The organism is Pseudomonas putida (assembly GCF_022627325.1).
GTDB lineage: Bacteria > Pseudomonadota > Gammaproteobacteria > Pseudomonadales > Pseudomonadaceae > Aquipseudomonas > Aquipseudomonas putida_X.
In genome coordinates, this window is the sequence record NZ_JAETZZ010000015.1 from 57,672 (window position 1) to 112,608 (window position 54,937).

Genomic DNA, 54,937 nt, shown 5'->3' on the forward strand with positions numbered 1-54,937 from the left:
GGGGTGGTGGGCGACACAAGCGTCTATGCAAGAATCGGGCGCGGATTATGGCTGATTGAACGTCATTGGCAACTGCCTGCCGCTGTGGCTGGGTAACCTGCGACCTTTCCTCCCGTAGTAGACTGCACCTCCAATTTATTGCGCACAGGTCATTCAGTGCAGATCGACAATCAGGGACTTACAGCGGAAGTCGAAGCAGGCCTGCAGCATCAGGACCTGTTCCCCATACGTGAGGTTTCCCGGCTCACCGGGGTCAATGTCGTGACCCTGCGTGCCTGGGAGCGGCGCTATGGGCTGATCCAGCCAACCCGCACCGACAGCGGCCACCGCCTGTATTCGCTGGCGGACATCGACGATATCCGGCGCATCCTCGGGTGGCTCGAGCGCGGCGTGGCGGTCAGCAAGGTAGGCAGTATTCTGGCGCGTGATCAGGCGAGCGCGGGTGACGCGTTTGCCGCCGATTCTGCCCTGCGCTGGCAGGCGCAAGTGCGCGAGGCAGTGCAACGCTTCGATGCCGCAAGCCTTGATCGGTTGTTCGACCAGGTGTTTGCCTGCATCAGCCAGGACCAGGTTTTCGCTGATGTATTCATGCCCGTCTGGCACGACCTGGCGGCGGGGCAAGGTGCGTTCGGCCAGGCCAGCGAGTGGCTGTTCCTCGATCAGTTTTTGCGTGCCCGAGTGTTCTCGCGCCTGCAACTCACGCGTCGGCAGCACAGCCGCTGCGTGCTTCTGGCGCCGCTATCGGCGCAGTGCCTGGAGCTGGAGCTGCTGGTCACCGGCCTGCTGTTGTGCAGCGATGATATCGGCGTGACGCTGTTGGCGCCTGGGCAGCCGCTGGATGAGTTGGCGGTCGTCTCTGCAAAGCTCAGGCCTGACGCTTTGGTGCTGTTCTCCAACCAGGCGCCCACCGCAGAGCTCAGCAAGCGCTTGAGCCGGATGGCTGTTGGGCTCGAGTGTCCATTGTTACTGGCGGGGGAAGCTGCCGAATTGGCCCAGGAAAGCCTGGCGGGCAGCCCGGTGGCGTGCTTGGGAGCAGAGGTGAGCGTGATGCGGCGGCGCCTGCGGCAATACCTGGCCGGTCAGCTCGACAGCTGAGCGTGCAGCTCCGGGTGGGCCTGACGATGGGCCTGCAGAATGTATTCACGCAAGCGCTCGGTTTCTTGCGCCAGGCTGCGGCTGAGGTCGTAGGCAGCGAGATCCGAGCCGATACGCCGGCGTAGCCTGCCGTGCAGTGTGATAGCCGGGATGCCCGCTGGCGCGAAGCGCAGGTCGAAGCGTGAAGGCGCTTCAGGCAGGCCGCGAATTTCCAGCAGCGCCCCTTTGAACGATATCTCGCGCACGAACAGCCCGCTGACCTTGCCCTGCCCATCCAGCAGCGCAGTGGGCTGGTCCATCGACAGGCGCCAAGGGCGCAGCATCGGGCCGTCTTCGTAGATTTCCGGCGAACCGATCTGCAGATGCACGGCGTGGAACTCGTCCTCCACCAGTTGCAGGGGGAAATTGATCTGCTGGTTGTTGAACTGGGCCTGCAGGGTCACTTGCTCGTTGGCTACCAGGCGAGCCAGCAACGATTGAATGCGCCGGTCGCCATTGACCAGCAGGCTCGACATCGGGTCGGTCTGGTTCAATTGCGGGGAATGCTGCATGTCCTGGATGAAATCCAGTTCGTCCTGGGTCAAAAGCGCATTGGCGTGCATGATCGAGCTCGGAGTTGGCGACTTCTTCAACGGGATTGACCCTGCCTTAGGCGCTTGGTTCCGGGCGCTCGTCGAAATCCCGACGAACGTGCATCTGCGCCAGTTCACGCTCCAGTTCGACCTGGCGGCTGACATCTTTCTGGATGCCGATGAAATACGTGCGGTTATCGGCATCGCATGTCACCGGCGTGATCGACAACTCGTTCCAGAAGGCGCTGCCGTCCTTGCGGTAGTTGCGCAGTACCTCGCGGCAGGGGCGGCCGTCGGCCAGCGCCTTGCGAATGCGTGCACGGGCAAGCTGGTCGCGGTCATCGGCCTGCAGAAAACGGCAATCCTGGTAAAGAATCTCGTCGCGGCTGTAGCCGGTCAGGCGCTCGAACGCCGGGTTGACGTAGATCAGAATGGTGTCATCGCCTTCCTGTTCGGCTACCACGATGCCGTCGTTGGACGCATCGACCATCGATTGCAGCAGTTGTGCGTTGATCATGTCCGGGCCAGTAGGCAAGAGGGCGTAGGGGTAGGCGGCCTTTTGCCACCGTCGGATGCTAGTATCCTACGTTTTCACTCAGTTTCGGAATCCATCTCCCGATGAAAATCGCCATTATTTCCGGCTCCGTGTACGGTACTGCCGAAGAAGTTGCCCGTCACGCCGAGTCGCTGCTCAAAGCTGCAGGCCATGACGCCTGGCACGCAGCCCGCGCCACCCAGCAGGATCTCGAAGGCTTTGCCCCAGAAGCCTTGCTGGCAGTGACCTCCACCACCGGCATGGGTGAGCTGCCGGACAACCTCATGCCGCTGTACAGCAGCATCCGCGACACCCTGCCCGCTGCCTGGCGTGGCCTGCCGGGGGCGGTCATCGCGCTGGGCGATTCCAGTTATGGCGATACTTACTGCGGCGGTGGTGAGCAGATGCGAGAGTTGTTCGCCGAACTGGGTGTGCGTGAAGTGCAGCCGATGCTCACGCTCGATGCCAGCGAGACAGTAACCCCGGAGACTGACGCCGAACCGTGGTTGGCGGCATTTGCTCAGGCCCTGGAGGCTTGAGGCTGTAGTGGCGACCCCCATGGGCCATGACCGTTCGTGCCACTGACTCGCTCGGTCATCAAGCTGGCTGTCAACGCAAGTTTCACCGAGTGGGTGGCTGACTAGACTCAGCCTCGACATAGAGAGCACATGTATGTGCCGAGGTGACATGCAATGAACGCAGCCTTGCCCTATAACCACCACAACCGTTGCATACCGGGACGAATCTGATGCCTTTGGCCGAGATACCATTGTGCGTCTGGCGTACCCGGAGTCAGACATTTTCATTCCGGGGCCAGAGCATAAGCTACTGGACCGCAGGGCAAGGAGAGCCTCTGCTGCTGTTGCATGGATTCCCGACCGCAAGTTGGGATTGGCATTACCTCTGGGCGCCGCTGGCCCAGCGCTTTCGCGTCATCGCCTGCGACATGCTCGGCTTTGGCGATTCGGCCAAGCCGCTCAACCATGGCTACAGCCTGATCGAGCAAGCCGACCTGCAGCAGGCGTTGCTTGCCCACCTCAAGGTCGACCAGCCCGTGCACCTGCTGGCACACGATTACGGCGGCAGTGTGGCCCAGGAGTTGCTGGCGCGGCACCATGAACAGCAGGGTGCGGACATCGCCAGTTGCGTGTTTCTCAACAGCGGTCTGTTTCCTGAAAGCTGCCGGGTACTGTTGATACAGAAACTGCTGCTCAGCCGCCTGGGTTGGCTGGTGGCGCGCTCGTTCGGGCGCGACGACCTGGTGCGCAACGTCAGCCAGGTCTACGGGCCGTGCACTCACCCCAGCGAAAGCGCACTGGATGATTTCTGGAGCCTGATCGCGGCCAACAGCGGCACTCGCATCCTGCACAAGCTGGTAGGTTTCGTGACCGAGCGCAGGCTGCATCGCGAGCGCTGGGTGGGGGCGCTGCAGCGTGACGGCGTGCCGCTGCGCTTGATCAACGGTGTGGTCGATCCGCTGAGCGGTGCGCAGATGGTCGAGCGTTACGGGCAACTGGTGCCCAACCCGGACATCGTGCAATTGCAAGGCATAGGCCATTACCCGCACACCGAAGCCCCTGTGCAGGTACTGCGCCATTATCTGGCCTTTCGCGAACAGCCGCTGCGCTACGTCCCGCAAAAAGTGGCCTGGTCCTGAGCGACTGACATCGTTGCGCGTTATCGCCTGGCATTCAGCCTGAGTGAGCTTGATTGTCCGCCGGCAGAAGCTGGTGGACACTCGAGGCCTTCAACCTATCTGGAGCCAGGAGCATGAGCGAGCCGGTACGTCTGCAAGACCGTGTGGTGATCGTCACCGGAGCCGGTGGTGGCTTGGGCCGCGCCCATGCCCTGCTGTTCGCCGCGCGTGGCGCCAAGGTGGTGGTCAACGATCTTGGTGGCTCTACCCATGGGGAAGGTTCCAGTGCTTCGGCGGCTGACCGGGTTGTCGAGCAGATCCGCGCCGCGGGAGGCATGGCCGTGGCCAACCACGACTCCGTGAGTGACGGCGCACGCATCGTCGAACAGGCGCTGGACAGCTTTGGTCGGGTCGATGTGCTGGTCAACAATGCCGGCATCCTGCGCGACAAGACCTTCCACAAGATGGACGACAGTGACTGGGATCAGGTCTACCGGGTCCATGTCGAGGGCGCCTATAAGGTTACCCGGGCTGCCTGGCCCCATTTACGCGAGCAGAACTGGGGGCGGGTGATCTTCACCGCTTCGACCTCTGGTATTTATGGCAACTTCGGCCAGGCCAATTACGGCATGGCCAAGCTTGGGTTGTATGGCTTGACCCGCACCCTGGCCATCGAGGGGCGCAAGCACGGCGTGCTGGTCAATGCCATCGCGCCCACCGGTGGCACGCGCATGACCGAAGGGCTGATCCCGGCCCAGGTGTTCGAGCGCCTCAAGCCTGAACTGGTCAGCCCCTTGGTGGTTTACCTGGGCAGCGAGCAGTGCCAGAGCAGCGGTGAGCTGTTCGAGGTGGGCGGAGGCTGGATAGGCAAGGTGCGCTGGGAGCGTAGCCTGGGTGTCGGCTTCGACCCGAGGGAAGGGTTCAGCCCTGAGCAGGTGGCCGACAGCTGGAACCAGATGGGTGATTTCGCTGACGCGGTACACCCGCAGGACAGCCTGCAGGCGTTGCAGCAGATGATGGCGAACCTGCAGCGCTATCCGCTGTAGCGTGCGTCCGCCACGCCCCAAACGCCCTATAAATAAAAAAAGGCCGCTGCAAGCGCAGCGGCCAATCGAGACGTCAGATCAAGGAGCTTCAAAATCAACGTCGGTGAACCTAGCAGGCCTGAAAGGCGGGGGGAGGGCCTTTCATGCCGGCCAGTGATCCCAGAATAAGCGCTTGATCAGGCAGGAAAAATAGCCCCTTGCGACATTCACCTTTACGTTCCAGGCAACAGTGCCATCGCCCCGCTCAGGCCTTCGGCGAGTAACCCATGCGCCAGCTGGTATTGCCCGCCGCTGCCAGCAGGCGCTGCGCCGCCGGCCCATGTTCATCGGCGTGAAAGATCGAGGTCGGCCCGACTACGGTCATCACCGCAGCGATCTGCCCCATGGCATTGAAAACGGGCGCCGAGAGCGCATCCACGCCCGGCATCAGCAAACCGTGCACATGGTGCAGGCCCCGTTCGCGAATGCCTGCCAGCAGCCGCTCGTAATCGCCCGCGCTCTGCTGCAGCACGGCAAGTTCCTTGTCGCGCAGCTCCAGGGTTTCGCGCTCAGGCAGATAGGCCGCAAACACCAGGCCGGTGGACGAGCTGAGCAGCGGCAGCACCGAACCGATCTGGGTCACCACCGTGACCGCCCGTACAGCAGGCTCGATGCTGACCACCGTGGCTCCCTGATTGCCCCACACGGCGATGAAGCAGCTTTCGTTGAGCTCGTCGCGCAACTGCGACAAGGGCAGCGCCGCCAGCTTCAGCACATCGATGCTACCCAACGCTGCCAACCCCACGCGCAATGCTTCGCGGCCCAGCCCGTAGTGGTTGGTGGCCGCATCCTGTTCGGCAAAGCCACTGGCAATGAGCGCTTGCAGGTAACGGTGCACTTTGCTCGCGGGCATCTGCACGTGCTCGGCCAACCGCGACAGGGAGGTAGACGGGGAGAGCTCGGCGAGGGCTTTGAGGATGTCGGTGCCGACTTCCGCCGAGCGGACCTTCTGCTTGCCGTTGTCGGTGGGGGGGCTGGCTTTGGCCATGGGTTACGGGTTTCCGGATTCGTCGAGTCGCGCCTTTATAGCTTGACGCATGACACGGAGCAAATTACGTTATTCGTAATCTGATTACGATAAATATAAAATCCGGAGGCATCGATGAACCGCGACACGTCGCCCGACCTTCAGTACCTGAGCGGCTTCGGCAATGAATTCGCCAGTGAAGCACTGCCTGGGGCCCTACCCATCGGGCAGAATTCTCCGCAGAAGGCCCCCTATGGCCTGTATGCCGAGCTGCTGTCGGGTACGGCGTTCACCATGGCGCGCAGCGAACTGCGCCGGACCTGGTTGTATCGCATCCGCCCCTCCGCCCTGCACCCGCGCTTCGAACGGCTGGCGCGTCAGCCACTGAACGGGCCGTTGGGCGCCGTCACCCCCAATCGCCTGCGTTGGAACCCTCAACCGTTCCCGGCTGAAGCAACCGACTTCATCGAAGGCTGGCTGCCGATGGTAGCCAATTCGGCTGCGGACAAACCGGCGGGGGTGAGTGTCTACATCTACTGCGCCAACCGCTCGATGGAGCGGGTGTTCTTCAATGCTGACGGTGAACTGCTGATCGTGCCGGAGCAGGGCCGCCTGCGCATCGTCACTGAGCTGGGGCTGCTGGAGGTCGAGCCGCAGGAGATCGCGGTGATACCGCGCGGCATGAAGTTTCGCGTCGAACTGCCTGATGGCCAGGCCCGTGGCTACATTGCCGAGAACCACGGCGCGCCATTGCGCCTGCCGGACCTGGGCCCGATCGGCAGCAATGGCCTGGCCAACCCTCGAGACTTCCTGGCCCCGGTCGCGCACTACGAGGCGGCTCAAGGCCCGGTGCAACTGGTGCAGAAGTTCCTGGGCGAACACTGGGCCTGCGAGCTGCAGCATTCGCCACTGGACGTGGTGGCCTGGCACGGCAGCAACGTGCCCTACAAGTACGACCTGCGCCGTTTCAACACCCTCGGCACGGTCAGCTTCGATCACCCCGACCCTTCGATCTTCACCGTATTGACCTCACCGACCAGCGTGCACGGTCTGGCCAACATGGACTTCGTGATTTTCCCACCGCGCTGGATGGTGGCCGAGAATACCTTCCGTCCACCGTGGTTCCACCGCAACCTGATGAACGAGTTCATGGGGCTGATCAGCGGTGCCTACGATGCCAAGGCCGAAGGTTTCCTGCCCGGCGGCGCGTCGCTGCACGGGGTGATGAGCGCCCACGGGCCCGATGCCGAGACCTGCGAGAAAGCCATCGCCGCTGACCTCGCGCCGCACAAGATCGACAACACCATGGCCTTCATGTTCGAGACCAGCCAGGTGCTGCGCCCGAGCCTGCAGGCCCTCGAATGCCCGCAGTTGCAGGCCGACTACGATAGTTGCTGGGCCACCTTGCCGAGCACCTTCAACCCGAACCGGAGATAACCCATGAACCAGTCCGCCATTGCCCGTAGTTGGGTAGAGCACGCCAACGGGCACAGCGACTTCCCGCTGCAGAACCTGCCGCTGGGCATCTTCAGCCGCCCAGGTGAAACGCCGCGCTGCGGCGTTGCCATCGGTGATGCGGTTCTCGACCTGGAGGCCGTACTGGCTGCCGGGCTGTTCGAGGGCCAGGCCAAGGCTGCGGTGGAGGCTACCCGTGGTGGTGCGCTGAACGCCTTTTTCGCCCTCGGCCGTGAGGCCCGCGTGGCGCTGCGCGAGCGATTGTTGGCGTTGTTGGGCGAACACAGCGAGCACCAGGCGGTGCTCAAAGGGGCGCTGCATCCTGCCAGCGATTGCCAATTGCACCTGCCAGCCAAGGTCGGCGACTACACCGATTTCTATGTCGGCATTCAGCACGCCACCAACGTCGGCAAGCTGTTCCGCCCCGATAACCCACTGCTGCCCAACTACAAGTACGTGCCGATCGGCTACCACGGCCGCGCCTCGACCCTGCGCCCGTCCGGCACCGATGTACGCCGCCCCAAGGGCCAGACGCTGCCCGCCGGGCACACCGAACCGACCTTCGGCCCGTGCGCGCGCCTGGATTACGAACTTGAGCTGGGTATCTGGATTGCCCAGGGGAACGAGATGGGGCAGGCGATTCCGATCGCGCAAGCCGATCAGCACCTGGCTGGCCTGTGCCTGCTCAACGATTGGTCGGCGCGTGATATCCAGGCCTGGGAATACCAGCCGCTGGGGCCGTTCCTGTCCAAGAGCTTCATCACCACGCTGTCGCCCTGGGTGGTCACCGCCGAGGCCCTGGAGCCTTTCCGTTGCGCCCAGCCGGCACGCCCGCAAGGTGATCCGCAACCGTTGCCCTACCTGCTCGACCCGCGTGACCAGGCCCACGGTGCCTTCGACATCGAACTGGAAGTGCTGCTGCTGACTGAGCGCATGCGTGAACAGGGCTTGCCGGCCCACCGCCTGGCGCTGAGCAACACCCTGAACATGTACTGGACCGTGGCACAGCTGATCGCCCATCACAGTGTCAACGGCTGCCAGTTGCAGCCAGGCGACCTGTTCGGTTCGGGCACGCTGTCCGGTGCTTCGCCCGATGCTTACGGCAGCCTGCTGGAGACCACCTTGGGTGGCAAGCAGCCGGTGGAGCTGGCCAGTGGCGAGCAGCGCAAGTTCCTCGAGGACGGCGATGAAATCATCCTGCGTGCCCGTTGCAAGCGGGATGGCGTGGCCAGCATCGGCTTTGGTGAGTGCCGCGGCAAGGTCATTGCCGCCAACTGAGGGAGCAGGGTAATGGAGCTGTACACCTACTACCGTTCCACCTCTTCCTACCGGGTGCGTATCGCGTTGGCGCTCAAGGGCCTGGATTACCAGGCCCTGCCGGTCAACCTGCTCAAGGGCGAGCAGCGCGGCACCGAGTATGCAGCGGTGAACCCGCAGGGCCGGGTACCGGCGCTGCGTACCGACGATGCCCAGCTGCTGGTGCAGTCGCCGGCGATCATCGAGTACCTGGAAGAGGTTTATCCACAGCCTGCGCTGTTGCCCAGTGGCGCTGCAGCGAGGGCCAAGGTGCGCGGTGTGGCGGCCATCATCGGTTGCGACATCCACCCGTTGCACAACGTCAGTGTGCTCAACCAGTTACGCCAGTTGGGCCATGACGAGGCCCAGGTCAACCAGTGGATCGCCCACTGGATTGGCCAAGGCCTGGCGGCTGTAGAGCAACTGATCGGCGACGATGGCTACTGCTTTGGTGAGGCGCCGGGGCTGGCGGATGTCTATCTGCTGCCGCAACTGTATGCGGCCGAGCGATTCAATGTCGACCTTGGCAGCTATCCGCGCATCCGCCGGGTCATGGCATTGGCCGCCAGGCATGCTGCATTCGCCATGGCGCACCCGTCCTGCCAGCCGGATACACCGGCTCAATGAATCGAACGCTTGGCCAGCGGTAACTGGCCGATACGTTCGGTCAGTTTCAGGCGCTGCACCGGATCCTCGGTGAGCAGCAAGGCATGCTCCAGGTCGAAGCGTTCGGCCTGGGGGCAATCGAGGTGCTGGTAGAGCGAGGCGCGGGTCATGTAGTCGCTCACTTGCACCGGGCCCAATTGCATGACCCGTTCGGCGTCGATCAGCGCGGCCAGGTGGTTGTCATTGCTGATATGCAACTGGCGCAAATTACGCGAAAGGCGCTGCAGCATCTGGGCCGGGGTAGCCGTTCGCAGGTGCTCGGCTGTCAGTGGCACGTGCGGGCCAAACTGGCGGGCCAGCAACTCGCGGCAATCATTGGGGTACAGGCGCCGGCCACCGCAAGGGTCGAGCAGGTGATCGGCACCGGGTACGCGCAGCAGAAAGTGCCCTGGGAATGCCACACCCTCCAGCGCTATGCACAGGCGCCGGGCCAGTTCCAGGGTGATGATGGCCAGCGCCAGCGGTTGGCCCCGGCGGCGTTGCAAAACCTTGTCCATCAGTGCTGCCTGCGGGCGCAGAGGGTGGTATTCATCCTGCTGGAAGCCCAGCGCATTGAGTTGGCGCAGCAGTGGCTGGGCCAGCTCGCACACCGGCAGCATCGGCAGGCTGGCACTGATTTCGGCTTGCAGGTGGTGCAGGCTGGCAAGGCTGGTGGCAGGCTCGACCTGGTGATCGTGCTCGGCGGCCATCCACAAGGCAGCCTCCAGCAAGGCGACCGGTTCGCGTTCCAGGCAGGCCAGGCAGGCTTGGCGTGGGTTCATCGGGGCATCTCCACATACCCTTGAGTAATAGCGCTGGCGGGGTGATTCGTCCAGTGGTCCGGTAGCAGCTTGGCCTGCATGCGGATGCCTATACTGCTAGGAGCACCTCGCAGGGGAGCCCGCCGATGTTCGCGCTGATGCAAAGCACCCGCACCCAGTCACTGCACCTGTTCAATGACCCCCAAACCGGCCTGAAGGCGGTTCTGGCCATTCATAACGAGATTCGCGGCCCGGCACTGGGTGGTTGCCGTTACCTGCCCTATGCAGACGACGAGAGTGCCATGGCCGATGCCATTCGGCTGGCGCAAGGCATGAGCTACAAGGCGGCGCTGGCCGGGCTGGCATTGGGGGGTGGCAAGGCGGTGGTCATGCGCAACCCGCACGTGGAAAACCGCGCGGCACTGTTCGAGGCGCTGGGGCACTGCATCGATACCCTGCAGGGGCGTTTCATCGTCGCTGTGGACAGCGGCACCTCCACGCTGGACATGGATTGCATCGCCCAGAGCACGCCCCATGTGACCAGCACAACGGCCTCGGGTGACCCCTCGCCGCATGCGGCGATGGGCGTGTTTGCCGGCATCCGTGCGACCTGCCTGGCCCGCCTGGGCAGCAGTGACCTCAAAGGCTTGCGCATTGCGGTGCAAGGCCTGGGCAACGTGGGTTATGCACTGGCCGAGCAATTGTACGCAGCAGGTGCCGAGTTGCTGGTGAGTGACCTGGACCCCGGTCGGGTGCGGCTGGCCGTGGAGCAGTTCAACGCCCATCCGGTGACCAACGACGCCTTGATCAGTACGCCCTGCGACATTTTTGCGCCGTGTGGCGTGGGCCCGGTACTCAATGGCCAGACGGTGATGCAACTGCGCTGTGCTGCGGTGGCCGGGGCGGCGAACAATCAGCTGACCACCTTGCAGGTGGCTGACCAGTTGGAGTCCCGCGGGATTCTTTATGCCCCGGACTACGTGATCAATGCCGGTGGTTTGATCTACGTGGCAATGAAGCACCGCGGCGAAGAATTGGCGACCATCACCGCGCACCTGGCGCGCATCCCGACGCGCCTGACCGAGGTGTTTGCCCACGCCCAGGCCGAGAAGCGCTCCCCAGCGCGCGTGGCGCAGATGCTGGCCGAGCGGTTGCTATACGGCTGACACTGCACGGCGGCCCTGCCGCCGTAGATCATTGGGCAGCGTCAGTGTCCAACAACTCACTCAAGGCGTCCGGCTGGCTCTTGAATGCCCGCGCGAACACGTCGCGGTTCTTCGCCATGTAAATGCCGGCTTCCTCGACCTGTTGCTCGGTCAGCGAAGGCACCGCCTTCTGCAGCACCTCGGCCAGGCGCTCGGCCAGTTCGAGCATCTTGTCGTGACGATCTGCTTCGGCCTTATCCATGAACAAGCGCTCCGGGTCGCGGCTGCTGCGGTACACCACTTCGACGGCCATTCATCACCTCTGTGCCTTTTTGCGGTTGGTTGATCGATTACTGTATGCGCATACAGTAATGGCAATCGTACCTCAGGTGCAACCCTTGCCGCAAAAAAGCGTAGCCCACAGGTGCCTTGCGGCAATTGGCCGCCTTCCAAAGCAGGGGCCTGGCCCTTTAACTGCATGGCACAAGCGTCACATGCGTGACGCACCATCCTTCATGTCGTATCGGGGAATCGCACATCGTGAACATCAAATGGGCAGAAAAGCTGCGCAAGGGCCTGCACGGCTCGGCCGACTCGCTGGGCAATCTGTGTGTAGAAGGGTTCCACTACCTTGCCCTGTTCGGCATCGGCGCCATTACCGCCTACGCGGCGGTGATGACGTTCCTGGACATGCTCGGCAAGGGTGGCATCAGCGTCGATGACATTCTGTTGCTGTTCATCTACCTGGAGCTCGGGGCGATGGTCGGGATCTATTTCAAGACCAACCACATGCCTATCCGCTTCCTGCTGTATGTGGCGATCACCGCGCTGACGCGCCTGCTGATCGGTGATGTGTCGCACCACAAGGCGCCGGATGAGGGGCTGCTGTACCTGTGCGGGGGCATCCTGCTGCTGGCGTTTTCGATCCTGGTGGTGCGCTACGCCTCTTACCGTTACCCCTCGACCAAGGTGCTGGACGCCAATGGCAAGGCAGTGGAGGACGGCAAGTAGCCGTCAGTTGGCGATGGCGTGACTTGGCTGCTGGCGCGGGTCGCGGGTGAGGGCGGCCAGCACCTGCAAAGGGTTCTGCCCCAGTTCGATGGCCAGGCCCAGGCGTATGCTGTCGATGACCCGCTGCAGGCGCACCGGGTCGTTGCGCTGGGCCTGGGTGATCAGGCGCTTGGCGACCACGCCGGCATCATCGGACAAGGTCAGCATGATGCTGCCGTCCAGGCGCTCGATGCTCAGGTTGACGCGGTACTCGGGGGCGAAGGCGGCGCTGATCTGCTCGAATGGATTGTTCATGGTCTGGGCCTGCAATAGGTGATTGCAGGAATTGACCGGGTAGGTGCCGGGTTGGTTCAGGGCATTTGATCGGTAGCCTGGCATCAACAGGGCAAGGCAATTAGCCACTAGTGTGGCTACACTCTTTTGACCAAAGCCGCGATGGCTGGCCTCTGGCCTGCAAAGGAGTGCCCGTGGTTCCCTCTTCCGCTGCCCGGCAGCGTGGCGCGATCGGCCTGATGGCGGTTACCACACTGGCGCTGGCCTTGTTGTTCATGCTGGTAGCGGTGGACAGCGGCCGTCTTTACCTTGAACAGCGCAAGTTGCAACGTATCGCCGACATGGCCGCGCTGGAGGCTGCTGGCCAGTCTGCCGTGTGCACCGGCAATGGCCCACAGGCCACGGCCATTGCCAGCATCGCCGCGGCCCGCAACGGCCACACGCCCGGCAGCCCGGTGGTGGCCAGCTGCGGTTACCTGCAGACCGGTGCCAACAGCCTGCGCACCTTCACCCATGACAACACCCGTAACGAAGCGATAAGGGTCGATGTCAGCAACACCGTCACCACCAGTTTCGCCGCCGGCATCTACCTGCTGACCCAAGGGGGGGAGGTGCCGCTGACCACGACCTTGCAGGCCCATGCTGTGGCATCGAAACCCTCGCCGCCACAGGCCATGCTGAGCATTCGCACTACGTTGGCTACGGTGAACTCGCAACAGTCGGTGTTGCTCGATGGCTTGCTCGGCGCCTTGGGTGGCAACGTGCAGCTTGGCCTGGCGGGCTGGAACGGCATCGCCGCAACCGACCTCAACCTGCTCGATTACCTCGACCAGTTGGCTGTCGACCTGCAATTGACCGTCGGCGACTACCAGCAGCTAGTCAATGCCGACGCCACCGCCACACAATTGCTGGAAGCGGCGGTCAAGGTGCTTGAGCAAAGCGGCGCCGCCGCCGATGTCGTCACCAACCTGGGCAAGGTCGCCCTGGGTGCCGGCAACAGCACCTTGCTGCAACTGGGCGAGATTCTCGATATTCAGAACGGTACTGCCCAAGCAGGACTGGACGCCAGCATCCAGCTGCTGCAGCTGGTGCAGGGGGTGATCCAGCTGGCGGCGAGCGAAAGCGCAGCCACTGCCGACTTGCCGCTCAGCGTGCTCGGCCTGGTCAACGGTCGGGTGCGGCTGAAGGTGATCGAGCCGCAACAGGTCTCGGCGGTCGGCGACCCGCGTACGGATGAACTGAGGGTTCACACCGCTCAGGTACGGGCGATGATTTCCCTCGACCTGCCGCTGCTCAGCGGGGTTTTCGGCTTGGCCAATGCGGTGCTCGACCTTGTCTCGCCGCTGACCAACGTGCTCAATAACCTGCTCAGCCTGAACCTGGCGTCGACACTGGAGTCGGTGCTGTGTCTGCTGGGTGTGCCGTGCACTGTCACCGACATCGTGCTCGTGCCAGACAGGCTTGAGCTGGACATTGGCCTTGAGGTCGCCGAAGCCACGGCGCGCCTCGACCCGCAGTCCCCTGACACGTTCAGGTGCTCGCCCAAGCGTTTGACCGTTCAGGCTCAGAGCGCTGCCGCCAAGCTGGCGGTGGGCCGCTTCGAATCCGCTGATGCGTTCTTCACCAGCGGCACGACCGTAGTCAAGGCCCTGCCATTGGTCGATATCGGCACCAAGCGCTGCACCAAGTTGCTGATACTCGGCACCTGCCAAAGCCGAATACCTTACGCCGGTGGTGGTCTTGGCCTGCGGGTCGACAGCAAACTGCTGGGCAGTGGCCCGGTAGAGCGCCCGTTGGTGTTCCAGGGGCCGGGCAGCGAACCGCCCAACATCGGCCAGCCCGCGGCCTACATGAACATGCGCCCCGCCAATGACAATGTGGTCGGCAGCCTCAGCGATACCTTGCTGGGCGTCCAGCTCCAGGCCTTCAAACCCAGTGCCAACAGTGGCCTTGGCGAGGTGTTGGTGATTGCCGGTAACGTGCTCGGTGTGGTCAAAGGCATCATCGAACCGTTGATAAGCGGGCTGCTCAGCCCGCTGCTCGACCCCTTGGTCAATGTGCTGTTGAAGGTGCTGGGAATCGACCTGGTCAATACCGACGTCGGTGCCAACCTCAGTTGCGCCACCGGCCGAGCTCAGTTGATGTTGTAGATGGGCAGCAATACCCGGAAGCAGGCGCCGTCAGCCCCATTGAGCGCTTCGAGCCTGCCACCCATGGCCTCGACGATGCCGAAGCTCACCGACAACCCCAGCCCGGTACCCACGCCAGCAGGCTTGGTGGTGAAGAACGGCTCGAAGATGCGCGCGATCAGACGCGGGTCGATACCCCCGGCGTTGTCGTCCACCTGCAGGCACAGTTGCCCTTGCTCGATACGCTGGCAGATGCCGATTCGGGGGCTGACCACCTGACGCTCGAGCAACGCATCCCGGGCGTTGACCATCAGGTTGATCAGCACCTGCTCGAGCTGGTCCTCATGCCCTTGCACCTCCGGGCAGAAGCCCGGCGCTTCGATCTGCAAGGCGACACCTTTGCCGCGCAACCCTTCACCCAGCAACGCTACTGCGCCATCCACCGCAGTCCACGCCGCAAACACCTGGTGCTCAAGCGCAGAGCGCCGCCCATAGGTGCGCATATGCTCCACCAGCCTGGCCACACGCCCCACCTGTGCATCGATGCGCTGCAGCTTGCCTTGCAGGTATTCGACGTCGAGCGCTCCGCTTTCCACGCGCTTGAGGGTATTGGCGATGGCCAGGCGCATCACGTTCAGCGGCTGGTTGATTTCATGCACCAGCCCTGTCGCCAACTCACCGAGCGTGGCCATCTTCGCGCCCTGCATCAGTTGTTGCTGGCTATGCCTGACCTGCGTGTTGTCGCGCCCCACTGCCTGCACTTCCAGCAGCCGGCCCTGCTCATCGAACAACCCACGCTCGGCCCACACCCACCAGGCATGCCTGTGCCCTGGCAGTTGCAGGCAGATCTCCGCGCTGCCCAGCGGCTGCTCGGGGGTCAGCGCGGCCAGGCGCTGCAGGAATGCAAGGCGCTGGGCTTCTGACATCCATTGGCCCAGGTTCATCTCGCGCAATTGCTCAGGGGCGCACTCCAGCTGGTCGGCGAGCGGCCGGTTGCCGAACAGCAATTGCAGGTCCGGGGTGTAGCGGCAGATCATCGCGGGAGAATCCTCCACCAGTACCCGGTAGCGTTCCTCACTCTGGCGCACACGCTCGGCAGCTTCGGTCGCTTCGCTGACATCGAGCCACAGGCCGACCACCTCGACCGGCTGGCCCAGGTCGTCACGCAACAGGCGGGCTTCGTCCAGCACCCAGTGGTAGCCACCCAGTTGATCGCGCAGGCGATAGCGGCTGCGTACCTGGCCATCGCGCAGCAGCGTACGTGTTCGTTCAAGCCACAGTGCCTGGTCGTGCGGGTGTACCGCCTGGCCTGGCTGGCGCGCCAGTTCGCTCTCTTTGGGCCAGCCCAGCATCGGCGTCAGGCTGGCGCTGAAAAATTCGCTGTGCAGCGCGCCCTCGCTACAGCGCTGGATATAGATCACCGCAGGCGAGCTGGCGATCAGGTTCTCCAGCCGGGCGCGCGCGGCGCTGGCCTGAAGTTCCTGGGCTTTCAGTGCGCTGATGTCGAGCACAAAGCCTTGCCCCTGCCCGCCGTGCAACTGCCCGACCCAGTGCAGCCAGCGCGGCGCGGCAGCACTGTCGGCTGCGAGCAGGCGCACGTTCAGGCTCAATGCAGCACCGTGGCGCAGTTGCTCCAGGGCCATTTGCGCAGCCTCCCGATCAGCCGGATGCAGGCGCGCCAGCCATTGCTCGAGGCTTACCGTAGCAGGCAGGTCAAGGCTGGCGGCCAGGGCCGGATCGAACTGCAGCAGCCCTTGACCGGGCCATTGCCACCAGCCTGCGCCCAGTTGCTGTTGCAACTCGTCCAGATGGCGCGAGCGCTGCTGCAACTGGTGTTGCCGCAGGCGCGCCAGCAGCGGTTCGAGCAAGGCTTGCAACAGCGCCTTGGCCGCCTCTGGCGCAGGTACCGACGGCGCGCCCGCACACAGCAACCAGGCCTGAACTTCATGGCCGTGGCTGTAAGGCACAAGGAACAGCGGTAACCCAGCGCACGTCGCTCGCCAGTGCGGCAAGTCCGGCGCGACCTGCTGAAAGTGGGCGGGAAGCGCCTGCAGCCACGGCTGCAGGCGTTGGTCATCGGGCCAAGGCCAGTCGTTTTCGCTGCAGGTATAGGCGCGCCAGCGCGCTTGGTCCGCCAACATCAGGCGTACCGAACCGGCGTGCCAGTGCTCGGCCAGGCGCAGCAGTTGCTCGGCGGTCGTCTGCGTCAGCCACGCTTCGCTGCAGTCACGCACGGCCTGGCCGACCTCTGCGGCCAGCTGGCGCTGGGTCAGCCACTGCTCCTGCTGAGCGCCTTGGCGCAGCAGGTCGCTGATATCGAACAGCTGCAGCATCCAGCCGATCGCCTGGTGTTGCAGCCAGCCGCGGGTCTGCAGGGCGTGGCCGTGCACGGTGTGAAAATCCAGGTCCAGCGCTTGCCATTGCCAATCGGCAGGCACACCTTCGAGGGCCAGCCAGCTGTGCCGATACAGGTAGTCGTGTATTCGCGCCTGGGCGTGGGCAGGTACGGCCAGCAGCGTGCGCAAGGGCCCGGCCAGGCGCAGCACGTGCCCGTGATCGTCCAGCCACACCTGCAGGCCCACCGCCTGCGGCATCTGCGCGGCAGGCTCTGCGGCTGGGCTGCCCAGCCAGCGATCGAACAGGCCGCTCACAGTTGCAGGCTCGCTTCGGCCCGCAAGCTCTCAGGCAAGCGGGGCACTTCGCCAATCAGCGGTATCACCAGCATCGGCAATACGTTGTGCAGTTTCCTTTTCGGATAATTGATCGTCACTTTCAGCAGCTTGTCATCATCCACGCTCACCTGTGCATCGGCCGGCTGGAAGTCCAGTGCCTCGGGCATCCAGGCCAACTGCTCGCGGATCACGGCGTGGGCAAGCGCCTGCACATCGTCGTCATAGCTTTCGCTGCTCGGGTCCAGGGCCACGCAGCGGCGTACGGCCTCGCTGCTGGCCTGGTTGAACGACTGCAGCATCAGCATTGGCAAGGTGTAGCTGACCAGGCCGTAGAACACGGTGAAAAAGATCATGAAGACGGCGACGAACTCGATGGCTGCTGCGCCTTTTTGCCGTGCTGGCGGGCCTGCTTGCATGATTGCGTCTACCCTGACGAGGAGTCCTGAGTTACAGCATAGAAGCCTTCGACGAACAGGGATGGCCAATTGCCAATATCCAGTATCGCCTTGCTGCTGTGGCTTGCCGTGTGCAGCGGGCAAGATGTCCGCGAACGGCAGATTTCCAACCTTCTGACCCTGGGGGTGGCAGCCTGTGCGCTGGTATGGCTGGTGGCTACCGGGCACAGCTGGATCGGCGCCCGGGCCAGTGATGCCGGCTGGGCACTGGCGAGCGTGTTGCTGCTCACATTGCCTGGCTACATGATGGGGCGTTTCGGTGCCGGTGACGTCAAGTTGCTCGGCGCGCTGGGGTTGGCCACCAGCCAGGCCTACGTGCTCGGTACGTTCATCGGTGCCGGGGGCTCCATGCTTATCTGGGCGCTGTTGCGACGCGGGACGCGGCGCAGGGCAGGGCAGGCGCCTGAAACGCAGCCATTTGCGCCCTTTGTGCTGGTGGGCTTTTTGCTGGCCTGCGTGTGCCTGCACTGAGCGTGCCCTGGCCTGGTCAGTTGTTGGACTCGGTCACCTTGGTCCAGCGATAGAAATCCGGAATGGCGTACTTGTAGGTTTCCAGCCAGCGCTGCTTGGACAGGTCGCGCTCGCGCGCCGTCTGCACCTGCAGGCGGTTGGACGCCTGTTCGCCACTGGACTGCACCCGCAGCAGCGCTTCGGTCGCCGTTTGCGCAGGCGGTTGCTGGCGTGGGTAATCCTCTGCCCAGGCCGTGGAGAAACCGGTGCAGCAGGCCAGCAGCATCACATACCTGATCATGACCTTCTCCTTCGCTCAGTTGACCATCACACGTTCGCCACCGGCCGAGGCTACCGGCCCGCGCCCGGTGGCTTTGATCTGGCTGGCGCGGGCCTGGGCCTGGGCGAACTGCGCCGGCTTGAGCCGCAGGCGGCCGACCAGGTCGGTGGCTTGCTGCCAGTTGTCTTGCAGCAGCGCCAAGGTCACCAGGTTGACGGCGGGCAGCGCGTTGCCCTCCTTGAGCTCGATGGCGGTCAGGAATTCGAAGCGTGCCTGTTCATACCTGCCCAGGTTCATCAGCACTACACCCAGGTCATTGCGAATGCGCTCATCGGTCGGTGCCAGCCGTGCCGCGCGCTGCAGGTTCTGCAAGGCCTGCACGTCATCGCCGCGGGCCGAGGCGAGCTGGCCCAGGCCATGCTCACCCTCGGCCGCGAGGCAGCCGCGGAGCAAGCTGCGGTACAGCGGTTCTGCTTCGCTGCGCCCCAGCAGGCGCGAGACCCTGGCCTTGCGCAAGCGTACCTGGTCAAGGGTGTTGGGCAACTGCTCCAGGTGCGCCAGGCTGGCGTGCGGGCGGCCATCGTTGAGCATCTCGTCCGCCAGGTTCAGTGCCAGTTGCTGGTCGGCGTCCGGCTTAGCGCAGCTTGAGGTGCCGAACCACTGCCCGAGCCCGCCAGGCTGCTGGCCGGCGCATCCCGTCAGCACTAGCAGGCCGGTGAACAACAGGGTCGCTTTCATCCGTTACTCCCTAGGGCCCCAAGGCCCGCGTCAAGGCGGAAAAACCCGGCCCGGCCAGGACGATGAGCAGTGCCGGGAAGAGAAATACCATCATCACCGCCGACATCTTTGCCGACATCTTCGAAACCCGCTCCTGCATGCGTGTCAGGCGCCGGTCGTCGAGCAGATCCTTGAGTGCGAGCAGCGACTTCATCGCGCCGCTGCCCTGTACCAGCAACTGCTGAAGGATTACGCAGGTATCGATGAATTCATCCACGGCCAACAGGCGGGCGGTCTTGTCCAGTTCCGGGCCGAGCGCCAGGCCCGAGTCCACCCGTTGCAGCACCAGGCGTAGCTCTTCGCTGATTTCCGGTAGCAGCGCCTGGCCTTCCTGGCTCAGCACCCGCAACGCCTGCTCTACGGCCAGGCCTGTCTCGAACAGAATACGCAGCAGCGGAATCATCAGGCTGACTTCCAGGGCGACCCGTTGCTGGCGCTGCCGGGCGGCCATCGCCAGCAAGCGTTTGGGCAACAGGTAGCTGGCACCCAAGGCAAACAGCGGCCAGACCAGCCAGTGTGTGCCCGCACCGCCCAGTGCGGCTTGCTGCAGGATCAAGGTCAGGACGACCGCCACCAGCGGCAGCCCCAGTTGCAGGGCAGCGAACAGCGCCCGCTGGCGGCTGCGGCGCCAGCCGACCCGGTCGAGCAAGGCCTGGGTTTCACCGTCGAGTTTCTGCAGGCGCTGCCCCAAGGGGCTGTTGCCCAGCCAGTGCAGCCAGTTCCCCAGGCGCTCCTCGCGCGCCAGCCGCCCCTGCAGCCTGCGCGTGACCAGGTAACGGGCACGCAGCTGACGGGCCGCCTGCAAGCCCAGCAAGCCGGCGGCGATGAACAGGCACACGGCACAAAGCAACAAGGCCATGGTCAAAGGCTCCTCATCATGCGCCACAGCACCAGGCAGCCGACCACCTGCAGGGCGAAGGCGAGCAGCAACATCATCTGGCCGCCGCTGTCTTGCCACAGGGTCAGCAGGTACTGCGGGTTGGCCATCAGGAAGTAGCCGACCATGCACAGCGGCAAGGCGCCGAGGATCATCGCTGTGATGCGGGTTTCGCCGGTCATCGCCTTGAGCTGGCGGCTGCCTTGTTCGCGCTCGCGGATCAGCTTGATCAGGTTCTCCATCAGCTCGCTGGTGTTGCCGCCGTAGCGCTGGTTGATGCGCAGCCCCATGGCGAACAGGCGCAACTCATCCTGGTTGTAGAGCCCGGCCATTTCGTTGACCGCATCGTCCAGCGGTACGCCCAGCTGCACGCTGCGCCGTATCCGGGTCATGGTCGAGCGCAGCGGCTCGCGCGAGCCGTCGATACCACCGAGTAGCGCATCATTGAGGGTTCGCCCGGCCTTGAGGCTGCGCACGCTGTAGTCCAGCAGTGCGGGCAGTTGCGCGACAAGCTGCTGCACACGCCGCCGGTATAGCCAGCTGAGGGTGAAATAGCCGAGCAGCGGCAGGCTCACCAGCACCATCAGCGCGGCCACCCACCCGGCGCCCAGCAGCGCCACCAGCGCCAGGCCCAGCCAGGCCAGCAGCCAGCGCTGCGGTTGCCAGTCGGTGGCGCCAAGCCCGGCCCGTTGCAAGAGCGGCTCGAGCCAGCCGCGCCGTGCGTTGGCGCTGCGGGCCAACTCAAAGGCCCGCCCCAGGCGCTGGAGAATGCGCTGTTCGCTGCGCTTGTACAGGCCCAGGCGAAACAGCATCAGGGAGACGCCCAGCAACAGGGGCGCCAGCGCCAGCAGCAGGGGGCCGGTCATTGCACACCTTCATGGCGCAGTTTGCTCCCCGCGGGGTTCGGCGCCTCCCGTAGAAACACGTCGCCACCGCGGCGGTCGAGGCGGAACAGTGTGCTGGTCACGTACACGTCATCACGCACGCCGACCACTTCCAGGATTTCACTGACGCAGCGGCGCCCGTCGGGCAGGCGCGCCAGCTGGATCACCACGTCCAGTGCCGCGCAGATCATCTGCCGCAAGGTCTTCTCGGCGATTTGCCGCCCGCTCAGGCCAACCAGGGTTTCCAGGCGCAGCAAGGCGTCCTGCGCGGTGTTGGCGTGCACCGTACTCATCGAGCCATCGTGGCCGGTGTTCATCGCCGTGAGTACATCCAGCACCTCGGTACCGCGGATTTCACCGAGGATGATACGGTCCGGGCGCATGCGCAGGGCATTGCGGATCAGCTCGCTGGCCTTGATCTCGCCATGCCCCTCGGCATTTGGCGGGCGGGTTTCCAGGCGTACCACGTGGGGATGGTGCAGTTGCAGTTCGGCGACGTCTTCGATGGTCACCAGGCGCTCGCGTGGGGCGATCATCTGGCTGAGGATGTTCAGCAGGGTGGTCTTGCCGGTGCCGGTGCCGCCGCTGACCAGGATGTTGCAGCGCCGGCCCACGGCGCGTTCGAGGAAGTCGAAGATAGGTTGGTCGATGGCACGGGTGGCGAGCAGGTCGGCGCTTTTGAGCATGTCCTGGCGGAATTTGCGGATCGACAGGCAGGGGCCGTCCAAGGCCACCGGTGGAATGATCGCATTGACCCGGCTGCCGTCGGGCAGGCGCGCGTCGACCATCGGCGACGATTCATCCAGGCGCCTTCCGAGCGGTGCGAGGATGCGCTGCATGACGCGCTCGACGTGGTGGGCATCGATGAAACGCAGGTCAGTCTGTTGCAGTTGTCCGCCGCGCTCGACGAACACCCTGTGCGGTCCGTTGACCAGGATTTCGGTGACACTGGCATCACGCAGCAGCACCTCCAGCGGCCCGAACCCGGTCAGCTCATCGACCAGTTCTTCGGCCAGGCGCTCCATTTCATAGCGTGACATCGCCAGGCGCAGGCGGGCTACGTAATCGCTCACCTGCTCCAGGACAAATTGCGTCAGTGCCGGGCGCGCGCCTTCGAGCAGGTTGCGGCCGCTGTCTTCGATGGCATCGATGGCAAAACGGTGCAGTGCACGCTTGAGCGCATAAGGGTCGCCCGAGGCATGGTGAGGGCCGCCGAAGGGTTGGTCGCCGTTCATTTGCTACCCCATAGCCGGCGCAGCCAGGTAAAGGCCGGTGGCGCAAGGTTCTCCGAGCGCTGCGCCAAGCGCTCACCCAGGCCGCGCAGGGCCTGGGTCAGGTTTTCCCGCGGTGCCAGCTCGAACAGGCTCAGGCCCTGGTTTTTCACGTTCAGCCGTACTTCGGGGCTGTCAGGCATGACTTTGAGCAGGGGCAGGCCGTAGCGCTTGGCCAAGCTCTCGGCATCCGGCGCGACATTGCTCAGGTAGCGGTCGACCAGCAGGCTGGCATGCTCCAGCTTGATGCCATGATCGCGCCACAGCTCCAGCACTTCGAGGTTGCGCCGGCAGTCGAGGATGTTCTGGTCGGTATAGATGATGAGCTTGTCGCAATGGCTGATGATGGTGCGCAGGGCCTCGCTGTCGGCATGCCCGGTCAGGTTCACGACGATGTGCTGAAAGTGCTGGCGCAGTGCGCTGAGCAGCATGTACAGCTCGGCGGCACTGGTCTTGCGCAGAGGTTCGTCATCTTCGGCGAAGGTCAGCAGGCGCAGGCCTTTCTTGTCGCGGGTGAAAGCGCTGTCGATCAGGGTGGTGTCGAGCCGGCGCAGGTGGCGCAGGGCATCGCCGAAGTAAAACGACGCCTCCAGCCCCAGTAGCGCCAGGCTGTCGCCACGTGGCATGCCCAGGTCCAGCAGCAGGGTCTGCTGGCCGCTTTCCTGGACCACCCGCGCCAGATGCGTGGTCAGCAGCGCACCGTCGGCACCGGTCTGCACGCCGTACAGCACGGTCAGGCCGCCCAGGCTGGGGTTGTTGGTGACGGTGGGCATGCGTTTGCCCAGGCGCCTGACCAGCCCGGCCACTTCACTGGCCCGCGATCCATAGGCGACGAAATCGCGGGCGCCGGCACGCATGGCGTGCAGCACCAGCTGATTGTCCATGCCATCACCCAGGGCGACGATCGCAAGCAGCGGCTTGGCCTCGAGCACGCCTTCGATCAGTGCGCACTGGTTGACCAGTTGCTCACGGTCCAGGCCGATGAACACCAAGGTGCTGAACGTCGCATTGATCAGCGCCAGCAGCTCGTCGAGGCTGCCGCCACTGGCACCGATCACCTGGCCTTGGGGGGCCAGCGCGCTCTGCAGCCACTGCAGGTCTTCTTCGTTGCGGGTGATGCCCAGAAAGGTCTGGTTGAGGCTCTCGTTCATCGTGATAACCCGCTTTGGCCATCGAAGTTGCCGTTTTCCATGAAGAACAGCCGGCCCCAGCTGGGGTCGTAGGTGCGCAACCCTTCACCGGGCAGTTCCGGCAGGCGGGCATTGGCCGCCAGCGGTTGAACCAGATGCGGGGTGACGATCATCAGTAACTCGGTTTCCTCACGTTCCAGGGTCGATTGCCGGAAGAACGCGCCAAGGATCGGCAGGTCGCCCAGTCCGGGGAGTTTGTTCACGGCCGAACGGGTGTTGTTGCCGACCAGGCCGCTGATGATGAAACTCTCGCCATCGGCCAGGGAAATGCTGGTATCGGTGCGCCGTATGCTCAGCCCCGGTACGCTCGTGCCGGCAATGGTCACCGCGTTGGTGTAATCCAGCTCGCTGACCTCAGGCGCTACCTTCAGGGTGATGCGGTCGCGGCTGATCACGGTCGGCGTCAGGGCCAGGCGCACACCGAACTCCTTGTACTCGATCGAGACGTTGTCGCTGCCGGCGCTGGGTACCGGGATCGGTATCTCGCCACCGGCCAGAAAGCTTGCCGTCAGGCCGCTGAGCACGGTGAGGCTGGGGCGCGCCAGGGTGTAGGCGAAGCCGCTGTTCTCCAGTGCATTGATGGCTGCCAGGAAACGGCTGCTGCCGCCGCCCCAGACAATGTTGAACACGCCGTCGTCGAGCGGGATCTGCGGCGAGGTGACAGGCACGGCGCCCGGCGTCACCGATGTGCCTGGCACGGTGCCCGGCGACCCGATCAGGCTGTTGTTCGAGCCGCTGAAGAACAGGCGGGCGCCGGCTTCCTTGTACTTGGTGCGGCGCACCTCGACGAAGCGGATATCGGCCTGCACCTGGCTCGGCAACGCCGGATCCAGCGACGGTGGCAGGCCCGTTTCGGCCATGGCGGCGCTGGCCTGGCCGTTGACGAACAGCATGGCCCGGTGTGGCGCGGGGGCGCAGGCCGTCCACAGCATGAGCGTGGTATTGCCCTGGCCCACGGCGGTCACCAGTACGGCGCGGTCACCGCTGGGTTGCACATCGGCAACGTTGGGGTCGCCGACGGCAGCCCGGGTGATTGCCAGCGGCAAGCGCAATTCTTGCTGCAGGCCTTGATCGATTTCGATCACTGAAGGCAGTTGGGCAAAGGCTTCGCAGCCTTTGCTGGCGCCATCGGCGTGCGGCAACAGCGCCATCATGAGCAAGGCCAGGCATGTGTGGCTGGCGAACCGTTTTGCACTGCAACGCTCGGAACTGCGCATACTGCATCCTTGCCTTGTCAGGGGGTCTTGTTGGCGTCCGCGGCCTGTGCGCCACGGATGATCTGCATGCTCGCAACGGCTGCAGCGGTTGAGGCGGTTTTGGCCAACGGGGCCTGGGAAAGCTGGCTGAACCGAAAGAGTTCGCGGTTGATGGTTTCTACCTGAGGCTTGCTATCCGCTTCGGCCCAGTAGCGGGCCAGCCGCTGCTCGGCGGCACTGCGCACGGCCAGGCGCAGGGTGCCGACCTGGGCTGCCAGCATCAGGCGGCTGGCCAAGGCTTCAGGAACGGCCAGCACCACGGTGTGGGTGCTGGCCGGGTTGCTTGGGCGCGCCTGTTCGCGTCGGGCCTTGAGTTCCTCGGCGGTCAGTGCCGGGCGGCCGTCATTGGTAACGCCCATCTGTTCGCCGACGCTCAGCACGCGCAGGGCCGGCAACACCACCTGGGCAGAGGATTGTGGGTTGTTGGCCTCTTCGCGCAGGTACAGCAGCACGTCGACAAAATCACCTGGGTACAGTTGCCCGGCTGCGCCGACCACTTCGTCCACGCCGACCGCCACGGCCCGTTCGTGGGCGCGGATCATCCGTGCCAGCGGTCCGCCAGGCTGGAAGCTCGATTCGTCCAGCCAGCTACCTGCCGCCAGTGGCCTGGCGCTGCTGCGTCCGATCACCTGGTCTACGTGCTGGAAGGCCCCGTCAGGCACCACCTGCAAGCGCTCGAGCAGCACGTCGTCTGCAGTCAGAGGCGTATTGGCCGGCAGCGCCTTGCGCAGCACGACGATAGGGAAGCGCTGGGGCTCGGGCGGTTTTGGGGTGGGCGCGGCAACCACGGCTGCCGGCTGTTCGGCGACAGGGGCTACTGGCTGGGGTGGTGCAGCAGGGCGGCTGAGCACCACGCCCCAATAGCCTGCCAGCAGTGCGCCGATCAGGAAAACTGCAGCCAGAATCATGGTCAAGCGACTGCTCATGTCTGGCCTCCGTGCACATGGTCGGGTGGTGGCAAAAAGTTACTATTTCGCTATTGCACGGTAGCCCACCCATCGCCATTCGCCATTAGACGCAGGCGTTTTTTTCACGCCCGAATGTAAAATCAATTAAAACAATCAGTTGATGAAATCGACGGCTTTAATGCTTTTGGATTATCACCTGTTGACTAATGCTTTTTTATATTTGCGGACGGCGCCAGCTTGGCAATCCTTTGATGGCAAACAGGCGTCACTTTGACACCATTGTCGCCGGCGATGTCGCCGCAAGGAGCTGGTCATGTTGCTGAAACAGGTCATCCTTCACTGCAAACAATTCTTGCGTCGCAAAGACGGCGCTTCGGGCATCGAGTACGCGGTCATCGCGGCAATGGTGGCGGTGGTGCTGGCGGGTTTCGTCACGCCCATCTCGACCCAGATCACGGCGATGTTCACCGCGATCCAGGGGGCTCTTTAATCCCTAACCCTACGATGTTCAACGCCTCACCGGGCCAGGTGTCCAGGAGCCGCACATGCAGAACTCGCCCTCGCGTCAGCAGATTCTTCTGGTCGATGACGAGCAAGAGCATCTACTTGAGTTGGCCGAACTTCTCGAGAGCGAGGGGTACTACTGCCATACGGCAGGCTCGGTGAAAGCTGCACTGCAACTGCTCACCCGGTATCCGGACGTTGCCTTGGTCATCACTGATCTGCGCATGCCGGAGGAAAGCGGCATCGATTTGATCCAGCGCTTGCGCGACCATACGGCCCGCCAGCATTTGCCGGTGATCGTCATGTCGGGCCACGCCGGTGCAGACGACCTCAGCGACCTGCTGCGCCTGCAGGTGCTGGACTTCTTCCGCAAGCCCATCTATTACGCACGGTTGCTGGAGACACTGGACAACCTGTTCCCGCAACCGTTGTTGCAGGTTGCCAAGTACTGACTCCACGCAGCGAAAGCAGAAACGAAAACGCCCGGCACATGGCCGGGCGTTCTGGTTACTGGCAAGGATCAGGCGTCTGGGTCATTGAGCTCCAGTACACCGCGCTTGCTGCGCAGCTTGCCGTAGAAATGATCCAGCGCATTGTTCAGCTTGCTGGCTGCCCCATCCACAGCCTGGTCCAGCGAAGCGGCGGTATGGGTCACGGAAATCGGTTGATGGCCTTTGGGGCGAGCCTCCATCTGGCAGCGTTTGTCATGCGGTCCGGGCTTGGCGCCGTTCTCGTCGCGCAGGTGCACCTCGATGCGGGTGAGGTCCTCCTCGTAACGTTCGAGCGTGGTTTGCAGCGTACTGCGGACCCACTCGTTGAGACGGATGTTGCCTTCGATATGGTTGCTGCTGTTGACCTGGATTTGCATGATTCAATCCTTATTCAGCTTGCTCGCATGGAGGCGTGCCTAGGCCCTTGAGGCCCTTGGTAATGCTTCGCCTCTTGACTCTAAGGTCAGGCAACCGAAGCCTGAATTCAAGCCCTTCGTGAAAATAAATGTTCTGTTGCAATTGGCATCGCAAAGGCTACTGGGCTGCCCTTGACGAGCGAAGGCCTGCTCAAAACCCTGTGGCCTTTCAGACTTTGCTTATGCGAATTGAAATCATTACTATTGCAATCCCAACGTTTCCCGGACCACCGCCATGAAGCGCAATGCCGCCGGACTGCCCCTGAGCTACCGCCTGGCCGTGACCTCACGCTGCCTGGCTGCGGTGCTGGGCGGATACCTGCTGGCGTCCATGGCCAGCGTCTGCATCACCCTGCTGGCGCCGTTGCCGCAAGTCGACGCGGCCATGACCGGCATGATGTTGTCGTTCGTCTTCTACCTGCTGGCCTTCATCTGGTGTTTCGCCTGTCGCAGCGCCGCGCTTGCCTGGCTGGGCGTGTTGCTGCCGAGCCTGCTGCTGGCGCTGATCAGCGGGTTCGCCTATTGGCTGAGAAACCCATGAAGGATGGTTTCCGCCAGGCGATGGCCTGGTTGCACACTTGGACCGGGCTTATTTTCGGATGGCTGCTATTCGCTATCTTCCTGACCGGCACGCTGTCGTATTTCAAGGAAGAGATCAGCCACTGGACACAGCCTGAAGTCCGCCGCCACGCACTCGACCCGGTGGCGAGCCTGGGCCTGGCTCAGCGCTACCTGGAGGCCAACGCGGCACATTCCGGCAACTGGATGATCCGCTTGCCCAGCGAGCGCAAAGCCGCGTTGAGCGTCGGTTGGCGTGACCCAGATGGCGGGCGCCGTGGCTTTGTCAGCAAGCAACTCGACGCCCAGACCGGGCAGCCCGTAGAGGCCCGCGACAGCCGCGGCGGCGAATTCTTCTACCGCTTCCACTTCCAGCTGCAGATGCCCTATCCCTGGGGGCGCTGGCTGGCGACCTTCTGCGCCTTCATCATGTTGCTCGGCCTCGTCACCGGGATCATCACCCACAAGAAGATCTTCAAAGAGTTCTTCACCTTCCGCCCCGGCAAGGGTCAGCGCTCGTGGCTGGACGGGCATAACGCCATCGGTGTGCTGGTGTTGCCGTTCCACCTGATGATCAGTTACAGCAGCCTGGTGATCTTCATGTACATGGTGATGCCGGCCAGCATCATGGCCAGCTATGGGGGCAATACCAACGGCTATTTCAACGACCTGTTCGGCCGTGAGGACGTGCCCAAGGTGGCCAACGTCGCTGCGCCACTGGTGCCGTTGGCCAGCTTGTATGCCAAGGTTCAGTCGCAGGCCCCCGGAGCCCGCATGGGATACATCCAGGTCCACAACCTGGGCGACCGCAACGCTCGCGTGAGCTTCGCCCAGGCTTCGGCCGACAGCATCGCCTACAAGCGCAGCGCCAACTGGATGTTCGACGGCAGCACGGGCGAACTGCTGAGCCAAGGGGCACCGGAAAGCGCTGCAATGATGACCTCGTTCAGTTTCGTCGGCCTGCACATGGGCAACTTCGCCGGGCCCTGGTTGCGCTGGCTGTACTTCGTGTTCGGGGTGGCCGGTACTGCGGTGATCGGCACGGGCCTGGTGATGTGGTTTGGCAAGCGCCAGCTCAAGCATGCCAAGCGCGAACGCATGCCCGCCGAGCTGCGCCTGGTCGAGGTGCTCAACATTGCCAGCATCAGTGGCCTGCTGCTCGCGGTGGCCGGCTTTTTCTGGGCCAACCGCTTGCTGCCTGCCGCGCTGCAAGGCCGGGCGGACTGGGAGGTGAACACGTTCTTCGTGGTCTGGCTGTTGTCGCTGGTACATGCCGTGCTGCGTCCCGGGCGTCGCGCCTGGGTCGAGCAGTTGGGGCTTGGGGCGCTGGCCTTTGCCCTGCTGCCGTTGCTCAATGCACTGACCACCGGCCAGGGCCTGAACCACAGCCTGGCCGCCGGCGACTGGGCCATGGCCGGGCTGGACCTCACGGCACTGGGCACCGGTCTGTTCCTGGCCTGGGCCGCAGGCAAGATGCTGCGTGCCCCGAAGGCTGTGGCCAAGCGTGAGCCCCGGGTGGCCAGGGCAACGGCTGAAACGGTCGAGGTGAACGGATGCTGAGCGTCGCCCTGATCGGTTTCGCCGGCTTCGCTGCCTTGTGCCTGGCGATGGAAAGGCACTTCAACGACCTGCTCGGGCGCAAGCCTGCCGCTGGCCAGTTGCGTAGCCTGCGCGTGGCGGGTTGGTCGTTGCTGCTGGCATCGCTGGCGCTGTCGGTGCACCTGCGTGGGTGGGCGCATGGCGTGGTGGAGTGGGTCGCTGTGTCGATGGCCGGGGTGACCCTGTGGGTCTTCGCCTTGCCTTACCAGCCGCGCGTGCTGCTGGGGCTGGCGGCGATCAGCCTGATAGTGGGCCCGCTATTGATCCTGTCTGGCGGATGATGCCTTGATCGAGCCTGACAGCGACGGCACTCGCGCGCGTTTCGTGCAGGTCTTCATGGCCCAGCGCGCACGCATGGAAGCCTTGGTCAGCCGTCGAGTGGGCTGCCGCGCCACGGCATCGGACCTGGTCCAGGAGCTGTTCTTGCGCTTTTGGCGTCGCCCCGAGGTCAAGGTAGAGGCGCTGGACACCTACCTGCTGCGCTGCGCCGGGAATCTGGCCATCGACCACCTGCGCAGTGAAGGCAGCCGCGAGCGTATCGCCGAAGCGTCGCTGCCCCTGGGTGAATGCCTGGCCCAGGCACCGGAGCAGGCGCTGGAGGTCAACCATGACCTGCAGCGCATTGAAGCAGCGCTGCGCGCCTTGCCTGAGCGCACCCGGCAGATCTTTTTGCTCAACCGCATACACGGCTGCACGTATGGCGAGATCGCAAAGGCCATGCAGCTGTCCCAGAGTGCCGTGGAAAAGCATATGATGCGCGCCCTCCAAGCGTGCAAGGCCAGTGTTGCCGAGCCCGCGACCCCGATGGCCAGGCCAGGGAGCGCCCGTCGATGAGCCGTTCAGACTTGACCACTGCTGACCCGTCGCAAGCAGCGCTGCGTTGGCTGGCCACGATCAACGAGCAGCCTGAGGTTGCGCAGAGTGGGGCGTTCAAGCGCTGGTTGCTGGCCGACCCCAGGCACCGTGAAACCTATGCCCAGGCCCAGGCGCTGTGGCACCAGACTGCGGCGCCGGCGGCTCGCCTGGCCGAGGAAGAACACGCAGACCTGCAGCGATACCTGGATGCCATGCCCAAGGCGCCTGTCCCGGCCCGCTGGCGCCGCGCCCGCGCCCTGGCTGTGGCGGCATGCCTGGTGCTGGCCGTGGGTGTTGCGGGGGGCTGGCACCCGGGGTACTGGCTGCAGGACCTGCAAGCCGATTTCAGCAGCACGGACGCCATCCGTCAGGTGACGCTGGCTGACCAGTCGCAGGTGACGCTGGACGCGGGCAGTGCCATTGCTGTCGATTTCCAGCACGGGCAGCGCCAGGTGCGGCTGTTGCATGGCGCTGCATTCTTCAAGGTCACGCACACCGGTGAGCCCTTCGTGGTACAGGCGGCGGGGGGCCAGGTGCGGGTGCTGGGCACGGAGTTCGAAGTGCGGGAGCAGGCCGAGGGTGCACAGGTCACGGTGCGCAACGGTCGAGTGGCGGTCACGCCGGCTCAGGGGCAAGCCGCCCGTGAGCTGACGGCCAACCAGCAACTGGCCTATGCCCGAGGCCTGGCGGGTGAGACTGCGCGTGTGGACAGCGACAGCCGTCTGGCTTGGCGCCAAGGCTGGGTCAACTACTACCAGGCGCCCTTGGCGCAGGTGATCGAAGACCTGGGGCGCTATTACCCGGGGCGCATCGTGCTGGTCGACAACGAGTTGGGGCAGCGCAAGGTCAGCGGCAGTTTCCCGGTGCGCGAGCCACTGGTGGCGCTGGACTCGCTGGGCAAGGTGATGAGGTTCTCGCGGCAGACGCTTCTCGGCCGGTTGACGGTCATCCGGCAAGTGTCGGTCGCGGGAAAATAATGTTCAAAAGCGGGTGAGGTAACAGGACGTGACATCCGTGTAATGAGTGGAAGTGCGATTCATTCGCAGTCATCACCCTCTCACAGGTCAGCGTCCATGAAGTTCACCCACCGTTGCGTCCCCCTCTGGCTTGGTCTTTCTGCGCTTTCTGCCCTGGCTGCTGCCCCTGGTATCTTCGCCGCCGAACAGCTCGAACTGTACAGGTTCGCCCAGCCGAGCCAGCCCTTGCCCCTGGCGCTCAGTGCCTTCAGCCGCGCCACCGGCCAGAGCGTGGTCTACACCTTGGAACTGCCTGCCGTGCAGGCTCCGGCCCTGCAGGGTACGTTCAGCGCCGAACAGGCGCTGCAGCAGTTGCTGGGCAATGCTGGCCTGACGTGGCGCCGGGTCGACGCCCGCACGCTGACGCTCGAACCTGTGGACACCTCCGGTGCGCTCAACCTGCAGGCCACCACGGTGACCTCGCAGATGGACACCTACAGCTACCAACCGCCGGCCAGCGCCTCGATCATGCGTGGCCAGGGCCCGTCCCAGGATATCCCCCAAGCCATCAACGTGGTCCCGGCCCAGGTCATTCGCGACCAGGCCCCGCGCAACCTGGATGATGCCCTGACCAACGTCAGCGGCATCACCCAGGGCAACAATTTCGGTGGCACCTCCGACACGGTGATGAAGCGCGGCTTCGGCGACAACCGCGACGGCTCGATCATGCGCGACGGCATGCCCGTGGTGCAGGGCCGTAGCCTCAATGCGAGCACCGAACGGGTCGAGGTACTCAAGGGGCCAGCTTCGCTGCTTTATGGCATCCAGGACCCGGGCGGGGTGATCAACGTGGTCAGCAAGCGCCCGCAATTGCAGCAGTACAACGCCCTGAACGTGCGCGGCTCGACCTACGGCAGCGGCAAGAATGGCAGCGGCGGCGGTTTCGACAGCACCGGGGCACTGGGCGACAGCCACTTCGCCTACCGCTTGATCGTCGACCATGAAGACGAGGATTACTGGCGTAACTATGGCGTGCACCGCGAATCGCTGGTGGCGCCGTCGCTGGCCTGGCTTGGCGAGGACACCCAGGTGGTGCTGGCCTACGAGCACCGTGAATTTCTCTACCCGTTCGACCGGGGCACCGCCTTCGGCAGCAACGGCCACCCGCTGGACATTCCGGCCACGCGCCGCCTGGATGAACCCTTCAACGACATGGAAGGCCGCTCCGACCTGTATCGCCTGGAGGTCGATCACCAGTTGGCCGACGATTGGAAGCTGCACGTTGGCTACAGCTTCAACCGCGAGACTTACGACGCCAGCCAGGTGCGCGTGACCGGTGTCAACGAAACCAAGGGCACGCTCACACGCAGCATCGATGGCACCCACAACGCCATGAGTCGCGACCAGTTCGCCACCCTCAGCCTCACTGGCAATCTGGAGCTGGCCGGTATGCAGCATGACCTGCTGATGGGCATCGATCACGAAGACCGCAAGGTCTTTCGCGGCGACCTGATTCGGCAGAGCGCGCAATCCTCCTTCAGCTATGTGAACCCGGTCTACGGCCAGGAAGTGGAGGGGAGCACGGTGCGCGCCAGCGACAGTGACCAGACCGACAAGCTGCGCACCGACGCGCTGTTCCTGCAGGACGCAGTGCACCTGGATGAGCACTGGATACTGGTGGCCGGCGCACGCTTTCAGCAGTACGACCAATACGCTGGCCGCGGCCGGCCGTTCAAGGCCAATACCGACACCCGTGGCCAGGCCTGGGTACCGCATGCCGGCATCGTCTACAAGGTCGATGAACAGTTGTCGTTCTATGGCAGTTACAGCGAGTCGTTCAAGCCCAACTCCAGCATTGCCCCGCTGACCGGCGGCGTGGTGCTGGATTCGTCGATTGCGCCCGAAGAGGGCAAATCGTGGGAGCTGGGGGCCAAGCTCGACATGCCCGGCAGCCTGACCGGCACCCTGGCGCTGTTCGACATCACCAAACGCAACGTGCTGGTCGCCAACTTCGACAGCGGTACCGGCGATACGGTCTACAGCAATGCGGGCGAGGTCAGTTCCAGAGGCGTGGAGCTCGACCTCACCGGGCAGCTCAGTGAGCGTTGGAGCCTGATCGGCAGTTATGCCTACTCCGACGCCAAGGTGACCAAGGACCCGGACCTCGAGGGTAACCGCCTGCAGAACGTGGCCAGGCACAGTGGCTCGTTGTCGGCGGTGTACGACTTCGGCAGCCTGTTCGGCGGCGACCGTTTGCGTTTCGGTGCCGGAGCCCGTTATGTCGGCGAGCGCCCGGGCAACTCGACCAATACCTTCGACTTGCCCAGCTACACCGTGGCCGATGCCTTCGCCACCTATGAGACCAAGCTGGACGAGCACAACGTGCGCCTGCAGTTGAACGTGAAGAACCTGTTCGACAAGGTGTACTACAGCTCGGCGGTCAACCAGTACTTCGTCGCCATAGGTGATGCACGCCAGGTGAGCCTGTCGAGTACGTTTGAGTTCTAGTGGCTGAAGGCGGCGCGATAATCGCCAGGTGTCGCGCCGACTGCCTGGCGAAAGCGATTGCTGAAATGGCTGGCACTGGCAAACCCGCACAGCAACGCAACGTCTCCCAACGGCAGCTGCCCCAGGCGCAGCAGCTGGCAGGCCCGATACAAGCGGCGGGCCAGCAGATACTGGTGCGGTGGCACGCCGAAGCTGGTGCGGAACATGCGTGCGAAGTGATACTCGGAGAGGTTGCAACGCACGGCCAACTCACCGAGGGTGATGGGCTGATCCAGGTGTGCCTCGATGTAGTCCACCAGTTGCCGGCGCAGGTTCGGTGCCAACCCGCCTTTGAGGCGTAACCCCTGGCGCGGCCCCACCTGGCTGAGCACGGCGTGATCGACGATCTCGTGTGCCAGGCTGCTGGCCAGCAAGCGCTCGCCTGGCTCCTCCCAGGCCAGGCTGATCAACTGGCGAAAACGCATCGACTGCCGTGGGTCGTCGAGAAACGTCGCTTCCTGCAGTTGCATCTCCCGCGGTTCCCGGTCGAGCAGGCGCACGCAGCCCAGGGCGAACTGCACCTCGCTGATGTACAGGTGCGCCAGGCGCAGCTGCCCATTGACCACCCAGTTGGACTCGTGGCCGGCCGGCATGATGCACAGTTTGCCCGGCGCCCCTTTGTCGGCGGGGCGTTGGCGGCGAAAGGTGCCCGTGCCGTGGGCGATGTAGCACGACAGCGTGTGGTGACTGGGCGCCTGGTAGTCGCGGGCGTCGTCACGGTTGCTCCACAGTGCCGCAGCCAGCCCATCGCCCAGGTGCGCGCTCAGTTCCAGCCTGGCGTGGGGCGAGGCATGCATGGCGTTGAATACGTGCAGCTGGTTCAGTGGGGTCATGGGCGATTCCTCTGTTGCCATCGTACTGCCGATGCGCCGGGGTGGCAGCTCCCTGGGCGTTGAAAAGCGCAAGTTTGTGCAAGCGCACAGCACTGGCCGAAGCGAACACTGATGGCTCTGGCGAGGGCTGCGCCCTCGATCGCCGGCAAGCCAGCGCCCACCAGTGCCGCTTCCAAGCACGGCGGCGAACCTGTGAAGGACAACTTGTCGGCGATGGGCCGCATGGTGCCCCGCAATGCAAGGTCGTATGCCTAAGGAACCCCCCATGAACCTTTCCCTGTACCTGCTCACCGTCCTGATCTGGGGTACCACCTGGATCGCTCTGAAACTGCAATTGGGCGAAGTCGCCATCCCGGTGTCGATCGTCTACCGCTTTGCCTTGGCTGGCCTGATCCTGTTCGCCATCCTGCTGCTTACCCGCCGCCTGCAGCCAATGAATCGGCGCGGTCACCTGTTGTGTCTGGCGCAGGGGCTGTGCCTGTTCTGCGTCAATTTCATGTGTTTCCTCACCGCCAGCCAGTGGATCGCCAGTGGCCTGATCGCCGTGGTGTTCTCCACTGCCACATTGTGGAATGCGCTGAACGCACGGATCTTCTTCGGGCAGAGGGTCGCCAGCAACGTACTCGCTGGCGGCGCGCTTGGCCTTTTGGGGTTGGGCCTGCTGTTCTGGCCGGAGTTGTCGCACCATGCGGCAAGCCGCGAAACGCTTTATGGCCTCGGCCTGGCCTTGCTCGGTACGCTGTGCTTCTCGGCAGGCAACATGCTGTCGAGCATGCAGCAGAAAGCCGGCCTCAAGCCCATGACCACCAATGCGTGGGGGATGGTCTATGGGGCCGCTTTGTTGTCCGTGTATTGCCTGATCAGCGGTATTCCCTTTGCGATGGAGTGGAACACGCGCTATGTCGGCTCGCTGCTGTACCTGGTGATACCGGGCTCGGTGATCGGCTTCACCGCCTACCTGACGTTGGTCGGGCGCATGGGCGCGGAGCGCGCTGCATACTGCACGGTGCTGTTCCCGCTGGTGGCGCTGAATGTGTCGGCGTTTGCCGAAGGCTATCAATGGACAGCCCCTGCGTTGCTCGGGATGGTCGCGGTGATGGCGGGTAATGTGCTGGTGTTTCGCAAGCCGAAGCCCGTGGCTGCTGGTGTGTTGCATGTTGGAGGGGGCATTGGCAACTGTCAGAAATGACAGGTGCGCGTATTTGCAGCATGGCTAAGACTAGGCCGCAAATCGCTGGGGAAACCAATGCCGTCCTCCTTCAGAACACTGTCCTCTACACAGCTTTGGCTAACGTGTTCAGCAGCGTTGCTGTTGCATATCGTCCCGCTGCTGATGGCCGACATGTCAGTCCTGGACGACTACGCGCGCCAATACCTGGCACGCAATGACTGGGTGCAAGACGGTCGGCCGCTGGCCGCCTTGCTCAATGCCGTACTGAGTTTCGGCCCCGCTGCTGTGAACCTTTACCCATTGCCGTTGCTGCTTGCCGTGCTGATTACCGCACACGCGCTGGCCAACCTGGTGCAGCACTGGTTCACGCTACCGACGGTGAGTGCCGTGCTGGTGGTGTTGCCGTTGTGGATGCAGCCCTTCTTCCTGCAGAACCTTTCCTATCAATATGATGGGGCATCGATGGCCTTGTCGCTGGCGTGTAGCCTGTGGGCGATCACCCTTGGCTGCCAATGGTCGAAATCATGGCTCGGCGGCACGTTACTGGTGGCCGCCAGCGCTGCGCTGTACCAACCCGGCCTGAACGTATTCGCGGGTTTGTGTTGCCTGGAAATCATGCGCTTGGTCATGAACGGCAGCCGGTTTGCAATGGTTTGCAAGGTTGCAGCGGTGCGCTTGGGGCAGTTGCTGGTTGGCGTGGGGCTTTTCTATGTGTCCTGCGCCTGGATGGTGCGCAGTGAGCGTACGGCGCTGCTTGCTTTCGACGGGCTGTGGCTGACTGAAATGTCCCAGCGCCTTGCGGCCACGGTGGACGTTGTCAGCGTGTTGGTCACACCCTGGGTTTTCTGGGGGGCCCTTGGTTTGTGCCTGTTGGCGGCATTCTCATTGGGCCGCAAGCTGCAAGCACTGTGGCGTCGTCCCTACGCCTTGAGCGAGCGGCTGGGGTTGGTCGCGGCGTTGCTGTTACCGGTTGCGCTGATACTGCTATGCATTCCAGGCCTCATTCTGTTCCTGGAGCACTTCGACCCCACCGCGCGGGTACTGATGGGCCTGGGTGCCGCGCTGACCATGTTGCTTTACGTGGTGCACGACGCCTTGGCAGCGGTGCCCCGTGTGCGCCTGGTCGTTCTGGCCACCTCGATCGTGTTCATGCTCTCCATGGCCTTTGCGTACGGCCGGGTGCTGATGCTGCAGAAGGCCTTGCACCAAGCAGTCGCCCAGTCCGTTGCCCATGACCTCTCGTCCCAGCCGGAGCTGGCCGCAGCCAGGCATTACTACCTGCTCGGCTATTGGCAGTCCAGGCTTTGGGTGCCTGCTGCCAAAGGTACCTTGGCGCATATGCCAGCGATCGAAGTCATCGATGCGAACCGGTATGTGATGCTGCCAGAAATGCTCCCGCGGGTGGGTATCGACGACCCTCGCACGTTCTACCAGTCGCCGCCGCTGACCCGTCGGGAGGTACTGGCCCGCAGTCCCTCGCCACGGGTCGTGAGCAGGTTCTATGACATCCATTTGGTGGGTGATGCCGCTTATGTGCTGATCAAGCTGCCGCAGGCAACCGGACAGGAGCACTGATCATGGTTCGTTTCGCTCGCTATGGCCTGGTTGGCATCGGTAACACCGCCTTGCACGGTTTGGTGTTCTGGGGGGCGCTGGCGCTGGGGTTGAATCAGGGGCAGAGCAACCTGCTGGCCTTCGCCGTGGCGGCAACCGTGTCCTATCACATCAATGCCCGCTTTACCTTTGCCGTCAGGCCAACGGGGTCGCACTACCTGGTGTTCATGGCCGGCATGGGTGGCATCAGCCTAGTGCTCGGGGCCATCGCCGATTGGGCGCAGTTGTCGCCCTGGTTGACCGTGCTTACGTTTTCAGCCACCAGCCTGATCGTCGGCTACAGCTACTCGCACGCGGTGGTTTTCAAGCGGAGGGAGGCATGAACATTACCCTGGTCGCGCCCCTGTACAACGAGCAGGACACCCTTGAACGCTTTTATCATGCGGTACGCAGCGAGCCGACGCTGCAGGGGGTGACGGTCGAGATCCTGCTGGTCAACGATGGCAGCAGCGATGCCAGCGAGCAGATTTGCACCGAGTTGGCGGCGCGCGATGAATGGGTCACGGTGGTCAACTTCTCGCGCAATTTCGGCAAGGAGTCCGCCCTGTTCGCGGGCCTCGAATACGCCAATGGCGATGCCGTGGTGCCGATCGACGTCGACCTGCAGGACCCTGTAGAGCTGATCGCACAGATGATCGAGCTGTGGCAGCAGGGGGCCGACGTTGTGCTGGCCAAGCGCCGTAGCCGTGCGACCGACACCCGGCTCAAGCGTTGGACTGCACGCCTGTATTACCGCTTGCACAACCGCATCGCCTCGACCCGGATCGAGGAAAACGTCGGTGATTTTCGCCTGTTGGACCGCAAGGTGGTGGCCGCCATCCGCCAGTTGCCGGAGCAGCAGTTGTTCATGAAAGGTGTGTTGTCCTGGGTGGGTTTTCGTACCGAAATCGTCGAGTACGACCGGCCCAAACGTACGGCGGGCAACAGCAAATTCAGCTTCTGGCGGCTATGGAACCTGGCCCTGGATGGCATCACCTCGTTCAGCACGGTGCCTTTGCGGCTATGGAGTTACGTGGGTGGAGGGGTATCGCTGTCGGCGTTCGTGTTTGCGATGTACATGGTGATCGACAAAATGCTGTTCGGAAACGATGTGCCGGGCTACCCGTCGTTGATGACCGCAGTGCTGTTCCTGGGCGGGGTGCAGTTGATCGGCATCGGAATATTGGGCGAATACATAGGGCGGATCTACCAGGAGACCAAGCATCGGCCCCGGTACGTGGTGCGCAAGGTACTGAGGCGGCACAGGCAACCCATGTGAAGGTTGCCTGTGCTGGCCTCTTCGCGGCGAATACGCGTTATCAGCCCTTCCACACCTGTGGGTTCACCAGATCCCGCGGCCGCTCGCCCAGCAGCGCAGCGCGCAGGTTGTCCATTGCCCGGTTGGCCATGGCCTCACGGGTTTCGGCGGTGGCCGAACCGATGTGCGGCAGCGTCAGGGCATTGGGCAGTTTGAACAGCGGCGACTCGCTCAGCGGCTCCTTTTCGTAGACATCCAGGCCCGCGCCGCGAATGGTGCCGTTTTGCAGCGCCTCGACCAGCGCTGCTTCGTCGACCACCGGGCCACGGGCGATGTTGATCAGGAAGGCGCTCGGCTTCATCAGCTTCAGCTCGCGAGCGCCGATCAGCTTGCGGGTGGCGTCGGACAGCGGCACCACGATGCAGACGAAATCGGATTCTGCCAGCAGTTGCTCAAGGCTGCGGTATTGGGCCCCGAGCTCCTGCTCCAGTGCTGGTTTGCGGCTGTTGCCGGCATACAGCACCGGCATGTTGAAACCGAAGCGGCCACGGCGGGCGACGGCCGCGCCGATGTTGCCCAGGCCGACGATGCCCAGCGTCTTGCCGTGCACGTCGCTGCCGAAGTGCGCTGGGCCGACGGTGGCCTGCCATTGGCCGGCCTTGGTCCAGGCGTCCAGTTCGGCCGTGCGCCGTGCGCAGCCCATGATCAGCGAGAAGCCCAGGTCGGCGGTGCTTTCGGTCAGCACGTCAGGCGTGTTGGTCAGGGCGATGCCGCGCTCGTTGAAGTAGTCGACGTCGTAGTTGTCGTAGCCCACCGAGACGCTGGACACCACTTCCAGCTTGGCGGCCCCTTCGAGTTGCGCGCGGCCGAGCTTGCGACCGGCGCCGATCAGGCCGTGGGCTTCGGGCAAGGCTTCATTGAACTGGGCACTGATGTCGCCGAGCTTGGGGTTGGGCACGATCACGTTGAAATCTTGCTGCAGGCGCTCGGCCATGGCCGGGGTTATGCGGCTGAAGGCCAGGACGGTCTTTTTCATCGGGCTACTTCCGGGCAAAAGGTAGAAGCTACAAGTTGCAAGCTACAAGCTGCAAGAGAAAGCAGCGCGTGCACGGCTCTGCTGTTGCTTGCAGCTTGCAGCTTGCAGCTTGCAGCTGCTTCAGTTCGCGATGAGCAACTCGTGGGTTTTCAGGTCCGCTTCGTGGGCTGCGAGAATCTCAGGCAGGGAATTGCGCAGGTACTCCACCCAGGTCTTGATCTTCGCATCCAGATACTGGCGCGACGGGTAGATCGCATACAGGTTCAGCTCCTGCAGCCTGTAGTCCGGCATCACCCGCACCAGGCTGCCATCCCGCAAACCCTCGATGGCCGAGTAGATCGGCAGCACGCCCATGCCCATGCCGCTGCGAATCGCGGTTTTCATCGCGTCGGCAGAATTGACCTGGAACGGCGAACTGGTGATGTTGACCAGCTCCTGGCCCTCCGGGCCGTCGAACAACCACTTTTCCAGCGGGATCACCGGGCTGACCATGCGCAGGCAGGCATGCTGCAGCAGGTCGACCGGCTTGTGCGCGAAGCCGTGCCTGGCCACATAGTCGGGCGAGGCGCAGACGATGCTGTAGGTAATGCCCAGACGCTGCGACACGAAGCCCGAGTCCGGCAGCTCGGTGGCCAGCACGATGGACACGTCATAGCCTTCGTCGAGCAGGTCGGGCACGCGGTTGGCCATGGTCAGGTCGAACGTCACGTCCGGGTGCGACTCGCGGTAGCGGGCGATGGCATCGACCACGAAGTGCTGGCCGACCCCGGTCATCGAGTGCACCTTCAATTGCCCGGCAGGGCGGGCATGCGCATCGCTCGCCTCGGCTTCGGCCTCTTCGACGTAGGTCAGGATCTGTTCACAGCGCATCAGGTAACGCTTGCCCGCCTCGGTCAGGGCGATGCGCCGCGTGGTTCGGTTCAGCAGCCGGGTTTGCAGATGGGCTTCCAGGTTGGAGACCGCCCGCGACACGTTCGCGGTGGTCGTATCCAGTTGCGCCGCAGCAGCAGTGAAACTGCCAAGCTGGGCTACGCAACTGAAAGCACGCATGTTTTGCAGGGTGTCCATGGGTCACTCTCAAGGTAGAGGGCAAATTGTGTCACGAAGTAAGTTGCATGTGCCTTCGACCAAAGCCGGATTATCGCTGTTTTGGTAACAAAGATTCGCAGGAATCCACGCTTATCGCCAGTGCGGCCGCCCCCTAGAATTGCCCAGCCCTCCACCTCTTCCTCGGGAAATCGCAGCTGTGCCGCGTCGCATCATCAGAACGCTTCAGGCGTTCAGTGCCTGTGCCATTAGCCTCACCTTGAGCGGCTGTATCGGAACCTGGGGCATTGCCCCACAAAGCAAGACCCTCCAAGCCAATACCTTGACCACCGACGCAGCCATCCGTGCAGCCGCCAGCGATGCCCACTGGCCCGACCAGCAGTGGTGGCGTGCCTACCATGACCCGCAACTGAACCATTGGCTGGACCTGGCCGTGGCGGGTAGCCCGAGCCTGGCCATGGCCACAGCGCGGGTGCGCGCGGCCAAGGCCATGGCCGGCGTGGTCGAGTCGGCAGAACAGCTGCAGGCCAACGGCCAGGCGTCGCTCAAGCGCCACAACTGGCCTGAAGACTCGTTCTATGGCCCTGGCGCACTGTCGGGTGCCAACACCTGGGACAACAACGCCGCCATCGGCTTCAGCTATGCCCTGGACCTTTGGGGGCGCGAACGCAACGCCAGCGAACAGGCCGTGGACCAGGCACACATGAGCGTGGCCGAGGCCCGCCAGGCGCAACTGGAACTGCAGAACAACGTGGTGCGTGCCTACATTCAGCTGAGCCTGCACTTCGCCCAGCGTGACATCGTCCAGGCCGAGCTCAAGCAGCAGGAGCAGATTCTGGCTTTGGCCAAGCGCCGCCTGGACGGCGGTATCGGTACCCATCTGGAGGTCAGCCAGGCCGAAGCCCCGCTGCCCGAAACCCATCGCCAACTGGACAGCCTCGACGAAGAAATCGCGCTTACCCGCAACCAGCTGGCTGCGCTGGCGGGCAAGGGGCCAGGGGAGGGCGCGCAGATCCAGCGCCCCAGCCTGACCCTTGCCGCCCCTGTGCAGCTGCCGTCTGCGCTGCCGGCCGAGCTGGTCGGCCAGCGCCCCGACGTGGTTGCCAGCCGCTGGCAGGTGGCCGCCCAGGCGCGTGGCATCGACGTCGCTCACGCTGGCTTCTTCCCTAACGTCGACCTGGTCGGCAGCCTGGGCTTCATGGCCACCGGTGGCGGGCCGCTGGAATTTCTCAGCGGGCGCAAGTTCAACTACAACGTCGGGCCGGCCATCAGCCTGCCCATCTTCGACGGCGGCCGCTTGCGCTCGCAGCTGGGGGTGGCTGCGGCGGGCTATGACGTGGCCGTGGCGCGCTACAACCAGACGGTCATTGGCGCGTTGAGGCACATTTCCGACCAGTTGATCCGCCGTGAGTCGATGCAGGAACAGGCGCATTTCGCCGCTGAATCCGTGGCCGCTGCACAGAAGACCTACGACATCGCCATGATCGCCTTCCAGCGGGGCCTGACCGACTACCTCAACGTGCTCAATGCCCAGACCTTGCTGCTGCGCCAGCAGAACGTGCAGCAGCAGGTGCAGGCCGCGCGCCTGATCGCCCATGCCGAGCTGGTGACCGCCCTGGGCGGTGGCCTGCAGGCCGGCAAGGACGTGCCTGAGCAGGAGCGCCAGGCAGCGCCGACCACCCCAGCCAGCCTGGCTGTTTTCGACCGCAAACCGGACCACGCCGAATGAGTGCATCGAGCCTGCCCCTGCGCTGGCTGCACAGCCTGGAATGGCGCCGGGGTTTCTTTGCCTGGGCGCGTACCGACGGGGTGACGTGGGTCTACATCTGCAAGGTGCTGGCCGCTGCGTTCATCACCCTGTGGCTGGCCATGCGCCTGGAGCTGCCACAGCCGCGCACGGCGATGATCACCGTGTTCATCGTCATGCAGCCGCAGAGCGGCCATGTCTTCGCCAAGAGTTTCTACCGGGTGCTCGGCACCCTGGCCGGCTCGGCGATGATGGTGGCGCTGATTGCCCTGTTCGCGCAGAACACTGAGCTGTTCCTGCCCAGCCTGGCGCTGTGGGTGGGCCTGTGTTCGGCGGGCGCCATGCGCTACCGCACCTTTCGCGCCTATGGTTTCGTGCTGGCCGGCTACACCGCGGCCATGACCGGCCTGCCGGTGCTGGAACACCCAGACCAAGCGTTCATGGCGGCCGTGTGGCGGGTGCTGGAGATTGGCTTGGGCATCCTCGTTTCGACCTTCGTCAGCGCCGCGGTCCTGCCGCAGTCGGCCAGCGCCGCCATGCGCAATGCGTTGTACCAGCGTTTTGGCGTGTTCGCCGGGGTCGTGGTCGAGGCCTTGCGTGGTGACAGCCAGCGAGACCGTTTCGAAACCAGCAACGTCAGGTTCGTCGCCGAGGCGGTCGGCCTGGAAAGCCTGCGCAACGTCACCGCCTTCGAAGACCCGCACATGCGCAGGCGCTCTGGCCGCCTGGTGCGCATGAACAGCGAGTTCATGGCCATCACCACGCGCTTCAACGCCCTGCGCCGGTTGCTTGAGCGCCTGCGCGCCCGTGGGCCGCTCACCATCGTCGGGGCCATCGAGCCGGGCCTGAACACCTTGGTCGAGCTGCTTGAGCCCTATGTCGGGCGCGCGCTGACCGATGCCGATGCGCTGCGCCTGACGCTGGAGCTGGCGGCCTACAAAGAGGGCCTGCAGGCTCAGGTACGTGGCCTGCGCGCCGAATACCTGCTGACCGACCCCAGCGAGTCCGACCAGCTCGATTTCCATACCGCTTTCGAGCTGCTCTATCGCTTGGTCGACGAGATGTACAGCTACGCCGAAACCCACGCCTCCCTGGCCGCGCACACGCATGAGCGCGAGCAGTGGGATGAGCCTTACGTGGCTCAGACCAGCTGGCTGGTGTCGCTGGCCGCCGGCCTGCGCGCCTCGGCGGTGCTGTTGCTGCTGGGCAGCTACTGGCTGCTCAGCGACTGGCCAAGTGGGGGCATGATGACCTTGATCGCCACCGTCACCGTAGGCCTGTCGGCGGCTTCGCCGAACCCCAAACGCATGTCGTTCCAAATGGCCTGCGGCACGGCGATCGGGGCGTTCATCGGCTTCTTCGAAACCTTCTTCGTGTTCCCTTGGATCGACGGCTTCGCGCTGCTGTGCATGGTGCTGGCGCCGGTGTTCACGCTGGGTGCCTTCCTGTCTTCGCGGCCTGCCTACGCGGGTTACGGCATAGGCCTGCTGGTGTTCTTCGCCATCGGCTCAGTGCCTAACAACCTGACCGTGTACGACCCTTACACCTTCATCAACGACTACATCGGCATGGTCATCGGTATGTTCGTCTGCGCTGCGGCGGGGGCGATCATCCTGCCGCCCAACAGCCGCTGGTTGTGGAGCCGCCTGGAGCAGGAACTGCGCGAGCAGGTGCTGTTCGCCATCAGCGGTCGCCTGCGCGGCCTGGGCTCGGCGTTCGAAAGCCGCACCCGTGACCTGTTGCACCAGGCCTATGGCCTGGCCGCCGGCAAGCCGCAGGTACAAAGCGAGCTGATGGGCTGGATGTTGACGGTGCTGGAAATCGGCCATGCGGTCATCGAGCTGCGCAAGGAGCAGGCCCGCGCACCCGTCCACCCGGCGTATGCCGAGTCGCAGCCTTGGCGCCAGGCAATTCGTGTCATGGGCCGGGCGCTGGCGCGGCTGTTCCTGCAGCCCAGCGCCAGCAACCACGAGCGCGCGCTGGTGGCCGTCGACCACGCCATCAGCCGTGTGCAGGCCACCGACGAACCCTTCGCCCGGCACTTCGACACCTCGGTGTTGCGCCGCGTGCAGAGCTACCTGCACTTCATCCGTTCCTCCCTGCTCGACCCACAGTCGCCGTTGGCTACGGCGAAAGGATTGCACGATGCTCCGTGAACTCATGCCCCGTGAGATCGCCTTCCATGGCGTGTACATGCCCACCATGACCTTGATGTTCCTGTTCGCCCTGGGCCTGGCCTGGGGCTTGGACCGCTTCATCGCCAGCCATGATGGCTACCGCTTCTTCTGGCACCCGGCGCTGTTGCGCCTGAGCCTGTTCGTCTGCCTGTTCGGCGCCCTGGCGCTGTCGCTCTACCGGTGAGAATCCTTCGATGAAAAAGTTCTTCAGCCTGATTGCCACCTTGCTGGTGCTGACTGCTGCCGTGGTGATCGGTCGCCAGTTGTGGCTGCACTACATGACGACGCCCTGGACCCGCGACGGGCGCGTGCGGGCCGACATCATCAATGTCGCCGCCGACGTGCCCGGTTATGTGGTGGATGTACCGGTCAAGGATAACCAGCGGGTGAAGAAGGGCGACCTGCTGATCCGGATCGACCCCGAGCACTACCAGTTGGCCGTCGACCAAGCCAAGGCGCTGGTCGCCTCGCGCAAGGCCACCTGGGAGATGCGCAAGGTCAACGCCCGGCGCCGTGCCGACATGGACAACCTGGTGATCTCCAAGGAAAACCGCGACGACGCCAGCAACATCGCCAACGCCGCGCTGGCCGACTATCAACAGGCCCAGGCAGCCCTGGCAGCGGCCGAGTTGAACCTCACACGCACCCGCATCGTTGCCACGGTCGATGGCTACGTGACCAACCTGAATATCCACAAAGGTGACTATGCGCGTACCGGTGAGGCGGTGATGGCGGTGGTCGATGAACACTCGTTCTGGGTTTACGGCTTCTTTGAGGAAACCAAGCTGCCGCACGTGAAGGTGGGTGACCAGGCTGAGCTGCAGATGATGAGCGGCGAACGGCTCAAGGGCCATGTGCAGAGCATCGCCCGTGGCATCTACGACCGCGATAACCCGCAGAGCCGCGAGCTGATCGCCGACGTGAACCCGACCTTCAACTGGGTGCGCCTGGCCCAGCGGGTGCCGGTGCGGATACACATCGATGAAGTGCCGGACGGGTTTCTGCTGGCGGCAGGGACGACGTGCACCGTGGTGGTGACGCCGAGCGATGGATGAACGCAGGCCTGTGCGATGTCTAGACTGCCGCCCCGACCAAGACGGGCACTGTGACCCGGTCAATCACCTTCGCACTGACTGACGGGTCCAGCATCCGCCCCAGGCGCGACAGGTGGCGGTGGCCCATGATGATCAGCTCGCACTTGATTTCCTGCGCCTTGGCGACGATGGCCTCGACCGGTTGCCCTGCGACCATGCAGCCTTGGCTGCTGAAGCCGGCCTGCTTGAGCGATGCCACGGCTTCGGCCACGGCACGGTCGCCCAGGCGTTGTTCCTCACAGGCGGCAGGGTATTGTTCCACTTCCTCGGCGGTGTACGGCGCAGGCTTGTCGTGCACGGCGAACGTCGAGTCGATGGCCAGCAATACGTGCAGTTCGTGTTCGTCGGGCCGGCAGTAGCGGCGGGCGAGGGTGAGCAGGGCGGTCGAGGCAGGGGAGGCGTCGATGGCGATCAGGACGGGGCTGGGCATAAGGATCCTCGCTGAAACTGGCTGGTCGGTTGCCTGTACTGGCCCCATCGCCGGCAAGCCGGCGCCCACAAGTTTGGCCTGCCCCCGGGTAGTTGGACACCCATCCAATGTCCCGGGGCAGTCCCCACCCCTGTGGGAGCCGGCTTGCCGGCGATAGGGCCGGTACAGTCACAGCCTTACTTGTGGCTCATCAGGCCATGGAAATAAATGCGCTACCACGCACGAGCGCATTGCGTCTGGTGCAATCGTGCGACCTGCTAACATCGCGTTCCCACAACCGCCACGGAAATCGGCCATGCCACTCCCGGACATGAACCTGCTCGTCGCCCTCGACGCCCTGCTCGATGAAGGCAGTGTGGTCGGCGCGGCGCAGCGCATGAACCTCAGCCCGGCGGCAATGAGCCGGACCCTCGGGCGTATCCGCGATGCCTTGGGCGATCCGATCCTGGTGCGCGCCGGCCGTGGCCTGGTACCGACACCTCGGGCGCTGGCCCTGCGCGAGCAGGTGGCGGCGCTGGTGGAGCAGGCCGGTGAGGTGTTCCGCAGTGCTGCAGAGGTGGATCTACCCAAGCTCGACCGAGCCTTCAACATCCGCACCAATGACCTGTTCATCGCCCTGTATGGTGCCCTGCTGTTGCGCCGCATGCACGAGCAGGCCCCGCGCACGGTACTGCGCTTCGTGCCGGAGAGCCCCGGTGGTGATGACGACAGCATCCTGCGCGATGGGCGCACCGACCTGATCATCAGCTCGACCGTCGACCTGGGCCCGGAAATCAAGGTGCAGAGCCTGTTCCAGACCTACTACGTGGGGTTGGCGCGGCGCGACCATCCGATCTTCGACCAGCCGATCACCGCGCAGAGTTTTGCCGGTTATCCACAGATCAGCGTGTCCCGGCGTGGCCGCGCTAACGGGCCGATCGATGTCGAGCTGGCCAACTTCAAGGTGCAACGGCGGGTGGCGCTGATTACGCCGAGCTTCCACTCGGCGTTGTTCTCGCTGCCCGATTCGGACCTGATCCTGCCGATGCCCGCCAATATTCTCAACAGTGTGCACAAGCTCGGCTTGCCGTTGCGCTCGTTCGAGATTCCGGTGCCGCTGGAACGGGTGACCGTGCTGCAGGCCTGGCACCCGCGTTATCACAACGATCCGGCGCACCGCTGGTTGCGGCAGATCTTGAAAGCCTGTTGCAGTGTCGATCCGTAAACCCGCAGCGTTTTGTGGCGCTTCGCGTGGATTGCGTCACACGCAATATAGAACTGCCGATAAGTCAGTTTTCGTAAGCATTCGACTTTCTTAGACTTGCTCCAGCCATAAAATTGTTGCTGGAGTTGTCTACCCATGAGTTCCCTGTCCGCCCCTGCCACCGCGATCGCCGCCGCCCCCGCGCCGGCAGCGCCCGTGCAGTCGGCGTTCGGCCTGCGCGTGGTGGTCGGGCTGTTCGGCGTGTTGCTGGCGGTGCTGTGCGCCGGCCTCAACGAATCGGTGACCAAGATCTCCCTGGCTGATATCCGCGGGGCCATGGGCATCGGCGCCGACGAGGGCGCCTGGCTGCTGGCGGTTTACAGCGCCGCCTCGGTCTCGGCCATGGCCTTCGCGCCCTGGCTGGCCACTACCTTCTCCTTGCGCCGCTTCACCCTGAGCGCGGTTGGGATGTTCGCGCTGCTTGGATTGCTGCAGCCCTTCGCCCCCAACCTGCACAGCCTCATGCTGCTGCGCATCCTCCAGGGCTTTGCATCGGGCGCCTTGCCACCGATGCTCATGAGCGTGGCGCTGCGTTTCCTGCCGCCGGGCATCAAGGTGTACGGGTTGGCCTGCTATGCCCTGACCGCCACCTTCGGCCCGAACCTTGGCACGCCGTTGGCCGGGCTGTGGACCGAATATGTCGGTTGGCAGTGGGCGTTCTGGCAGATCATCTTGCCCTCGGCACTGGCCATGTTCTGTGTCGGCTGGGGCTTGCCCCAGGACCCGCTGCGCCTTGAGCGCTTCAAGCAGTTCGATTGGCGCGGGGTGCTGCTGGGGCTGCCGGCCATCAGCTGCATGGTCCTGGGCCTGTCGCTTGGGGACCGCTGGGGCTGGTTCGATTCGCCGCTGATCTGCTGGCTGCTGGGCGGGGGTGCGCTGTTGCTGGTGCTGTTCCTGTACAACGAATGGTCCGAGCCGTTGCCGTTCTTCCAGTTGCGCATGCTGTCGCGGCGCAACCTGAGCTTTGCGCTGGTCACCTTGGCCGGCGTGCTGGTGGTGCTTTCCGGCGTGGGCAGCATCCCCTCCGCGTACCTTGCACAAATCCAAGGGTATCGCCCGGCGCAAACCAGCCCGCTGATGATGCTGGTGGCCATGCCGCAACTGATTGCCCTGCCGCTCACGGCGGCACTGTGCAACCTGCGCGCAGTGGACTGCCGCTGGGTGCTGGCCACGGGGCTGGCGCTGCTGGCGCTGTCGTGCATCGGTAGCAGCCTGCTGACTGGCCAATGGATACGCGGTGATTTCTACCCGTTCTACCTGCTTCAGGTGTTCGGCCAACCGATGGCGGTCCTGCCGCTGCTGATGCTCTCCACCAACGGCATGAGCCCGCAGGAAGGCCCATTCGCTTCCGCCTGGTTCAACACCGTCAAAGGGCTCGCCGCAGTGATCGCCGGTGGCCTGCTCGATGCCCTTGGCACGCTGCGCCGGCACTTTCATTCCAACCACCTGGTGGACAGTCTGGGCAACGCCCCGCTGATCGATGACAACGCTGCGGGCCTTGCCAAGCGTATTCATGACCAGGCGCTGGTGCTGACTTCGGCCGACCTTTACCTGGTCATGGCCGGTATCGCCGTGGCGCTGATCTGCCTGATTCCTTTCGTGCCTACCCGGGTCTACCCACCGCGCGCGGTGGCCTGAGCCCGGATGAATTCGAGATCGCTGAAAATGACCAACAAGCGCAAGACAATCGTGATCGGCTCGGTACTCGCCGTGGCCGTGCTGGCGGGTATCGTCGGCCCCTGGGTGCTCGGCAGTGACCACCGGCAACGTACCAACGACGCCTACGTGATCGCCGATTACACCGTGGTGGCACCCAAGGTGGCCGGCTTCGTCAAGCAGGTGCTGGTCGAAGACAACCAGCAGGTGCAGGCCGGCCAGTTGCTGGCGACCATCGATGCACGGGACTACCAGGCCGCACTGGATGCCGCGCAGGCCCAGCTGCTGGTGGCCAAGGCGCAAAGTGCCGATGCGCGTGCCACCTTGGAACGCCAGGCGGCATTGATTGCCCAGGCTGAGGCGGCGGTGAAGGCGGCGCAGGCCGAAGCATCGTTCGCCGACCACGAGGTCAAACGCTACAGCCGCCTCGCCGAGCAGGGCGCCGGCACCGTGCAGAATGCCCAGCAGGCGCGCAGCCGGGTCGACCAGGCCCGCGCACGGCTGGCCAATACCCAGGCTGCATTGGTCGCCGCGCGCAAGCAGGTGGACATCCTCAGCGCTCAGGTCGCCAGCGCCGATGGGCAGTTGAAGCGTGCCGAAGCGGGCCTTGAAAAAGCTCAGCTGGACCTGTCCTACACCCGCATTACCGCGCCGGTGGATGGCATGGTCGGTGAGCGTGCCCTGCGCGTGGGTGCCTTCGTCAACCCGGGCGCGCGCCTGCTGTCGGTGGTGCCCTTGCAGCAGGCCTATGTGGTGGGCAACTTCCAGGAAACCCAGTTGACCCATGTGCAGCCGGGGCAGCCGGTCAGTATCAGCGTCGATACCTTTGCCGGTGAAACCCTCAAGGGCCATGTGCAAAGCATTGCCCCCGCCACTGGCGTGACCTTCGCGGCAGTGAAACCCGACAACGCCACCGGCAACTTCACCAAGGTGGTGCAGCGTATCCCGGTGAAAATCGTCTTCGATGACGGCCAGCCGTTACTCGCGCGCTTGCGTGTGGGCATGTCGGTGGAAGCGACCATCGACACCCGTGGTGACAGGCTCAGTGGCAACGAGGTAAGTGCACGATGAAATCGGCATTACGCTTGAGCCCTTTGCTGCTGGCCGTGCTGATGGCTGGCTGCACCCTTGGCCCGGACTTCGAGCGCCCGGACAGCCAGGCCCCTCAACAATGGCCATCGCTGCAGGGCCAGGCGGCACCCAGCCAGGCGCAGGCAGAACCGCTTGAACTTCGTTGGTGGGAAACCTTCCACGATGCACGCCTGAGTGCGCTGATCCAGCAGGTGGCCGAGCGTAACCTGGACCTGCAGATCGCCAGTGCGCGACTGCTGCAAAGCCGCGCCTTGCGCAGCACGGTGGCTGCCGACCAGGCGCCGTCGGTCGATGTGGATGCCGGCTACAGCCGCGCCCGTAACAGTGCCGAAGGCCTCAACGACCCGTCTGGCAATGCCGGCAAGTCGGCGTTCAACCTGTGGCAGGGCGACCTGGTCGCCGGTTGGGAACTGGACCTCTGGGGCCGGGTGCGCCGGCAGGTGGAGGCTGCCGACGCCACGGTGCAAGTGGCCGAGAACGACCGGCGCGGTGTGCTCCTGGCGCTGTTGTCGGAAACCGCGGGCAACTACATCCAGTTGCGTGCCGTGCAGCACACGCTCGATGTCACCCGTGACAACCTGAAGGTCGCCCAGCACAGCCTGAAGCTGTCCCAGGACCGCCAGGCCGAGGGTGTCGCCACCCGGCTCGACGTGGCCCAGGCCAGCGCCCAGGTAGCCTCGATCGAGGCCCGTCTGCCCAGCCTCGAGGCCCGGCGCGATGACCTGATCAACGCGCTGAGCCTGCTGGCGGCCGAACCGCCACGCAGTTTGCAGGCACAGTTGCTTGAGGGTGGAGAGCTGCCTGCGCCGCAGCAGCAATTCGCGATCGGTTTGCCGTCCGAGCTGGCCGAGCGCCGTCCAGACATCCGTCAGGCCGAGGCCCGGCTGCATGCGGCCACTGCCAGCATTGGCGTGGCCAAGGCGGATTTCTACCCCAGCATCCGGCTGTCCGGCAGCGTCGGCTTCCAGGCCATGCAACTGTCGGACTTCGGCGCCTGGGACTCGCGCCGCTTTGCCTTCGGCCCGCAGCTGTCGTTGCCGATCTTCGAGGGTGGCCGGCTCAAGGGCACCCTGGCGCTGCGTGAGGCGCAGCAGCAGGAGGCGGCGCTCAACTACCGCAAGGTGGTGCTCGGTGCCTGGCATGAGATCGACGATGTGCTGCGCCTGTACAACGCCAGCCAACTGCGCCGTGATCACTTGGCCGAAGCGGTGCGGCAGAACCGCATCGCCCTGGAAACCGCCCAGCGCCAGTACGTGGAAGGCGCGGTGGACTTTCTCAATGTGCTGACGGTGCAGAGTGCGTTGCTTGCCAGTGAAGAGCAGTGGATCGACAGTTCGGCGGCGGTATCGCAGGCGTTGGTCGGGCTGTACAAGGCTTTGGGTGGTGGCTGGCAGGCGTTCGACGGGCAGCCGACGAACAAGGTGTGATCAAGCGGAGGCAGCCATGCACCTCTCCCTCAATGGCAAGCGCGCACTCATCAGTGGTTCCATGGCCGGGCAGGGCGTGTCTACCGCCATCGACCTTGCCGCCGCCGGCGCCGAGGTCGTGCTCAACGACCGCACCCAGGCGCTGGTCGACGCTGCGCTCAAAGCGGTGCGCGAGCGCTTGCCCAAGGCGCGGATCATTGGCGTTGCCGCTGACCTGGGCACCGAACAGGGTGTGCAGACCTTGCTCCAGCAGGTGCCGCACACCGATATCCTGGTCAATAACGGCACGCAGGACGTTGCCCTGCGGCTACAGCGGCATTACGCCCGCGGCATGGCCGAGCGCAAGTGGGGGCAGGTGATCCACCTGGGCAGTGGATCAGAGCGGTCGCAGCAGCCCGAAGCGTTTACGCAGTACCCAGTCCAGTAAACGTCGTGGCAGCCAGCGGGCCACTAGCGGCATCGCCGTACTGCCATTGCCCAGCCGTACCACCGCTGGCACAGGCGATTTGCGCGTGGCAGCCAGCAGCCCCTGGGCAAATTGCGCGGCGCAGGTGGGCCGGTCTTGCGAGGCGCGGGCCCGCGCCTGGATATGCTCGCGCAGCGGCCACCATGGCGACTGCGCTGCCACCACCTGATCGGCCTGGCGCTGGGCATTGCTGGCGAATTGTGAGGCGATCGCTCCCGGTTGCACTTCCATGACCTGAATGCCGAAAGGCGCCAGCTCCAGGCGCAGGGCGTCGCTCAAGGCATGCACAGCAGCCTTTGAGGCGCAGTAGGCGCCGGCGAACGGCGTGACCAGTATGCCCGATACACTGCCGATGTTGACCACCAGGCCACGCGCACGGCGCAGCAGCGGGAACAGTGCGCGGGTGGCGCCGATCACGGCGAACACATTGGTTTCGAACTGCTGGCGCATGGCCTCCACACCGCCATCGAGCAGGGGGCCCATGGCACCGTAGCCAGCGTTGTTGACCAGGATGTCGAGCCGGCCGTGGCTTGTTTCCAGCTCGTCGGCGAGGCGCATCAGGGCCTCGGCGTCGTTGACATCAAGCTGCCGGGCGGTGAAGCCGGCTGCGGCCAGGTGTTCGACGTCTTCGGTTTTACGGGCGGTGGCCCATACGTCGTGGCCAGCATCGCGAAAGGCTTCGGCCAGGGCGCGGCCGATGCCGCTGGAACAACCGGTGATCAGGACGGTGGGCATTGGGCAGGCCTGTGCTCAGAGTAAGTTATGTAGAGGTCGGACCGGCCCCATCGCCGGCAAGCCGGCTCCCACAAATGGACCGCGCAGGGCTTGAGCTCTGTGCTGTACCTGGACTGCCTCAAGGCATTGGATTGGCGTCCAATTTCCTGGGGCCAGCCCAAATCCATAGCTGCCAACGGGTACAGGGTGCGCCGACGCCAGGCGGTACTGGGTGCTTTTGGGAGCCGGCTTGCCGGCGATGGGGCCCGTTCAGGCACCGTATCAGTTGGCGAATGTACCCTGTAGATGTTCGGCGCGAAACTCCAGTGTCTGCGGCCGGTACCCCGCGCGCAGTGGCGGCAGTGGCAGGCAATCGGTCCATTCGGCCCCAGGCTGCAGTTCGCCCGGCCCACGATAGCGCGGTGCGCTGTAGGTATTTTCGGCCAGGTTGATGGTATCGCCCGGGGCATAGGCAGCGACCCGCCAGCGCAGCTCGGTCAGCGGAGCCTTGTTGCCGTTTTTCATATGTACCTTCAAGGCACGGTCGGCAGGGCATTGATCCGGTGCGTAGGTCAGGCGCAGGTCAAGCCGCGCCAGTTGCGAAGCTTCGCGTGTGTCCTGCCAGACGACGAACAGTGCGACCAGCCCCAGGCCGCAGACGGCGGCCAGCGAGATCGGCAGGGCCTTGCCCGGGTAACGCAGGAGCAGTACCAGCCAGGTGAGGATGAGGAAGGCGCCGATGATCATGTGGTCCGAATCCCGTTCGAGTCTCCGGACATCTTGGAGCGGCTAGCTGGAAGCTTCAAGCTCCAAGCTGCAAGCTGCAAGAGAAAAGCGGGCCGGCGGCGCCCCCACATCAGTAGGAACACCACCGCCCCGCTTTTTCTTGCCGCTTGCAGCTCGAAGCTTGCAGCTTACTGCGCGATGGTCTTCACCGACACGCCCCGGTCGACGGGCGTGGAGGTGCGCCCATACACATCCTCGAAGCGCTCGATATCATCCTCGCCCAGGTAACTACCGGACTGCACTTCGATGATCTCCAGCGGGATCTTGCCCGGGTTGCGCAAGCGGTGGACCGAGGCGATCGGGATGTAGGTCGACTGGTTTTCGGTCAGCAGGAACACATTTTCATCGCACGTCACCTCAGCAGTGCCCGAGACCACGATCCAGTGCTCGGCACGGTGGTGGTGCATCTGCAGCGACAGGCTGGCGCCCGGCTTGACGGTGATGTGCTTGACCTGGAAGCGGCCGCCCATGTCCACCGAATCGTAAGAGCCCCATGGGCGATACACTTCGAGGTGGTTCTGGGTTTCGCTGCGGCCTTGCTCGTCGAGGGTCTTGACCATCTGCTTGACGCCCTGGACCTTGTCCTTGTGGGCGATCATCATCGCGTCCTTGGTCTCGACCACGACGATGTTTTCCAGGCCGATCACCGACACCAGCTTGCCGTTGCCATGGATCATGCAGTTGTGGCTGTCCTGCACCACCACATCACCCTTGGTGACGTTGCCATTGGCGTCCTTGTCATGCACTTCCCACAGCGACGACCAGCAGCCAACGTCGCTCCAGCCAGCCGACATCGGCACCACGCAGGCGCGCTGGGTCTTTTCCATCACCGCATAGTCGATGGAGTTGTCCGGGCAGCAGGCGAAGGTCGCTTCGTCGATGCTCAGCACATCATCTGTTTCGTCGCTGCGCTCCAGGGCCAGCACGCAGGTGTCATAGATGTCAGGGTCGTGCTTTTTCAGCTCTTCCAGGAAGCGGCTGGCGCGGAACAGGAACATGCCGCTGTTCCAGAAGTAGCCACCGGACTGGACGAACTCGGTAGCGCGCTTCTCGTCGGGTTTTTCGACGAACTGCGCCACGCGGGCCACCCCTTCGGGCAGCAGGGCGTCCTGGCTGGAGCGGATGTAGCCATAACCGGTCTCGGGCTTGGTCGCCGGGACACCGAACAGCACCATTTCGCCACGCTCGGCAGCTACGGTGGCCAGGGCCAAGGCCCGCTGCAGGGCTTTCTGGTCGTCGATCACGTGGTCGGCCGGCAGCACCAGCATCAAGTCATCGCGCCCCTCGCTGGTCAGCTTCATCGCGGCCATCGCCACCGCAGGGGCGGTGTTGCGGCCGAAGGGTTCCATGAGGATGCCCTGGGTTTGCAGTTTCAGCGCCGCGAGCTGTTCCTGAACGATGAACTTGTGGTCCTTGTTGCAGACCACGATCGGCGCGTCCATGCCTTCGAACACCAGGCGCTCGAGGGTTTGCTGGAACAGCGTGTGCTCACCGGTCAGGGCGAGGAACTGCTTGGGGAACTGCTTGCGCGACAAAGGCCACAGACGCGAACCGCTACCACCAGAAAGAATTACCGGGATCATGTTGTTTCTCCAATAAGGTCGTTAAAGAGGCAG

The 54,937-nt window shown here is 64.1% G+C and carries 56 protein-coding genes; 32 read left to right on the forward strand and 24 right to left on the reverse strand.

What is annotated here, in order from left to right; translation table 11 throughout:
• The first annotated feature begins 156 nt into the window (after positions 1–156).
• On the forward strand, positions 157–1,095 hold the full coding sequence (locus JNA92_RS21585; protein WP_431312476.1) for a MerR family transcriptional regulator: 939 nt from the start codon (positions 157–159) through the stop codon (positions 1,093–1,095).
• Here JNA92_RS21585 and JNA92_RS21590 read toward each other — a convergent pair.
• Entirely contained in the window at positions 1,080–1,697 is a 618-nt protein-coding gene (locus tag JNA92_RS21590) for a hypothetical protein (RefSeq protein ID WP_241806645.1), read from the reverse strand. The two genes, JNA92_RS21585 and JNA92_RS21590, sit on opposite strands and share 16 nt — an antisense overlap.
• Positions 1,698–1,743: 46 nt before the next feature.
• Entirely contained in the window at positions 1,744–2,184 is a 441-nt protein-coding gene (locus JNA92_RS21595) for a PAS domain S-box protein (RefSeq protein WP_241806561.1), read from the reverse strand.
• A gap of 101 nt (positions 2,185–2,285) precedes the next feature.
• Here JNA92_RS21595 and JNA92_RS21600 point away from each other — a divergent pair, with 101 nt between their 5' ends.
• The 3 genes from JNA92_RS21600 (at position 2,286) to JNA92_RS21610 (ending at position 4,884) form a co-directional block, all read left to right on the forward strand.
• Positions 2,286–2,741, forward strand: coding sequence for a flavodoxin (locus JNA92_RS21600; protein WP_241806562.1), 456 nt, complete (start codon positions 2,286–2,288; stop codon positions 2,739–2,741).
• A 209-nt stretch (positions 2,742–2,950) separates the two neighbouring features.
• Positions 2,951–3,859: an alpha/beta fold hydrolase gene (locus tag JNA92_RS21605; RefSeq protein ID WP_241806563.1), complete on the forward strand. Its 909-nt coding sequence runs from the start codon at positions 2,951–2,953 to the stop codon at positions 3,857–3,859.
• A 113-nt stretch (positions 3,860–3,972) separates the two neighbouring features.
• A complete protein-coding gene (locus JNA92_RS21610) occupies positions 3,973–4,884 on the forward strand; it encodes an SDR family oxidoreductase (RefSeq protein ID WP_241806564.1) in 912 nt (303 codons plus the stop codon).
• Between the two features lie 244 nt (positions 4,885–5,128).
• Here the strand turns inward: JNA92_RS21610 and JNA92_RS21615 are convergent, their stop codons facing one another.
• Entirely contained in the window at positions 5,129–5,911 is a 783-nt protein-coding gene (locus JNA92_RS21615; RefSeq protein WP_241806565.1) for an IclR family transcriptional regulator, read from the reverse strand.
• Between the two features lie 114 nt (positions 5,912–6,025).
• Here JNA92_RS21615 and hmgA point away from each other — a divergent pair, with 114 nt between their 5' ends.
• Genes hmgA through maiA form a run of 3 tightly spaced genes read left to right on the forward strand, consistent with a single transcriptional unit; the run spans position 6,026 to position 9,268 of the window.
• The gene (gene hmgA / locus JNA92_RS21620; RefSeq protein WP_241806566.1) at positions 6,026–7,327 is read left to right on the forward strand and encodes a homogentisate 1,2-dioxygenase; all 1,302 of its coding nucleotides are present in this window, start codon (positions 6,026–6,028) and stop codon (positions 7,325–7,327) included.
• A 3-nt stretch (positions 7,328–7,330) separates the two neighbouring features.
• Positions 7,331–8,623 (forward strand): fumarylacetoacetase, encoded by a 1,293-nt coding sequence (gene fahA, locus JNA92_RS21625; RefSeq protein WP_241806567.1) that lies wholly within the window; start codon positions 7,331–7,333, stop codon positions 8,621–8,623.
• A 12-nt stretch (positions 8,624–8,635) separates the two neighbouring features.
• Complete coding sequence (gene maiA, locus JNA92_RS21630; protein ID WP_241806568.1) at positions 8,636–9,268, forward strand: maleylacetoacetate isomerase; 633 nt, start codon at positions 8,636–8,638, stop codon at positions 9,266–9,268.
• Here the strand turns inward: maiA and JNA92_RS21635 are convergent.
• The gene (locus JNA92_RS21635; protein ID WP_241806569.1) at positions 9,262–10,068 is read right to left on the reverse strand and encodes a SirB1 family protein; all 807 of its coding nucleotides are present in this window, start codon (positions 10,066–10,068) and stop codon (positions 9,262–9,264) included. The two genes, maiA and JNA92_RS21635, sit on opposite strands and share 7 nt — an antisense overlap.
• 125 nt (positions 10,069–10,193) lie before the next feature.
• On the opposite strand from JNA92_RS21635, the gene JNA92_RS21640 reads away from it, so the two are divergent.
• Positions 10,194–11,213, forward strand: coding sequence for a Glu/Leu/Phe/Val dehydrogenase family protein (locus tag JNA92_RS21640; RefSeq protein ID WP_241806570.1), 1,020 nt, complete (start codon positions 10,194–10,196; stop codon positions 11,211–11,213).
• 28 nt (positions 11,214–11,241) lie between these two features.
• On the opposite strand, the gene JNA92_RS21645 is transcribed toward JNA92_RS21640, so the two are convergent.
• Positions 11,242–11,505 carry a YebG family protein gene (locus JNA92_RS21645; RefSeq protein WP_241806571.1) on the reverse strand — a complete coding sequence of 88 codons (264 nt, stop codon included), beginning with the start codon at positions 11,503–11,505 and terminating at the stop codon, positions 11,242–11,244.
• Positions 11,506–11,732: 227 nt separating this feature from the next.
• Between JNA92_RS21645 and JNA92_RS21650 the strand changes: the two genes are divergently transcribed.
• Positions 11,733–12,203, forward strand: a complete 471-nt coding sequence (locus JNA92_RS21650; RefSeq protein WP_039604338.1) for a phosphate-starvation-inducible protein PsiE — start codon at positions 11,733–11,735, stop codon at positions 12,201–12,203.
• A gap of 3 nt (positions 12,204–12,206) precedes the next feature.
• Here JNA92_RS21650 and JNA92_RS21655 read toward each other — a convergent pair whose 3' ends face one another.
• Positions 12,207–12,497 carry a DUF3509 domain-containing protein gene (locus JNA92_RS21655; protein ID WP_241806572.1) on the reverse strand — a complete coding sequence of 97 codons (291 nt, stop codon included), beginning with the start codon at positions 12,495–12,497 and terminating at the stop codon, positions 12,207–12,209.
• 173 nt (positions 12,498–12,670) lie between these two features.
• Between JNA92_RS21655 and JNA92_RS21660 the strand changes: the two genes are divergently transcribed.
• On the forward strand, positions 12,671–14,626 hold the full coding sequence (locus JNA92_RS21660; RefSeq protein ID WP_241806573.1) for a pilus assembly protein TadG-related protein: 1,956 nt from the start codon (positions 12,671–12,673) through the stop codon (positions 14,624–14,626).
• On the opposite strand, the gene JNA92_RS21665 is transcribed toward JNA92_RS21660, so the two are convergent.
• Positions 14,611–17,256: a PAS domain-containing sensor histidine kinase gene (locus JNA92_RS21665; RefSeq protein ID WP_241806574.1), complete on the reverse strand. Its 2,646-nt coding sequence runs from the start codon at positions 17,254–17,256 to the stop codon at positions 14,611–14,613. The genes JNA92_RS21660 and JNA92_RS21665 overlap by 16 nt on opposite strands.
• The gene (locus JNA92_RS21670) at positions 17,253–17,693 is read right to left on the reverse strand and encodes a TadE/TadG family type IV pilus assembly protein (protein WP_241806575.1); all 441 of its coding nucleotides are present in this window, start codon (positions 17,691–17,693) and stop codon (positions 17,253–17,255) included. Before JNA92_RS21670 ends, JNA92_RS21665 begins: the two co-directional genes overlap by 4 nt.
• Positions 17,694–17,768: 75 nt before the next feature.
• Between JNA92_RS21670 and JNA92_RS21675 the strand changes: the two genes are divergently transcribed.
• The gene (locus tag JNA92_RS21675; RefSeq protein WP_241806646.1) at positions 17,769–18,203 is read left to right on the forward strand and encodes a prepilin peptidase; all 435 of its coding nucleotides are present in this window, start codon (positions 17,769–17,771) and stop codon (positions 18,201–18,203) included.
• A gap of 16 nt (positions 18,204–18,219) precedes the next feature.
• Here JNA92_RS21675 and JNA92_RS21680 read toward each other — a convergent pair whose 3' ends face one another.
• Genes JNA92_RS21680 through cpaB form a run of 8 tightly spaced genes read right to left on the reverse strand, consistent with a single transcriptional unit; the run spans position 18,220 to position 25,643 of the window.
• A complete protein-coding gene (locus JNA92_RS21680; protein WP_241806576.1) occupies positions 18,220–18,483 on the reverse strand; it encodes a DUF3613 domain-containing protein in 264 nt (87 codons plus the stop codon).
• A 15-nt stretch (positions 18,484–18,498) separates the two neighbouring features.
• Positions 18,499–19,200 (reverse strand): tetratricopeptide repeat protein, encoded by a 702-nt coding sequence (locus tag JNA92_RS21685; protein ID WP_241806577.1) that lies wholly within the window; start codon positions 19,198–19,200, stop codon positions 18,499–18,501.
• 10 nt (positions 19,201–19,210) lie between these two features.
• Positions 19,211–20,098, reverse strand: coding sequence for a type II secretion system F family protein (locus JNA92_RS21690; protein WP_241806578.1), 888 nt, complete (start codon positions 20,096–20,098; stop codon positions 19,211–19,213).
• Between the two features lie 2 nt (positions 20,099–20,100).
• Complete coding sequence (locus JNA92_RS21695; protein WP_241806579.1) at positions 20,101–20,982, reverse strand: type II secretion system F family protein; 882 nt, start codon at positions 20,980–20,982, stop codon at positions 20,101–20,103.
• Positions 20,979–22,235: a CpaF family protein gene (locus JNA92_RS21700; RefSeq protein WP_241806580.1), complete on the reverse strand. Its 1,257-nt coding sequence runs from the start codon at positions 22,233–22,235 to the stop codon at positions 20,979–20,981. The genes JNA92_RS21695 and JNA92_RS21700 overlap by 4 nt, the downstream gene beginning before the upstream one ends.
• On the reverse strand, positions 22,232–23,422 hold the full coding sequence (locus JNA92_RS21705; RefSeq protein ID WP_241806581.1) for a pilus assembly protein: 1,191 nt from the start codon (positions 23,420–23,422) through the stop codon (positions 22,232–22,234). The genes JNA92_RS21700 and JNA92_RS21705 overlap by 4 nt, the downstream gene beginning before the upstream one ends.
• Positions 23,419–24,678, reverse strand: coding sequence for a type II and III secretion system protein family protein (locus JNA92_RS21710; protein ID WP_431312477.1), 1,260 nt, complete (start codon positions 24,676–24,678; stop codon positions 23,419–23,421). The genes JNA92_RS21705 and JNA92_RS21710 overlap by 4 nt, the downstream gene beginning before the upstream one ends.
• A 17-nt stretch (positions 24,679–24,695) precedes the next feature.
• Positions 24,696–25,643, reverse strand: a complete 948-nt coding sequence (gene cpaB, locus JNA92_RS21715; protein ID WP_241806582.1) for a Flp pilus assembly protein CpaB — start codon at positions 25,641–25,643, stop codon at positions 24,696–24,698.
• Positions 25,644–25,938: 295 nt separating this feature from the next.
• On the opposite strand from cpaB, the gene JNA92_RS21720 reads away from it, so the two are divergent.
• Both JNA92_RS21720 and JNA92_RS21725 read left to right on the forward strand, forming a co-directional pair.
• Positions 25,939–26,115, forward strand: coding sequence for a Flp family type IVb pilin (locus JNA92_RS21720; protein ID WP_241806583.1), 177 nt, complete (start codon positions 25,939–25,941; stop codon positions 26,113–26,115).
• A 55-nt stretch (positions 26,116–26,170) separates the two neighbouring features.
• On the forward strand, positions 26,171–26,581 hold the full coding sequence (locus tag JNA92_RS21725; RefSeq protein ID WP_241806584.1) for a response regulator: 411 nt from the start codon (positions 26,171–26,173) through the stop codon (positions 26,579–26,581).
• Positions 26,582–26,649: 68 nt separating this feature from the next.
• Here JNA92_RS21725 and JNA92_RS21730 read toward each other — a convergent pair whose 3' ends face one another.
• Positions 26,650–26,997 (reverse strand): HPF/RaiA family ribosome-associated protein, encoded by a 348-nt coding sequence (locus JNA92_RS21730; RefSeq protein ID WP_241806585.1) that lies wholly within the window; start codon positions 26,995–26,997, stop codon positions 26,650–26,652.
• A gap of 274 nt (positions 26,998–27,271) precedes the next feature.
• Between JNA92_RS21730 and JNA92_RS21735 the strand changes: the two genes are divergently transcribed.
• The 6 genes from JNA92_RS21735 (at position 27,272) to JNA92_RS21760 (ending at position 33,512) form a co-directional block, all read left to right on the forward strand.
• Entirely contained in the window at positions 27,272–27,577 is a 306-nt protein-coding gene (locus JNA92_RS21735; RefSeq protein ID WP_241806586.1) for a DUF3649 domain-containing protein, read from the forward strand.
• A complete protein-coding gene (locus tag JNA92_RS21740) occupies positions 27,574–29,154 on the forward strand; it encodes a PepSY-associated TM helix domain-containing protein (RefSeq protein WP_241806587.1) in 1,581 nt (526 codons plus the stop codon). Before JNA92_RS21735 ends, JNA92_RS21740 begins: the two co-directional genes overlap by 4 nt.
• A complete protein-coding gene (locus tag JNA92_RS21745; protein WP_241806588.1) occupies positions 29,148–29,474 on the forward strand; it encodes a DUF3325 domain-containing protein in 327 nt (108 codons plus the stop codon). Before JNA92_RS21740 ends, JNA92_RS21745 begins: the two co-directional genes overlap by 7 nt.
• 55 nt (positions 29,475–29,529) lie before the next feature.
• Positions 29,530–30,027, forward strand: coding sequence for an RNA polymerase sigma factor (locus JNA92_RS21750; protein WP_431312478.1), 498 nt, complete (start codon positions 29,530–29,532; stop codon positions 30,025–30,027).
• Positions 30,024–31,025, forward strand: coding sequence for a FecR family protein (locus tag JNA92_RS21755; protein ID WP_241806589.1), 1,002 nt, complete (start codon positions 30,024–30,026; stop codon positions 31,023–31,025). Before JNA92_RS21750 ends, JNA92_RS21755 begins: the two co-directional genes overlap by 4 nt.
• Positions 31,026–31,121: 96 nt before the next feature.
• On the forward strand, positions 31,122–33,512 hold the full coding sequence (locus tag JNA92_RS21760) for a TonB-dependent siderophore receptor (protein ID WP_241806590.1): 2,391 nt from the start codon (positions 31,122–31,124) through the stop codon (positions 33,510–33,512).
• Here JNA92_RS21760 and JNA92_RS21765 read toward each other — a convergent pair.
• On the reverse strand, positions 33,509–34,384 hold the full coding sequence (locus JNA92_RS21765; RefSeq protein WP_241806591.1) for an AraC family transcriptional regulator: 876 nt from the start codon (positions 34,382–34,384) through the stop codon (positions 33,509–33,511). The two genes, JNA92_RS21760 and JNA92_RS21765, sit on opposite strands and share 4 nt — an antisense overlap.
• A 265-nt stretch (positions 34,385–34,649) precedes the next feature.
• Between JNA92_RS21765 and JNA92_RS21770 the strand changes: the two genes are divergently transcribed.
• From JNA92_RS21770 to JNA92_RS21785, 4 genes are all read left to right on the forward strand, one after another.
• Positions 34,650–35,573 (forward strand): DMT family transporter, encoded by a 924-nt coding sequence (locus tag JNA92_RS21770; RefSeq protein WP_241806592.1) that lies wholly within the window; start codon positions 34,650–34,652, stop codon positions 35,571–35,573.
• A 123-nt stretch (positions 35,574–35,696) separates the two neighbouring features.
• Positions 35,697–37,130, forward strand: a complete 1,434-nt coding sequence (locus tag JNA92_RS21775) for a glucosyltransferase domain-containing protein (protein ID WP_241806593.1) — start codon at positions 35,697–35,699, stop codon at positions 37,128–37,130.
• A gap of 2 nt (positions 37,131–37,132) precedes the next feature.
• Positions 37,133–37,492 (forward strand): GtrA family protein, encoded by a 360-nt coding sequence (locus tag JNA92_RS21780; RefSeq protein WP_241806594.1) that lies wholly within the window; start codon positions 37,133–37,135, stop codon positions 37,490–37,492.
• Positions 37,489–38,427: a glycosyltransferase family 2 protein gene (locus JNA92_RS21785; RefSeq protein WP_241806595.1), complete on the forward strand. Its 939-nt coding sequence runs from the start codon at positions 37,489–37,491 to the stop codon at positions 38,425–38,427. Before JNA92_RS21780 ends, JNA92_RS21785 begins: the two co-directional genes overlap by 4 nt.
• A 40-nt stretch (positions 38,428–38,467) precedes the next feature.
• Here JNA92_RS21785 and JNA92_RS21790 read toward each other — a convergent pair whose 3' ends face one another.
• Positions 38,468–39,442 carry a 2-hydroxyacid dehydrogenase gene (locus JNA92_RS21790; RefSeq protein ID WP_241806596.1) on the reverse strand — a complete coding sequence of 325 codons (975 nt, stop codon included), beginning with the start codon at positions 39,440–39,442 and terminating at the stop codon, positions 38,468–38,470.
• A gap of 120 nt (positions 39,443–39,562) precedes the next feature.
• On the reverse strand, positions 39,563–40,510 hold the full coding sequence (locus JNA92_RS21795; RefSeq protein WP_241806597.1) for a LysR family transcriptional regulator: 948 nt from the start codon (positions 40,508–40,510) through the stop codon (positions 39,563–39,565).
• 178 nt (positions 40,511–40,688) lie between these two features.
• Between JNA92_RS21795 and JNA92_RS21800 the strand changes: the two genes are divergently transcribed.
• The 4 genes from JNA92_RS21800 to JNA92_RS21815 are packed head-to-tail and all read left to right on the forward strand — an operon-like array spanning position 40,689 to position 45,468.
• A complete protein-coding gene (locus JNA92_RS21800; RefSeq protein ID WP_241806598.1) occupies positions 40,689–42,218 on the forward strand; it encodes an efflux transporter outer membrane subunit in 1,530 nt (509 codons plus the stop codon).
• Positions 42,215–44,392, forward strand: coding sequence for an FUSC family protein (locus JNA92_RS21805; protein ID WP_241806599.1), 2,178 nt, complete (start codon positions 42,215–42,217; stop codon positions 44,390–44,392). The genes JNA92_RS21800 and JNA92_RS21805 overlap by 4 nt, the downstream gene beginning before the upstream one ends.
• Before the next feature lie 4 nt (positions 44,393–44,396).
• Positions 44,397–44,597: a DUF1656 domain-containing protein gene (locus JNA92_RS21810; RefSeq protein WP_241806649.1), complete on the forward strand. Its 201-nt coding sequence runs from the start codon at positions 44,397–44,399 to the stop codon at positions 44,595–44,597.
• 10 nt (positions 44,598–44,607) lie between these two features.
• On the forward strand, positions 44,608–45,468 hold the full coding sequence (locus tag JNA92_RS21815) for an efflux RND transporter periplasmic adaptor subunit (protein WP_241806600.1): 861 nt from the start codon (positions 44,608–44,610) through the stop codon (positions 45,466–45,468).
• 19 nt (positions 45,469–45,487) lie between these two features.
• Here JNA92_RS21815 and JNA92_RS21820 read toward each other — a convergent pair whose 3' ends face one another.
• Positions 45,488–45,937, reverse strand: a complete 450-nt coding sequence (locus tag JNA92_RS21820; RefSeq protein ID WP_241806601.1) for a universal stress protein — start codon at positions 45,935–45,937, stop codon at positions 45,488–45,490.
• Between the two features lie 295 nt (positions 45,938–46,232).
• Between JNA92_RS21820 and JNA92_RS21825 the strand changes: the two genes are divergently transcribed.
• From JNA92_RS21825 to JNA92_RS21845, 5 genes are all read left to right on the forward strand, one after another.
• A complete protein-coding gene (locus JNA92_RS21825; protein WP_241806602.1) occupies positions 46,233–47,141 on the forward strand; it encodes a LysR family transcriptional regulator in 909 nt (302 codons plus the stop codon).
• Between the two features lie 135 nt (positions 47,142–47,276).
• On the forward strand, positions 47,277–48,818 hold the full coding sequence (locus JNA92_RS21830; protein WP_241806603.1) for an MFS transporter: 1,542 nt from the start codon (positions 47,277–47,279) through the stop codon (positions 48,816–48,818).
• A 27-nt stretch (positions 48,819–48,845) separates the two neighbouring features.
• Positions 48,846–49,907, forward strand: coding sequence for an HlyD family secretion protein (locus tag JNA92_RS21835; protein WP_241806650.1), 1,062 nt, complete (start codon positions 48,846–48,848; stop codon positions 49,905–49,907).
• On the forward strand, positions 49,904–51,355 hold the full coding sequence (locus JNA92_RS21840) for an efflux transporter outer membrane subunit (protein ID WP_241806604.1): 1,452 nt from the start codon (positions 49,904–49,906) through the stop codon (positions 51,353–51,355). The genes JNA92_RS21835 and JNA92_RS21840 overlap by 4 nt, the downstream gene beginning before the upstream one ends.
• A 16-nt stretch (positions 51,356–51,371) precedes the next feature.
• Positions 51,372–51,782: an SDR family NAD(P)-dependent oxidoreductase gene (locus JNA92_RS21845; protein WP_241806605.1), complete on the forward strand. Its 411-nt coding sequence runs from the start codon at positions 51,372–51,374 to the stop codon at positions 51,780–51,782.
• Here the strand turns inward: JNA92_RS21845 and JNA92_RS21850 are convergent.
• From JNA92_RS21850 to JNA92_RS21860, 3 genes are all read right to left on the reverse strand, one after another.
• Positions 51,732–52,556: an SDR family oxidoreductase gene (locus JNA92_RS21850; RefSeq protein ID WP_241806606.1), complete on the reverse strand. Its 825-nt coding sequence runs from the start codon at positions 52,554–52,556 to the stop codon at positions 51,732–51,734. The two genes, JNA92_RS21845 and JNA92_RS21850, sit on opposite strands and share 51 nt — an antisense overlap.
• Positions 52,557–52,817: 261 nt before the next feature.
• On the reverse strand, positions 52,818–53,282 hold the full coding sequence (locus JNA92_RS21855; RefSeq protein WP_241806607.1) for a multidrug transporter: 465 nt from the start codon (positions 53,280–53,282) through the stop codon (positions 52,818–52,820).
• A gap of 167 nt (positions 53,283–53,449) precedes the next feature.
• Positions 53,450–54,904, reverse strand: a complete 1,455-nt coding sequence (locus JNA92_RS21860) for a mannose-1-phosphate guanylyltransferase/mannose-6-phosphate isomerase (RefSeq protein WP_241806608.1) — start codon at positions 54,902–54,904, stop codon at positions 53,450–53,452.
• Positions 54,905–54,937 lie beyond the last annotated feature (33 nt).

Bases quoted from the DNA above. Each gene is read 5' to 3' on its own strand.
- JNA92_RS21790 (WP_241806596.1), bottom strand. From the start codon at position 39,442: ATGAAAAAGACCGTCCTGGCCTTCAGCCGCATAACCCCGGCCATGGCC.
- JNA92_RS21770 (WP_241806592.1), top strand. From the start codon at position 34,650: ATGAACCTTTCCCTGTACCTGCTCACCGTCCTGATCTGGGGTACCACC.
- JNA92_RS21805 (WP_241806599.1), top strand. From the start codon at position 42,215: ATGAGTGCATCGAGCCTGCCCCTGCGCTGGCTGCACAGCCTGGAATGG.
- JNA92_RS21655 (WP_241806572.1), bottom strand. From the start codon at position 12,497: ATGAACAATCCATTCGAGCAGATCAGCGCCGCCTTCGCCCCCGAGTAC.
- JNA92_RS21735 (WP_241806586.1), top strand. From the start codon at position 27,272: ATGAAGCGCAATGCCGCCGGACTGCCCCTGAGCTACCGCCTGGCCGTG.
- JNA92_RS21765 (WP_241806591.1), bottom strand. From the start codon at position 34,384: ATGACCCCACTGAACCAGCTGCACGTATTCAACGCCATGCATGCCTCG.
- JNA92_RS21750 (WP_431312478.1), top strand. From the start codon at position 29,530: ATGGCCCAGCGCGCACGCATGGAAGCCTTGGTCAGCCGTCGAGTGGGC.
- JNA92_RS21830 (WP_241806603.1), top strand. From the start codon at position 47,277: ATGAGTTCCCTGTCCGCCCCTGCCACCGCGATCGCCGCCGCCCCCGCG.
- JNA92_RS21680 (WP_241806576.1), bottom strand. From the start codon at position 18,483: ATGATCAGGTATGTGATGCTGCTGGCCTGCTGCACCGGTTTCTCCACG.
- JNA92_RS21700 (WP_241806580.1), bottom strand. From the start codon at position 22,235: ATGAACGGCGACCAACCCTTCGGCGGCCCTCACCATGCCTCGGGCGAC.
- JNA92_RS21730 (WP_241806585.1), bottom strand. From the start codon at position 26,997: ATGCAAATCCAGGTCAACAGCAGCAACCATATCGAAGGCAACATCCGT.
- hmgA (WP_241806566.1), top strand. From the start codon at position 6,026: ATGAACCGCGACACGTCGCCCGACCTTCAGTACCTGAGCGGCTTCGGC.
- JNA92_RS21635 (WP_241806569.1), bottom strand. From the start codon at position 10,068: ATGAACCCACGCCAAGCCTGCCTGGCCTGCCTGGAACGCGAACCGGTC.
- JNA92_RS21785 (WP_241806595.1), top strand. From the start codon at position 37,489: ATGAACATTACCCTGGTCGCGCCCCTGTACAACGAGCAGGACACCCTT.
- JNA92_RS21760 (WP_241806590.1), top strand. From the start codon at position 31,122: ATGAAGTTCACCCACCGTTGCGTCCCCCTCTGGCTTGGTCTTTCTGCG.
- JNA92_RS21720 (WP_241806583.1), top strand. From the start codon at position 25,939: ATGTTGCTGAAACAGGTCATCCTTCACTGCAAACAATTCTTGCGTCGC.
- JNA92_RS21850 (WP_241806606.1), bottom strand. From the start codon at position 52,556: ATGCCCACCGTCCTGATCACCGGTTGTTCCAGCGGCATCGGCCGCGCC.
- JNA92_RS21835 (WP_241806650.1), top strand. From the start codon at position 48,846: ATGACCAACAAGCGCAAGACAATCGTGATCGGCTCGGTACTCGCCGTG.
- JNA92_RS21825 (WP_241806602.1), top strand. From the start codon at position 46,233: ATGCCACTCCCGGACATGAACCTGCTCGTCGCCCTCGACGCCCTGCTC.
- JNA92_RS21755 (WP_241806589.1), top strand. From the start codon at position 30,024: ATGAGCCGTTCAGACTTGACCACTGCTGACCCGTCGCAAGCAGCGCTG.
- maiA (WP_241806568.1), top strand. From the start codon at position 8,636: ATGGAGCTGTACACCTACTACCGTTCCACCTCTTCCTACCGGGTGCGT.
- cpaB (WP_241806582.1), bottom strand. From the start codon at position 25,643: ATGAGCAGTCGCTTGACCATGATTCTGGCTGCAGTTTTCCTGATCGGC.
- JNA92_RS21740 (WP_241806587.1), top strand. From the start codon at position 27,574: ATGAAGGATGGTTTCCGCCAGGCGATGGCCTGGTTGCACACTTGGACC.
- JNA92_RS21725 (WP_241806584.1), top strand. From the start codon at position 26,171: ATGCAGAACTCGCCCTCGCGTCAGCAGATTCTTCTGGTCGATGACGAG.
- JNA92_RS21670 (WP_241806575.1), bottom strand. From the start codon at position 17,693: ATGCAAGCAGGCCCGCCAGCACGGCAAAAAGGCGCAGCAGCCATCGAG.
- JNA92_RS21810 (WP_241806649.1), top strand. From the start codon at position 44,397: ATGCCCCGTGAGATCGCCTTCCATGGCGTGTACATGCCCACCATGACC.
- JNA92_RS21645 (WP_241806571.1), bottom strand. From the start codon at position 11,505: ATGGCCGTCGAAGTGGTGTACCGCAGCAGCCGCGACCCGGAGCGCTTG.
- JNA92_RS21590 (WP_241806645.1), bottom strand. From the start codon at position 1,697: ATGCACGCCAATGCGCTTTTGACCCAGGACGAACTGGATTTCATCCAG.
- JNA92_RS21855 (WP_241806607.1), bottom strand. From the start codon at position 53,282: ATGATCATCGGCGCCTTCCTCATCCTCACCTGGCTGGTACTGCTCCTG.
- JNA92_RS21860 (WP_241806608.1), bottom strand. From the start codon at position 54,904: ATGATCCCGGTAATTCTTTCTGGTGGTAGCGGTTCGCGTCTGTGGCCT.
- JNA92_RS21820 (WP_241806601.1), bottom strand. From the start codon at position 45,937: ATGCCCAGCCCCGTCCTGATCGCCATCGACGCCTCCCCTGCCTCGACC.
- JNA92_RS21840 (WP_241806604.1), top strand. From the start codon at position 49,904: ATGAAATCGGCATTACGCTTGAGCCCTTTGCTGCTGGCCGTGCTGATG.
- JNA92_RS21815 (WP_241806600.1), top strand. From the start codon at position 44,608: ATGAAAAAGTTCTTCAGCCTGATTGCCACCTTGCTGGTGCTGACTGCT.
- JNA92_RS21595 (WP_241806561.1), bottom strand. From the start codon at position 2,184: ATGATCAACGCACAACTGCTGCAATCGATGGTCGATGCGTCCAACGAC.
- JNA92_RS21605 (WP_241806563.1), top strand. From the start codon at position 2,951: ATGCCTTTGGCCGAGATACCATTGTGCGTCTGGCGTACCCGGAGTCAG.
- JNA92_RS21795 (WP_241806597.1), bottom strand. From the start codon at position 40,510: ATGGACACCCTGCAAAACATGCGTGCTTTCAGTTGCGTAGCCCAGCTT.
- fahA (WP_241806567.1), top strand. From the start codon at position 7,331: ATGAACCAGTCCGCCATTGCCCGTAGTTGGGTAGAGCACGCCAACGGG.
- JNA92_RS21685 (WP_241806577.1), bottom strand. From the start codon at position 19,200: ATGAAAGCGACCCTGTTGTTCACCGGCCTGCTAGTGCTGACGGGATGC.
- JNA92_RS21610 (WP_241806564.1), top strand. From the start codon at position 3,973: ATGAGCGAGCCGGTACGTCTGCAAGACCGTGTGGTGATCGTCACCGGA.
- JNA92_RS21845 (WP_241806605.1), top strand. From the start codon at position 51,372: ATGCACCTCTCCCTCAATGGCAAGCGCGCACTCATCAGTGGTTCCATG.
- JNA92_RS21710 (WP_431312477.1), bottom strand. From the start codon at position 24,678: ATGCGCAGTTCCGAGCGTTGCAGTGCAAAACGGTTCGCCAGCCACACA.
- JNA92_RS21745 (WP_241806588.1), top strand. From the start codon at position 29,148: ATGCTGAGCGTCGCCCTGATCGGTTTCGCCGGCTTCGCTGCCTTGTGC.
- JNA92_RS21705 (WP_241806581.1), bottom strand. From the start codon at position 23,422: ATGAACGAGAGCCTCAACCAGACCTTTCTGGGCATCACCCGCAACGAA.
- JNA92_RS21640 (WP_241806570.1), top strand. From the start codon at position 10,194: ATGTTCGCGCTGATGCAAAGCACCCGCACCCAGTCACTGCACCTGTTC.
- JNA92_RS21615 (WP_241806565.1), bottom strand. From the start codon at position 5,911: ATGGCCAAAGCCAGCCCCCCCACCGACAACGGCAAGCAGAAGGTCCGC.
- JNA92_RS21780 (WP_241806594.1), top strand. From the start codon at position 37,133: ATGGTTCGTTTCGCTCGCTATGGCCTGGTTGGCATCGGTAACACCGCC.
- JNA92_RS21690 (WP_241806578.1), bottom strand. From the start codon at position 20,098: ATGGCCTTGTTGCTTTGTGCCGTGTGCCTGTTCATCGCCGCCGGCTTG.
- JNA92_RS21695 (WP_241806579.1), bottom strand. From the start codon at position 20,982: ATGACCGGCCCCCTGCTGCTGGCGCTGGCGCCCCTGTTGCTGGGCGTC.
- JNA92_RS21600 (WP_241806562.1), top strand. From the start codon at position 2,286: ATGAAAATCGCCATTATTTCCGGCTCCGTGTACGGTACTGCCGAAGAA.